The 51,633-nt window shown below is 58.1% G+C and carries 44 protein-coding genes and 1 pseudogene (1 of these 45 only partly in view); 34 read left to right on the forward strand and 11 right to left on the reverse strand.

Features of this window, described 5'->3' with window-relative positions; genetic code table 11:
* From HJB84_RS26330 to HJB84_RS26395, 14 genes are all read left to right on the forward strand, one after another.
* A protein-coding gene (locus HJB84_RS26330) for a monovalent cation:proton antiporter-2 (CPA2) family protein (RefSeq protein ID WP_221117384.1) crosses the window boundary here: on the forward strand, window positions 1–1,709 show its 3' portion. 13 nt of this gene lie to the left of the window's left edge; only the last 1,709 of its 1,722 coding nucleotides appear in the window; the start codon falls outside the window, past its left edge; it ends in the stop codon at window positions 1,707–1,709.
* A gap of 12 nt (window positions 1,710–1,721) precedes the next feature.
* Window positions 1,722–2,720, forward strand: coding sequence for a homoserine dehydrogenase (locus HJB84_RS26335; RefSeq protein WP_221117344.1), 999 nt, complete (start codon window positions 1,722–1,724; stop codon window positions 2,718–2,720).
* A gap of 52 nt (window positions 2,721–2,772) precedes the next feature.
* Window positions 2,773–3,729 carry a zinc-binding alcohol dehydrogenase family protein gene (locus HJB84_RS26340; RefSeq protein WP_221117345.1) on the forward strand — a complete coding sequence of 319 codons (957 nt, stop codon included), beginning with the start codon at window positions 2,773–2,775 and terminating at the stop codon, window positions 3,727–3,729.
* A 119-nt stretch (window positions 3,730–3,848) separates the two neighbouring features.
* Entirely contained in the window at window positions 3,849–4,766 is a 918-nt protein-coding gene (locus HJB84_RS26345) for an alpha/beta hydrolase (RefSeq protein WP_221117346.1), read from the forward strand.
* A gap of 133 nt (window positions 4,767–4,899) precedes the next feature.
* A complete protein-coding gene (locus HJB84_RS26350) occupies window positions 4,900–5,109 on the forward strand; it encodes a hypothetical protein (RefSeq protein ID WP_221117347.1) in 210 nt (69 codons plus the stop codon).
* A 76-nt stretch (window positions 5,110–5,185) separates the two neighbouring features.
* A complete protein-coding gene (locus HJB84_RS26355; RefSeq protein ID WP_221117348.1) occupies window positions 5,186–5,539 on the forward strand; it encodes a hypothetical protein in 354 nt (117 codons plus the stop codon).
* A gap of 352 nt (window positions 5,540–5,891) precedes the next feature.
* Complete coding sequence (locus HJB84_RS26360; protein ID WP_221117349.1) at window positions 5,892–6,929, forward strand: LLM class flavin-dependent oxidoreductase; 1,038 nt, start codon at window positions 5,892–5,894, stop codon at window positions 6,927–6,929.
* Between the two features lie 33 nt (window positions 6,930–6,962).
* Window positions 6,963–7,958 carry a LysR family transcriptional regulator gene (locus HJB84_RS26365; RefSeq protein WP_221117350.1) on the forward strand — a complete coding sequence of 332 codons (996 nt, stop codon included), beginning with the start codon at window positions 6,963–6,965 and terminating at the stop codon, window positions 7,956–7,958.
* A gap of 53 nt (window positions 7,959–8,011) precedes the next feature.
* Window positions 8,012–8,947 carry a pirin family protein gene (locus tag HJB84_RS26370; RefSeq protein WP_221117351.1) on the forward strand — a complete coding sequence of 312 codons (936 nt, stop codon included), beginning with the start codon at window positions 8,012–8,014 and terminating at the stop codon, window positions 8,945–8,947.
* Between the two features lie 89 nt (window positions 8,948–9,036).
* Window positions 9,037–10,287: a DUF5996 family protein gene (locus tag HJB84_RS26375; protein WP_221117352.1), complete on the forward strand. Its 1,251-nt coding sequence runs from the start codon at window positions 9,037–9,039 to the stop codon at window positions 10,285–10,287.
* A 27-nt stretch (window positions 10,288–10,314) separates the two neighbouring features.
* Window positions 10,315–10,878: a hypothetical protein gene (locus HJB84_RS26380; RefSeq protein WP_221117353.1), complete on the forward strand. Its 564-nt coding sequence runs from the start codon at window positions 10,315–10,317 to the stop codon at window positions 10,876–10,878.
* A gap of 45 nt (window positions 10,879–10,923) precedes the next feature.
* Window positions 10,924–11,265: a hypothetical protein gene (locus tag HJB84_RS26385; protein ID WP_221117354.1), complete on the forward strand. Its 342-nt coding sequence runs from the start codon at window positions 10,924–10,926 to the stop codon at window positions 11,263–11,265.
* A gap of 84 nt (window positions 11,266–11,349) precedes the next feature.
* Window positions 11,350–12,348 (forward strand): alpha/beta fold hydrolase, encoded by a 999-nt coding sequence (locus HJB84_RS26390; RefSeq protein WP_221117355.1) that lies wholly within the window; start codon window positions 11,350–11,352, stop codon window positions 12,346–12,348.
* Window position 12,349: 1 nt separating this feature from the next.
* Window positions 12,350–13,345: an ankyrin repeat domain-containing protein gene (locus HJB84_RS26395; RefSeq protein ID WP_221117356.1), complete on the forward strand. Its 996-nt coding sequence runs from the start codon at window positions 12,350–12,352 to the stop codon at window positions 13,343–13,345.
* Between the two features lie 123 nt (window positions 13,346–13,468).
* Here the strand turns inward: HJB84_RS26395 and HJB84_RS26400 are convergent, their stop codons facing one another.
* Complete coding sequence (locus HJB84_RS26400; RefSeq protein ID WP_259671181.1) at window positions 13,469–14,830, reverse strand: alginate export family protein; 1,362 nt, start codon at window positions 14,828–14,830, stop codon at window positions 13,469–13,471.
* 254 nt (window positions 14,831–15,084) lie between these two features.
* Window positions 15,085–15,744 (reverse strand): hydrolase, encoded by a 660-nt coding sequence (locus HJB84_RS26405; RefSeq protein WP_221117358.1) that lies wholly within the window; start codon window positions 15,742–15,744, stop codon window positions 15,085–15,087.
* A 142-nt stretch (window positions 15,745–15,886) separates the two neighbouring features.
* On the opposite strand from HJB84_RS26405, the gene HJB84_RS26410 reads away from it, so the two are divergent.
* The 5 genes and pseudogenes from HJB84_RS26410 (at window position 15,887) to HJB84_RS34180 (ending at window position 21,532) form a co-directional block, all read left to right on the forward strand.
* Window positions 15,887–16,798 (forward strand): LysR family transcriptional regulator, encoded by a 912-nt coding sequence (locus HJB84_RS26410; protein ID WP_221117359.1) that lies wholly within the window; start codon window positions 15,887–15,889, stop codon window positions 16,796–16,798.
* 448 nt (window positions 16,799–17,246) lie between these two features.
* Entirely contained in the window at window positions 17,247–18,845 is a 1,599-nt protein-coding gene (metG, locus tag HJB84_RS26415; protein WP_221117360.1) for a methionine--tRNA ligase, read from the forward strand.
* 155 nt (window positions 18,846–19,000) lie between these two features.
* A pseudogene (gene pqqE, locus HJB84_RS26420) lies at window positions 19,001–19,938 on the forward strand (pyrroloquinoline quinone biosynthesis protein PqqE); the annotation flags it as partial.
* 616 nt (window positions 19,939–20,554) lie between these two features.
* Window positions 20,555–21,181 carry a hydrolase gene (locus tag HJB84_RS26425; protein WP_221117361.1) on the forward strand — a complete coding sequence of 209 codons (627 nt, stop codon included), beginning with the start codon at window positions 20,555–20,557 and terminating at the stop codon, window positions 21,179–21,181.
* Between the two features lie 54 nt (window positions 21,182–21,235).
* Window positions 21,236–21,532 (forward strand): antibiotic biosynthesis monooxygenase family protein, encoded by a 297-nt coding sequence (locus HJB84_RS34180; RefSeq protein WP_405049248.1) that lies wholly within the window; start codon window positions 21,236–21,238, stop codon window positions 21,530–21,532.
* 215 nt (window positions 21,533–21,747) lie between these two features.
* Here the strand turns inward: HJB84_RS34180 and HJB84_RS26435 are convergent, their stop codons facing one another.
* Window positions 21,748–22,650 (reverse strand): LysR family transcriptional regulator, encoded by a 903-nt coding sequence (locus HJB84_RS26435; protein WP_221117363.1) that lies wholly within the window; start codon window positions 22,648–22,650, stop codon window positions 21,748–21,750.
* Between the two features lie 106 nt (window positions 22,651–22,756).
* On the opposite strand from HJB84_RS26435, the gene HJB84_RS26440 reads away from it, so the two are divergent.
* The 7 genes from HJB84_RS26440 to HJB84_RS26465 all read left to right on the forward strand — a co-directional run bounded on the left by HJB84_RS26440 (window position 22,757) and on the right by HJB84_RS26465 (window position 30,133).
* Window positions 22,757–23,491 (forward strand): alpha/beta fold hydrolase, encoded by a 735-nt coding sequence (locus HJB84_RS26440; protein WP_221117364.1) that lies wholly within the window; start codon window positions 22,757–22,759, stop codon window positions 23,489–23,491.
* A gap of 138 nt (window positions 23,492–23,629) precedes the next feature.
* Window positions 23,630–24,304 (forward strand): response regulator transcription factor, encoded by a 675-nt coding sequence (locus tag HJB84_RS26445; RefSeq protein WP_221117365.1) that lies wholly within the window; start codon window positions 23,630–23,632, stop codon window positions 24,302–24,304.
* Window positions 24,301–25,629, forward strand: coding sequence for a HAMP domain-containing sensor histidine kinase (locus tag HJB84_RS26450; protein ID WP_221117366.1), 1,329 nt, complete (start codon window positions 24,301–24,303; stop codon window positions 25,627–25,629). The genes HJB84_RS26445 and HJB84_RS26450 overlap by 4 nt, the downstream gene beginning before the upstream one ends.
* A gap of 120 nt (window positions 25,630–25,749) precedes the next feature.
* Window positions 25,750–26,052, forward strand: coding sequence for a hypothetical protein (locus HJB84_RS33735; protein ID WP_259671176.1), 303 nt, complete (start codon window positions 25,750–25,752; stop codon window positions 26,050–26,052).
* Window positions 26,053–26,121: 69 nt separating this feature from the next.
* Window positions 26,122–26,433: a CPBP family intramembrane glutamic endopeptidase gene (locus HJB84_RS33740; protein ID WP_259671177.1), complete on the forward strand. Its 312-nt coding sequence runs from the start codon at window positions 26,122–26,124 to the stop codon at window positions 26,431–26,433.
* A gap of 1,297 nt (window positions 26,434–27,730) precedes the next feature.
* Window positions 27,731–29,539, forward strand: a complete 1,809-nt coding sequence (locus HJB84_RS26460; RefSeq protein ID WP_221117367.1) for an amidohydrolase — start codon at window positions 27,731–27,733, stop codon at window positions 29,537–29,539.
* Window positions 29,540–29,653: 114 nt separating this feature from the next.
* Window positions 29,654–30,133, forward strand: a complete 480-nt coding sequence (locus HJB84_RS26465) for an SgcJ/EcaC family oxidoreductase (protein WP_221117368.1) — start codon at window positions 29,654–29,656, stop codon at window positions 30,131–30,133.
* Window positions 30,134–30,576: 443 nt separating this feature from the next.
* Here the strand turns inward: HJB84_RS26465 and HJB84_RS34025 are convergent, their stop codons facing one another.
* Entirely contained in the window at window positions 30,577–31,305 is a 729-nt protein-coding gene (locus HJB84_RS34025; protein ID WP_311044130.1) for an alpha/beta hydrolase, read from the reverse strand.
* A 788-nt stretch (window positions 31,306–32,093) separates the two neighbouring features.
* Window positions 32,094–33,596, reverse strand: coding sequence for a mechanosensitive ion channel family protein (locus tag HJB84_RS26475; RefSeq protein WP_221117369.1), 1,503 nt, complete (start codon window positions 33,594–33,596; stop codon window positions 32,094–32,096).
* Window positions 33,597–34,151: 555 nt separating this feature from the next.
* Here HJB84_RS26475 and HJB84_RS26480 point away from each other — a divergent pair.
* From HJB84_RS26480 to HJB84_RS26500, 5 genes are all read left to right on the forward strand, one after another.
* Window positions 34,152–35,486 carry an LLM class flavin-dependent oxidoreductase gene (locus HJB84_RS26480; protein ID WP_207586158.1) on the forward strand — a complete coding sequence of 445 codons (1,335 nt, stop codon included), beginning with the start codon at window positions 34,152–34,154 and terminating at the stop codon, window positions 35,484–35,486.
* An 18-nt stretch (window positions 35,487–35,504) separates the two neighbouring features.
* The gene (locus tag HJB84_RS26485) at window positions 35,505–36,497 is read left to right on the forward strand and encodes a flavin reductase (protein WP_221117370.1); all 993 of its coding nucleotides are present in this window, start codon (window positions 35,505–35,507) and stop codon (window positions 36,495–36,497) included.
* Window positions 36,497–38,101 (forward strand): GMC family oxidoreductase, encoded by a 1,605-nt coding sequence (locus HJB84_RS26490; RefSeq protein WP_221117371.1) that lies wholly within the window; start codon window positions 36,497–36,499, stop codon window positions 38,099–38,101. The genes HJB84_RS26485 and HJB84_RS26490 overlap by 1 nt, the downstream gene beginning before the upstream one ends.
* Before the next feature lie 94 nt (window positions 38,102–38,195).
* The gene (locus HJB84_RS26495; RefSeq protein WP_221117385.1) at window positions 38,196–39,191 is read left to right on the forward strand and encodes a GlxA family transcriptional regulator; all 996 of its coding nucleotides are present in this window, start codon (window positions 38,196–38,198) and stop codon (window positions 39,189–39,191) included.
* A gap of 144 nt (window positions 39,192–39,335) precedes the next feature.
* Window positions 39,336–40,889, forward strand: a complete 1,554-nt coding sequence (locus tag HJB84_RS26500; protein WP_221117372.1) for an ISL3 family transposase — start codon at window positions 39,336–39,338, stop codon at window positions 40,887–40,889.
* A gap of 63 nt (window positions 40,890–40,952) precedes the next feature.
* Here the strand turns inward: HJB84_RS26500 and HJB84_RS26505 are convergent, their stop codons facing one another.
* From HJB84_RS26505 to HJB84_RS26520, 4 genes are all read right to left on the reverse strand, one after another.
* On the reverse strand, window positions 40,953–42,383 hold the full coding sequence (locus HJB84_RS26505; RefSeq protein ID WP_221117373.1) for an aldehyde dehydrogenase family protein: 1,431 nt from the start codon (window positions 42,381–42,383) through the stop codon (window positions 40,953–40,955).
* Entirely contained in the window at window positions 42,380–43,471 is a 1,092-nt protein-coding gene (locus HJB84_RS26510; RefSeq protein WP_221117374.1) for a glycine betaine/L-proline ABC transporter ATP-binding protein, read from the reverse strand. Before HJB84_RS26510 ends, HJB84_RS26505 begins: the two co-directional genes overlap by 4 nt.
* On the reverse strand, window positions 43,468–44,517 hold the full coding sequence (locus tag HJB84_RS26515) for a proline/glycine betaine ABC transporter permease (protein ID WP_221117375.1): 1,050 nt from the start codon (window positions 44,515–44,517) through the stop codon (window positions 43,468–43,470). The genes HJB84_RS26510 and HJB84_RS26515 overlap by 4 nt, the downstream gene beginning before the upstream one ends.
* 102 nt (window positions 44,518–44,619) lie before the next feature.
* On the reverse strand, window positions 44,620–45,591 hold the full coding sequence (locus HJB84_RS26520; RefSeq protein ID WP_221117376.1) for an ABC transporter substrate-binding protein: 972 nt from the start codon (window positions 45,589–45,591) through the stop codon (window positions 44,620–44,622).
* Between the two features lie 203 nt (window positions 45,592–45,794).
* On the opposite strand from HJB84_RS26520, the gene HJB84_RS26525 reads away from it, so the two are divergent.
* A complete protein-coding gene (locus tag HJB84_RS26525) occupies window positions 45,795–46,676 on the forward strand; it encodes a LysR substrate-binding domain-containing protein (protein WP_311045006.1) in 882 nt (293 codons plus the stop codon).
* A gap of 432 nt (window positions 46,677–47,108) precedes the next feature.
* On the opposite strand, the gene HJB84_RS26530 is transcribed toward HJB84_RS26525, so the two are convergent.
* Both HJB84_RS26530 and HJB84_RS26535 read right to left on the reverse strand, forming a co-directional pair.
* Window positions 47,109–47,519 (reverse strand): cupin domain-containing protein, encoded by a 411-nt coding sequence (locus tag HJB84_RS26530; RefSeq protein WP_221117377.1) that lies wholly within the window; start codon window positions 47,517–47,519, stop codon window positions 47,109–47,111.
* Between the two features lie 259 nt (window positions 47,520–47,778).
* On the reverse strand, window positions 47,779–48,771 hold the full coding sequence (locus HJB84_RS26535; RefSeq protein ID WP_221117378.1) for an MFS transporter: 993 nt from the start codon (window positions 48,769–48,771) through the stop codon (window positions 47,779–47,781).
* Between the two features lie 301 nt (window positions 48,772–49,072).
* Between HJB84_RS26535 and HJB84_RS26540 the strand changes: the two genes are divergently transcribed.
* Entirely contained in the window at window positions 49,073–50,062 is a 990-nt protein-coding gene (locus HJB84_RS26540) for an AraC family transcriptional regulator (protein WP_221117379.1), read from the forward strand.
* A gap of 57 nt (window positions 50,063–50,119) precedes the next feature.
* Window positions 50,120–51,328: an MFS transporter gene (locus HJB84_RS26545; RefSeq protein ID WP_221117380.1), complete on the forward strand. Its 1,209-nt coding sequence runs from the start codon at window positions 50,120–50,122 to the stop codon at window positions 51,326–51,328.
* The last annotated feature ends 305 nt before the right edge of the window (window positions 51,329–51,633 follow it).

The following is a 51,633-nucleotide window of genomic DNA, read 5'->3' on the forward strand; positions in this document are numbered from 1 at the left end:
TTGTCGCAGTGCCGCTGTTTCGGCGGCTCGGTCTGGGGTCGGTGCTGGGTTATTTTGCTGCCGGTGTGCTGGTCGGTCCATCGGTACTCGGCCTGTTCACCGACGCCGTATCCATCCTGCACTTCTCCGAGCTCGGCGTCGTAATGTTCCTGTTCGTGATCGGACTTGAGCTGCGGCCGCTCAAGCTGTGGGCGATGCGTGGCCAGATTTTCGGACTGGGATTGGTGCAGGTTGCCTTGGCAATCGTAAGTCTTGCGCTGACGGGAATGCTGATGTTCGGCCTCTCCGCCCCGGTAGCCTTTATTGCCGGTGCGGGCTTCGTTCTTTCATCGACAGCCGTCATCATGTCGGTCCTGCAGGACCGCGGGGAGATCTCAAGCGCCGAGGGTCAGAAATCTGTCTCCATTCTCCTTTTCGAGGATCTGATGATCGTGCCGCTTCTGGCGGTTGTCGCCTTTATGTCGCCCTTGTCGCAGGCGCAATCTGGCTGGACTGATGTGCTTCTGGCGCTCGGCGCTTTGTTGGTCCTTCTGGGCGTTTCGAAATGGGGCCTGAACCCCTTCTTTGCCTTGCTTGCAAAAACGCGGACGCGTGAAGTGATGACGGCAGGTGCACTGCTGGTCGTGCTCGGGGCCGCGTTACTGATGGCAGCCGTTGGCCTTTCCATGGCGATGGGCGCATTCCTTGCCGGGGTCATGTTGTCGGGTTCCAGCTACAGGCATCAGATCGAATCCGATATCGAGCCATTTCGCGGCCTGCTGATGGGGCTGTTCTTCATGGCCGTCGGCATGTCGCTCGACCTTGCCGTCGTGGTCGCCGACTGGTCGCTTCTCCTCGCTATGCTGATCGCTTTCATCATTGCCAAGGGCGCCGTGGTCTATGGGGTCGCGCGTGCGTTCGGCAGCTCCGGTCATCAGGCACGCCGTCGCACCTCAATGTTCCTGCAGGGCGGCGAATTTGCTTTTGTTCTCTACGCAGCCGCGGCGAGCGGGGGCGTGATTGATGCGCGGGAAAATGCGCTGTTCACCACCGTTGTGATCTTTTCCATGGCCTTGACGCCCATACTGATGATCGCAGCCGAACGGTTGCTGAGACGCGAGGCATCGATGGAAGGCGTGGAGGCCGCTTACGATCTGCATGGACGGGTGCTGATTATCGGGTTTGGCCGCTTCGGGCAGATCGCATCGCAACTGCTGCTGTCCAAGGGCGTAAGTCTATCGGTGATTGACATGAACCCCGATCGTATCCGCGAAGCGGCACTGTTCGGCTTTAAGGTCTTTTTCGGTGACGGCACCCGCCTCGACACGCTGCGACATTCCGCAGCCGGGTCGGCCGAGGCATTGCTGATCTGCATCGACGACCCCAAAGCTGCCATGCAGATCGTGGGACTGGCGCAGCACGAGTTCCCGCAGGCAAAGATCCTGGTGCGTAGCTATGATCGCGGCCATGCGGTGGAACTGATCCAGTCTGGCGTCGACTATCAAATCCGCGAAACGGTCGAATCCGCTTACATGATGGGAGCGGAAGGGCTGCGGGCGCTGGGGTATGCCGAGCTCGATGTGCAGGAGGCCGCAGAGGACGTGCGTCAGCGCGACAATGAACGGCTGTCCGAACAGGTGCAGGGCCATGCAATGTCCGGCCGCAGCCGGTTGCATGTCCAGCCTGTTCCAGAGCCCCTCAGCAAAGCGACCATGCAAAAACAGCAATGAAAGTGAATGCACATGCGGACGCTACGAGTTGCGATCGCCGGGTTCGGGGGCGTGGGGCGTGCCACTGCAAGCCTTCTCCTGTCGCGGCGCGCACGTTATCGTCAGCTCTATGGGTTAGACATCTGCCTGGTTGCGGTCTGCGGCTCACGGGCCGGCTTGCACGACGATCGCGGCCTTGAAGAAGACCAGCTCGGCGCGCTTGAGGAGGGTCTCTCTGGCCTGGCTTTCATAAAGGCGAGCGGGGCGGATATCCTCATCGAATCCGGACCGAGCGATTTTCGCACAGGCGGCCCGGGACTTGGCTACATTCGTTCTGCCCTGTCTGCCGGGCGTGACACAATCGTCATATCCAAGGGTGCGCTCGTCCACAGCGGGAGAGAGCTTCGCGGACTTGCGAGTAGATCGGGCGCACTGCTGAAGCTCAGCGGGGCGGCCGCGGCGGCCCTGCCGACGATCGATCTTGTGGATTACAGCCTTAAGGGCTGCAGGGTGCTTGAGGTCGAAGGCATTCTGAATGCCACGACCAACTACCTGCTCGACGCCATGATGACACGTGGGATCGGCTTCGAAACCGCGTTGCGCGAGGCGCAGCTCGGCGGCTTTGCCGAAGGCGATCCGCGAAACGACACGGAAGGGTGGGATACCGCCTGCAAGCTGCTGATCCTCGCCAATTTCGGCCTCGACGCCGCCCTGACGATGGATGACGTGACCGTCGAGGGTATTCAATCGGTGACAGACGAGCGTATTGAAGCATGGCGCAGGGAGGGGCTCGTTCCGAAACTGGTCGGCAGTCTTGCGCGGGCTGACGGCGCATTTAGAGCAGCCGTCGGCATAAAGGCCTATCCTCTCTCCGATCCATTCGCAAACGTTCGCGGAAAGGACAAGGCGATCCGCGTCATATCGGACGCAATGGGAGATACGATCGCGATCAGCTCCGGCACGGAGCCTCTGGCGACATCTGCCGCTGCGCTGAAGGATCTCGAGCACATTCTAAAGGTGCGGGCCGCATAACACCTGTCGGAGGAAAGACGGGCAAGCCTCCTCCAACTACAAGGAAAAGACAATGAAAGCAGCAGTCTATGATAGTCCCGGGCCGGCCACAGTCTTGAGATATACCGATGTCCCGGATCCCTTGCCTGGGCCAAACGATGTTCTCATAGCCGTCGAGGCGATTTCGATCGAAGGCGGTGATCTAATCAACCGCCGTTCGACCAAGCAGGCATCTCCTTGGATAGTCGGCTATGCGGCCGCAGGAACCATCCTGTCGGTTGGTGAGAACGTGCATAACCGGACAGTCGGCCAAAGGGTCACCGCCTTTGATATGCAGGGTTCTCATGCGGAACTCTGGTCGGTGCCTGCCACGCGCACATGGCTGGTCCCGGATGGTTTAGACATTGGACAGGCTGCCGCGCTTCCTATTTCCTTCGGCACTGCTTACCATTGCCTGGTCACACAAGGCCGCTTGCGCCAAACGGAAACAGTGCTGATCCAGGCGGCCGCCGGGGGCGTTGGTCTTGCTGCTATCCAATTGGCACGCGACGCGGGCGCGACGGTCATCGCCGTCGCCCGCGGCAAGGAACGACAGGCCCGCCTAACCAGTCTTGGAGCGTCGCACATTATCGATCGGCTGGACCAGGACGTCGTCGAAACAGTTCTTCAGGTGACGGGTGGAAGGGGCGCGAATCTTGCCGTCGATCCTGTCGGATCTACCTTGCAAGACTCGCTAGCGGCACTCGCTCCCGAGGGACGTCTTGTCTTCGTTGGAAATGCCGGCGGCGGAGGCCTGAATGTAGATTTGTGGCAGCCAATGCAGAAAAATCAAACGCTCCACGGCGTCTTTATGGGCTCACTGTTCGAGAAGCCAGCCATACACCGGACGGTCGACGAGCTCCTGTCGGCAGCAGCGCTCAAGAAGCTCGAGGTCGTGATTGATCGGATCTTCCCACTTCGGGAAGCACCGAGCGCTCATCACTATTCCGAAACGGCCAAACCGCTGGGCCGCGTGGTCATGAGGCCCTGACTCCGCCGTTCCAAATTCCGCACTCAGGCAGCCAATGTGTTCCCTATGCGACGCTGCTCACCAACCAGTGTCGGGCGCACTGAGCGAAAGCGCGCGATAGTACTGAAAGGACAATCGAGATGAAGCGCATTTCATTCAAGAACAGACATATCGACGTGGTGGGCAATCTCCATCTCCCGCCGGACTTCACCGAGAGTGGATCCTACCCAACGCTCGTCCTTGCGACACCAGGCAGTAGTGTGAAGGAACAAGTCGGCGCAATCTATGCAGTGAGACTGGCTGAACGCGGCTTTCTCGCTCTGACTTTTGATCCGTCTTACCAGGGCGAAAGTGGCGGCGAGCCCCGGGATCTTGAAGATCCGGCCGCTCGCGTCGAGGACATTCACTGCGCGGTCGATTACCTGATGACGTTACCTTACGTGAGCGAGGAGCGTCTCGGCCTGTTGGGAATATGCGCCGGTGGTGGCTACGCGATCCATGCGGCGCTGACCCAAAGACGCTTCAAGGCGGTCGGGACGGTCGTCGCCAACGACATCGGTGAGGCGTTGCGGCGGCTTCTGCCGGACGCCAGCCAGACGCTAGTAGACGTCGGCAACCAGAGGACAACCGAAGCACGTGGTGGCCGACCGCGAAGAGACCCGTGGATTCCGGATAGCCTAAAGGACGCTAAGGCAGCTGGCATTGAAGACCCAGACCTGTTGGAAGCGGTCACGTTCTACCGGGAGTCGCATTACCGGCACCCAAACTCCACGAACCGGCTGCTGTTCGTGAGCTACGGCAGCCTTCTCAAATTTGACGCTTTTAGTCTCGTCCCCGATCTGCTGACGCAACCGCTTCAAGTCATCGTCGGCGGCCGCCGCGGAAATACCGGTCAATATGAAGCGGGACAGCGTCTGTTCGACCTTTCTCCATCACACGAAAAACACTTGATGGTGGTTGAGGGAGCCGGCCATTACGACATGTACTACAAGCCTCAATATGTGAGCCAAGCCGTCGAGAGGCTAGCTGATTTTTATAAGGCACGCTTCTTCGCTTGAGGCGCCGACAGCTTCCCAGGCCGCTTCCAGGCAGCGCATCCGATCCCTAATGCATTCGCTCAGCGTATGGCTTAGCCCCGGTTACCGGCTGATGCCTTGCGGACATTCTAAACGCTCAACCGAGGACATTGTGATGCAAGACCCGAAGATTTCAGCAAATGCGAGCAGCGACGGGGCGACCTGGATTCCTGAAAGCAAATCAGCCGTCACTCATCCCCATATGACGGACGATTTCGCGCGCGTCTACGAGATGACGGCGAACCGGAATACCGGTCAGATCGCCGCGCTGGCTCTTGATCGGGGGAGCTATTATGCTCCCGGACTGGCGACGGGCGCTCGCTGAGCAGGCACGCGTAACCCGAAGCGGTGGAAAGGCTTGTGTGGCCACGTGGCGCAGACCGCCGGGCGGCGGCCCTTTCATGGTCATGGCGCAGGCCCTGCGCTCCGTCTTTCCAGACATGCGAGCGCCTGCGCCTCCCGAGGGGTTTCTCCTGCTTTCCGATCCCGATCGGTTGGCCAAGGAGATGACTGAGGCTAACCTTTCCGCGGTTGACGTGGAAGAGATCGAGACCGTCTGGGAAGGCCCCGCCGGGCACGCTTATCTTGACGAGCTTCGTGACTTGCACAGCTATGTGGGTGTCTACGCGCAGCTTGATAATGATCAACAACGGCGTGTCGACACAGCAATACTTGAGGTGATTGACGGATTGGCTAGCGGCAATACGGTTGTCCTCCGCGCGACCGCCCTTCTTGCTGTGGGAACGAAACGATGAAGGGCGTTCGATTGTCGGCCTGCGCGCGGCGACCGTGACGCTTCCAGTTGGGGCCGCCCCGTGGGCCACCTTCACCTCCAGAGGTCGAGCCTAAAATACGGCCGACCTCTCGATGGGCCGGCCTTGAGGCAACCTCGATCATTCGAACTGATGTGGTTTTGTCCAGGCGGATGATGCCATGTCTCCGCGCCCTGAATAAATCAGATCCCTAAGTGGCGTTCCTCATTTCGCGACAGTGCTTCGCAGGATCGAGCACTATCGCATGAGCGGCTGAGATGACACTCTCAGCCGGTAGGTGCTCATTTCCCGTGGTGAAAGAAGCTCTGCGCCACACAACTTTCAGGGATTCACAATGGAAATCGGAATCGACAGTTTTGCAGCCATTCTCCCCGATCCGGCGACTGGTCGGGTTCCGTCGGCGACCGATCGGATGGCAGAACTGATCGAGGAAGTCGAAGTGGCGGACCGCGTCGGACTGGACGTGTTCGGTGTCGGTGAACATCACCGCGCAGAGTTTCTCGACTCCGCGCCGACGATCATATTGGCTGCTGCAGCGGCCCGGACCAGCCAGATTAGGCTAACCAGTGCGGTAACGATCTTGAGTGCCGCCGATCCTGTGCGAGTTTTTCAGGAATTTGCAACTCTCGACCTGATATCGAAGGGTCGTGCCGAAGTCGTGGTCGGTCGCGGGTCCTTCGTCGAGGCTTACCCTCTGTTTGGCCTCGACACGCGTGACTACGACGACCTTTTTGCAGAAAAGCTCGATCTTTTACTCGCGCTGCAAGAGTCGACGAATGTCACCTGGGAGGGGCGTTTTCGACCGCCGCTCAGCGGACAAGGCGTCTATCCGCGTCCTCATCAACAGCGACTGCCGATATGGATCGGCGTCGGCGGTACGCCGCAATCATTTGCCCGCGCAGGTGCACTTGGCCTTCCACTGATGATCGCCATCATAGGTGGAAGCTTTGAGCGCTTTCGCCCACTCGTCGATCTCTACCGAGAAGCTGGAAAACGCGCGGGGCACAGCTCCGATGTCCTCAAGATCGGGGTTCATGCGATGGGCTTTGTCGGCGAAAGCGACGCCGCAGCCAAGGACGCCTTTTTCCCTGGCTGGGCGCATCTGACAGCGAATATCGGTCGCGAGCGCGGCTGGTCGCCGCCGACGCGTCAACAGTTCGAGACCATGGCGGGACCTGAAGGTGCATTCCTGGTTGGTGATCCGACGACGGTGGCGGCCAAAATGCTGCAGGCCAGTGAGACACTGGGTGGCGTATCACGGATCACCTTCCAGATGAGCACGGCCGCTCTCGATACCGCAGCGATGAAACGATCGATAGAACTGCTGGGCATTGAAGTGGCGCCGGTGGTCAGAGCAGCACAGCGCACTTGAATGCTGAGCTTGATCCTGAACAGGGGACCCGAAATGGATACCGAAGATCTGCGGACCTTTGTCGAAGTTGCCGATTCAGGCGGTGTGTCGCCCGCGGCGCGGCGGCTAGGGGTTTCCAAGTCGATGGTCAGTCGGCGGCTTGCCCGGCTCGAGATAGAGCTCGGTGTTCAGCTTCTTGCGCGCACAACCCGCGGTGCGGGGCTCACCGAGGCGGGCATTACGTTTCGCGATTTTGCGGCGAAGACTTGCACCGAAATAGACATTGCTCGCGAAACAATTTTACCCGAAGGCGACCTGCGCGGGCGCTTAAGGGTTTCCGTTCCACTCACATCAGGCCCGATGCACTTCGCCTCAGTGCTAACGGAGATGGCGCGCCGCCACCCGCAGCTTCAGATCCATGCCGAATATAGCGACCATTGCGTCGATCTGGTTGCAGAAGGGTTCGACTGCGCGATCCGGGTCGGCGCGTTGCGTGACTCCAACGTGATTGCCAAGCGGGTCGGCGAGATCAATTTCAAGCTCGTGGCCAGCCCCGACTATATCAGGGTTCATGGCTCACCTGAAACGCCCGGCGAAATCGCGACCCACCAAGCCTTGCTGGGTACCGAGGCCTGGCGGTTCCTGGAAGGCGACAGGATCATTACTGTGCAGCCACAGGGTCGCTTCAGCTCCAACAACGGCGCTGCGATAGCTAAAGCCGCGGCGGAGGGGCTCGGCATTGCATGGCTTCCGGATTGTGTCACTCATACGCATCTTGCATCAGGCGCGCTCGTCCCAATCATGACCCGCTTTCCATTACCCGTCGGGGACGTTCATCTTGTGAGGCCATCCAGCCCGCATCCACCGCGCAAGGTGCGTATTCTTTCCGAATTCCTGATCAGCTCTTTCGAAAGGCTTCGCGATCTGTCGGGTCCGGGAACCGATCCAGCAACCCAAGTCAGTCCCCTTATCTCGCAAGAGATTACCCGGGCAGGCGGCCTGAAGGTACCCAATCCGGCGTCACGTGAGATCCGCCAGGAAATGCAGTAACCAAAGCACATCGCGCGACACAAATCGCCAACACACAGGAAAGATTACCGCACATGAGTTGGAACCCCGCAATGGAACCAGGCTGTCCGGACGAGGTTGGCATCGACGCGATCGAGACCCTCATCATTCCCCGCTCTCGCGACCTTGGCGGCTTTGAGGTTCGGCGCGCCCTGCCGGCCCCGAAGCGACAGATGGTGGGACCATTCATCTTCTTTGATCAGGCAGGACCGGCCGAGCTCCTGACAGGTCAGGGCATCGATGTCCGGCCTCACCCGCATATCGGGCTTGGCACGGTCACATACCTCTATCGCGGCGACTTTCATCACCGCGACAGCACTGGAGCCGACCAGATCATCCGCCCTGGTGCGTTGAACTGGATGGTCGCAGGCCGCGGTGTTTCCCATTCGGAGCGAACAACGGCCACTGCCCGAACCGGGCCGAACAGCCTGTTCGGGATCCAGACCTGGCTCGCACTACCGGAAAAGAACGAGGACATGGCGCCGACGTTTAACCACTACGGCGAGGAGATGCTACCGGTGATCGAGGATCACGGGGTGTCGGTTCGGCTCATTCTCGGCAACGCCTATGGCAAGACCGCTCCCGCAACGATGTTTTCCGAGACATTCTATGCCGATGTTACGCTTGAGGCCGGTGCTCGTCTGCCGATGCCGGACAATCACGAAGACAGAGGCATTTATATCGTCGAAGGCTCGATCTCGATCGCCGGCCAGGATTTCGAGGCACCGCAGATGATGGTCTTCCGTCCCGGCGACAGGATCACGGTTGCGGCCGGGCAAAAAGGCGCTCGCCTGATGATCCTCGGCGGCGAGACTCTATCTGGACCGCGCTACATCTGGTGGAACTTCGTCGCCTCTTCGAGAGAGCGGATCGAGCAAGCCAAGGCCGAATGGCAAGCGCAGAAATGGGGGGAAGGCCTGTTCGACCTGCCGATCAACGATCGCGACGAGCACATACCGCTTCCGGAGTGATGACAGTAGCCAGATCGCTTCGGCGATCGATCAATTCCGAAACAGCGGTCCGACTTAATCGCGTTTCGGCAGAAAATGGAGAAAGCAATATGAGCAATAGATGGCCACGCCTCGACTACCTCAGCTGGCGCGAGACGTGTTCCGCCCTGCACCTTTACCTGCAGGTCGTCGGCAAGTACCGGCTGGCTCATACACCGTGGCTCAACCATTCCTGGAACGCGACTTTCTACGTAACCCCTTCCGGTCTGACGTCTTCTCCAATCCCTGATGGTCCTGGCATCGAGATCGTGTTCGACTTTCACGACCATGCCGTGGTCGGCACGAGCGGTGACGGACGCAGGGCTTCGTTTGCGTTGGGGGCGTCTACGGTCGCCGAATTCCATGCGAATTTCGGTCGGCTGGTCTCCGAACTCGGCGGCAGTCCCGACTTCCATGGCCAGCCAAATGAAGTCGCGGACCCCGTGCCGTTCGATGAAGACCATCGGGAACGCCCGTACGATCGTGACGCTGTCCGGAATTTTCATCAGGTGTTGATGGCGATAGACCGGGTATTCAAAGCGTTCCGGACATCCTTCATCGGGAAATCCAGTCCTGTGCATCTTTTCTGGGGCAGCTTCGATTTGGCCGTCACACGGTTTTCGGGACGGCAGGCGCCAGTCCATCCAGGCGGCATACCGGCATTGCCAGACAACGTGGCGCAGGAAGCCTATGACCGCGAGGTGTCTTCAGCGGGCTTTTGGCCCGGCGGTGGCGGCATCGATTATCCTGCATTCTATGCCTATGCCTATCCCGCACCGAGCGGTTTCAGGGCTGCGTCAGTTCAGCCTGATGCAGCGTTCTGGCATGAGGGTCTGTCGGAGTTCATCCTGCCTTATGAAGCGGTCCAGACTGCCGCCGATGCCGACGAAGCGCTGATGGCATTTCTTGTTTCTGCGTATGAAGTTGCCGCCGATCTGGGCGGTTGGGATCGCGACCTGCTCGAGTGCACGTACGGGCAACGCGGCAAAGTTCGTGACGTAAGAGCGAAGGCTCCGGAGAAAGCTGCTCCGTTGATAAGCGAGGAGGTGCAACGGGAGGATGGAGCGTCAAAGGGGCGGTATCGGATCGTGGTCGAGGGCATTGAAGCGGAGATGACCTACAGTCGCGCTGGCAGACAGCTCATCATCATCGACCACACCGGTGTCCCCGCGGCCTTACGGGGGAGAAAAGTCGGTGAGCGGCTTGTGCGCCAGGCAGTCGAAGACGCCCGACGTGAGGGTGTTTCGATCATTCCCCTTTGCCCATTTGCGAAAGCGCAGATTGAACGACATCCTGAGTGGCAGGATGTTCTTCGCAAGTGAGCAGAATGCCCGGCATGGGAGAATGACATGCAGAAAGAAACCGACCCGATCCTGGAGGCAGACAAGCTCCTGATGGCCGCTGTCGATGAGGCAATTGACAACGCTGCCAAGGCCGCAGGACCTGAACTTCAGGCAGTGGGTTTAAGCGTCTCGCCCCGTGATTATTTCGCAGACGGCGTTCTGCGCCACCTGTTCCTGCGTCTGTGCGGAGCCGACCCGGCAACAAACACGGGTGGAGATCCCGAAACGGCATGGAAGATTTTGTATGCAGGGCGCAGCGTTGCCCGTCATTGGGAGAGGGAACGAGGCAAGCCGACGGTGCGGCAAGCGAAGAAGGACCGCCCGGAGGACATCGAAAAGGACAGAAGTGAACGTCAGCAGCTGGCACTCTCCGCGCAGAATTTTGCCGTAACTATCGCTATTCGGGCTTTGCTCGATCACGCGCGCGCTTCGGATCCGGAAATTACAGATCGCCTGGAAGCAATCATCGACGCACGCCACGCGAGGCTTGAATCTAAATCCGACACCGACCACGAGTTTACCGAAAAAGCAAAAACCTATCTGTCGATCCTCACCAGCCGGCCGGACTAGGCGCAACGCTGCGCAACCGGAACCTCACAGTTGATGGAGTTAAACATGACAGAAAGTTGCCCTGTTCTTACACCCTCTGAAAGACAGATCGTCGACGTCATCAAGAGAGCGGACGATGTACTAGCTGCTGCGGTCTCTCTTGCTCTGCAAGAGGCGGTCAAAAAGACTGCCGAAGATATGAGAGCAATCGGTCAGGAGGAATCCGCGCCGGCGATGCAATATTTTGCCAGCGTGATTCATCAAAGAATGTACTGCCTGATGTGCGGTGCGGATCCGGATACTCTCAAAGGCGGCGATCCCGACATCGCCTATCACGTCATCCGCAACAGTCAGAATATCGCCAAGCACTACTGGTCGGCGGATATAGAACCCTACCCACCCAAGTAGGAGGCGGTAGCGCGATAACCGCATTCATAACAGGTTTCGGATCTTGGCTAAGCTTCAGCCAGTAAATACTTGAAGAGATATGGCATGGCATCAGACGCGGATCTCAGTGGCATCGATCGTCAAGTAGTAGACCGAGTGATTGGCATCGGGAAAAACCAATTTCGCATACTGGAGCAAGGACACGGGCCAGCAGTTCTTTTCGCCCATGGTTTCCCCGACACGGCCGACACATGGCGGAGCCAGATGCAAGTTGTTGCGGAGGACGGCTACCGAGCCGTAGCGCTTGACATGCGTGGATTCGGGGCGAGCTATTCTCCTTCGCAGATTGAACAGTACACATCCCCATACATTGTCGGTGATCTGGTCGGTGTACTCGACGCGCTGGAAATCCCAAGTTGCACCGTCGTTGGCCACGACTGGGGCGCTGATCATGCCCAGAAGGCAATGCTGATGCGGCCGGATCGGTTTAAAGCTCTCGTCAGTGTAAGCATTCCCTACGCGCCAAGGGGTGAGACGAGCCTCAACGACAGCTTGCGTGCTCGAGGACTGGGTGATCGCTATTACGCGCTGGCGTTTGACAAACCAGAAACAGAGAAGCAGTTCCTGCCAGCGGAGAAGAGCATTGCGAGCGTTCTGTACTGGCTTTCAGCAAGCCCCCCGCCGGAGCAGCGCTGGGATCCGATTGATCCGGCAAAGCACATGCTTCGCGATGCACCCGTATCCGCTCCTGATTGGGCCGACCCCGACTATGTCCACCGTGTGATTGCTGCTTTTGCCCAATCTGGCTTCGAGACAGGTCTGAACTATTACCGCGCCGTTCCACAAACATTCGAGCTCATGGCCGCGTATAAAAACGCCGTAATTCGACAGCCCGGCCTCTATGTTTGGGGTGCAGCCGATGGGCTTTGCCAGTTCTTCCATCCAGACAACCCAACAGTCAACGACATGCGCGCGAGCCAGCCGGGCCTGGTGGATGTTGTCCGTCTGGAAGACACGGGTCACTGGGTGCAACATGAGGCAGCAGATCGCCTGAATGCCGAATTGCTCAAGTTCCTTCGCATCCATGCTCCACGGGAGATCTGAATTGACATTGATTTCCGCAATACGCGCCGGCGATCTCGCCAAAGCCGGAAGTCTCGTCCGGTCAGGGGCAGATGTGAGTGCCCGCGACGCCGAAGGATTTACGCCCCTGATGATCGCTGCCGGGTTGGGGCAGCCGCAGATGGTTGAATTGCTGCTGGATGCAGGAGCGGATGTTTTAATCCTTGAGCCGCGCATGGGCGCGACGGCGCTTCACAAAGCCGCTCAATCCGGCAATCGTGACGTAATCACGTTACTTCTGCGCAATGGCGCGTTTGTCGATCAGCAGTCACCCATATTGGGAAATACGGCATTGATGGATGCGGTTTTACACAAGCAGGAGGATGGTGTTAGGACTTTGCTCTCCTATGGCGCAAAGACCTCGGTCCGAAACCACTGGAACGAAACGGCTCTCGATCTCGCTGAGAATGACGGCCTCGCTTCGGTGGCGCGGCTGATCCGTGACAAAGTTGCCGCCGACAAAGCAAAAGTCCAGCGATCTGTTCTCGTCCTTGCCGCGAAAACAGGTGACGTGGCAGAAGTGAAACGTTTGATTGCTGCCGGCGTCGACGTCAATCAACGGATGCCGATCACCGGGACGCCTGACGACGAGTATACGCCACTGGGGATTGCCGCCCGGGAAGGCCATGCGGACGTTGTGGGCCCTTTGCAGGATGCAGGTGCAGACGTGCGGCAGGTCGTGGGCCTCATGAAAGGTACACCTTTCCATGAAGCGGCTTATTTCGGGCATGCAGATGTGATCAAGATGCTCTCCCAAACCGGAAGCGATATGGCAAAGCAGCCGGTCGTGGATGCACAGGGGCCCTATAATGGTCTGACAGCACTCCATGACGCTGCGTGGCACGGGCACCTTGACGCTGTGAGATCGTTGATCACCGCAGGCGCGCGTCTCGATCTTAAGGGGCACGCGGGCCTCACGCCGAGAATGCTCGCTCTCCTCTACGGATATGACGAAATCGCGTCGTTGCTCGTTGAATGAGACAAATTCGAGAGCACCTGAATTACCTGCTGTTAATTTCAACGAACAACCGCCACCCAACCGTCTGGCATGGATAACTGCGTTGATCGTGACGACGTCACATAAAGTAACGCATTGCATCTGCTACCAGGCGACTTTCAGTTCCGCTCGGACGTAGTTGCTGTCACGGCCTCCTGCGTTGCGAAGGGTCGAGCCGACCTGGTAATGAACCGCTTCTACCGAGCCGGTAAGATTTTGATTGAACCTGTAGTCGGCCCTCAACTGAGCGTAGGCGCCCGTCCACGGATCTCTCCCGCCTGCGGTCCCGGCAACCGGGACGCTAGGCAAGGTATAAACGGCGTCGTCCGTCGTCTGGCGCCACAGCAGACCGACCCCAGCCATTAAGGTCAGATCCTCCATCGGCTGAACGGTGATGGATGGTTTGAGGTGGATGAGGTTGGCGTATCCTGTATGCCCGCCGAGCGCAAAATAGAACCCGTTTGGAAACAGCGGATTGAAAGTGCCGAGAGTGCCATCATCCGTATCTCGGTCACCTGACGCCATGTCGAACTGCAGACCGATCCTGGGCGACCAAGTGGCCCCTTCAAAGGTGTATCCAGTCCTCGCCCCCAGTGCCCAGGCCAGAATGTCGGCTGAACCGACCTGCCCGACCTGGCCCATCGCTTCCGCGTCCCAGTCGAAACCATCATGCGTCCCGGCCAACCGGATATCGAGCACATGCCTGTCCTCCTCTCCCGAGGCGGTCAGGAAATTGGCGTTCTTGCGTTGGTAGAGCGCGTAATAGGCGGAAGCCTCTGTCGTCGCGGACAGTTGTCGTTCGACCCTGGCGCCGCTGAACCGCAGATCGCTGCTTGATTGATCATCGAAAGGGCCGTCATCGCGATATTGGACAGGCTGACTGACAAGACCATAGAACCGCCATGTCTCCGTTTCCCACCCGGCCCAGACCGCGTCGAACGACTGGCGGACATTCGGCCCGTCACGCGTCGATACAAAACGCTCCAGGTCGAACGCGAAGTCCTGCCGGCCGATCCTCGCACTGAACGTTCCCGCGTCAGTCTCCTGCGTATACCCCAGGAATGCGAGCCGGAGGTCAAATCTGTTTGAATCGTTGGGGCCGACCGCCGTCTTGTCGAAGGCGCGCACATCTTCAAACTGCGTAAACAATTGCCAGTTTTCGTTCAGGTGAACGTCGATATGAAACTGTGCGCGCTGCAACCCGTAGGCATCCCTTGGGTTTGCCGCCACGATTCCGAACGCCGGCGCATCGCTGATTTCAAAGATTTCCCGCAGGTTGAACCCTAATGAGATATAGCTGTCGGGGTTGGAGGGAAATAACGGGATGTATTTCAGGCGATCCAACGCTTGAGTCCGCAGTTCTGGATCCGCGAGAGGCGACCAGTCCTCCTTCGAACGGTCGAGTTTCATAACGGGCCGCTTTGCGACATTTGCATCGTCGTCGGCAAATGCAAACCCGGGCGCCATCTGCGAGAGGGTGATAAGCGCCAACGTTAAAACAATTCTCCTTGCACAGTGGGTGAAGCCAGTGAGGTTCGGCTGTCGCCTCCTGCATCGATCACCGGCGGCGTGCCATTGGGAACCTAGGTTTAAGTTGATCGATCCCACGACGATGTTTTTCGGTAGTTCGATGGGGCAATGTCGGAAGGAACGACGAGGATAGACGGATCGTCCGCAGTGTTCCGGTGCCCCCATCGGTTTCCTCGTCATCCCGGCCATCGTTAAATTCCTGCCGGGGCGTTCGTCACCGGCGTGTTAAGCAGCTGCTGTTCCCACATGTAGGCGATGCCGCTGCCAGCCATATGCGATATCAGCACCTCGGTCAGTTCCTCGACATGCTGGGTGCGCGCCCAGTCCCGCTGCCATTCGCTAGCCAAGGCCAGCCACGTCATCATGTTGACGCCGGCTGCGATCATGCGCTGTATGGCGACCTGGTGAGACTCGACGGAGCTTCCGCCCGATGCGTCGGTTATGACGGTCACGTCCCAGCCTTCGCCAGCGGCCTGGATTGCGGGCATCGCAACACAGACTTCCGTCCAGAGTCCTGCGATGATCAGTTGCTTACGCCCGGTCGCCTTGACCAAGTCCACCACGTTCTTGTCTTCCCACGTATTGATCCACGTCCGGTCGATCACTTCCTGCCCCGGGAAAACATCGGTGATCTGCTTGAAAAGCTTACCGCCGCGATCGGCAATGACACTGGTAAGGATCGTCGGAACACCGAAGGCCTTGGCCACCTTGGCCAGCGCAGTCGTGTTGTTGACGACAGCCTGAGGGTCGTGACTATTAACGTTGGTCAGCTGATAAGGCTGATGATCGATAAGGACGAGAACAGAATCTTCGGGACGAAGGAGAGAATCTAGGCCGTTACGAAAGGTCATGGATACATCCTGTATTGCAGGTTAATAAAGCTCGGTACGAGGACGCCTTCGGAAAGCCATCCACCGCGGAACCTGCCATTCTCTTTTGTGGCTCGGTAGTCCTCGGTTGTGTCATGCTGTGTTGCAGGAAAGGGAACGCGAGTTGGAAATAGAGGATCTGCGGATATTCGTTGAGGTTGCTGATGCAGGTGGGGTGTCGCCAGCAGCGTTGCGGCTGGGCATTTCAAAATCGATGGTCAGCCGACGGATTACCCAGCTTGAAGCAGACCTTGGGACACAGCTACTTGCAAGGACAACCCGTGGTGTAGCGCTCACCGAAGCAGGTGCTACATTCAGGGAATATGCAGCCCGGATTTCCGCGGAACTGGAGACGGCACGCGAAACAATTCTGCCAGCCGGGGAGCTCCGGGGGCGTATGCGGGTCGCCGCACCACTATCATTTGGTCCAACGCATTTTGCTCCCATCCTCTCCCAGATGGCGCGCCGACACCCGAAGCTAACCATCCATTCCTGCTATACGGATCGTTTCGTCGATCTCGTCGGAGAGGGTTTTGATTGCGCAATTCGGATGGGGCACCTGCCGGACTCAAATCTCGTCGCAAAACGCGTCGGACCAATCTTTGGCAAGCTGGTAGCGAGTCCTTCCTACATCGAGGCTCACGGTGCTCCGTCAACACCGGATGAAATTGCGGATCATGAAGTCGCTATGCGGGATGCAGAAACCTGGAAGTTTATGGATGGCGACAAGATTGTATTGGTTCGACCCCAGGGGCGTTTCGTCGCCGATAACGCGGTATCGCTTCTGGCGGCCGCTCTGGACGGGGTCGGAATAGCCTACCTGCCGGAGCCGCTTGTTGCAGATCACATCTCTTCGGGCGCACTTGTGTCGATCATGACACGCCACCCGATACCGCCAGCCGGCATTTTCGTCGTCAGGCCGCCCAGCCAATACCCTACGAGAAAAGTGAGGACGCTCACCGAAATGCTCATCGAATGTTTTGGAAACCCAGCCGGCAGCGAGGGCGCGGTGGGGTTTGACAAAGAAGTCGAATGATCGGCGCAAGGGTAGCGTTCACATTTTGAAGTCGACCGGATTGCTTCCGCTGCGGGCTTCGCCGCGGGATTCGCGTCGTCAGCGTCCTCATCGACTGGCAGTTACAATCCTGTCATCGCGAAACGGCTGAGGTCGGTCATGCCAAATACGAACGGCACCGTTCCGTGTCGGCCGAACCCGTGATCGGCAACCCGGGATGAAGGCGTGCAATGAAATCTGCAAAACAGTGTCGCGTGGCGCGCGGAACGCATAATGCCTTGTTGTACGGGTCGGCAGATGCTATCGCTTAAATCATGCATTGTAACCCGATCAACGCCACGATGATGATGCTGCGCTCATAGCGTGGCGGGTTTCGTGCGTCTTCGGTGCATCAGAGACCGCCCTTCGAGGCGGTTTTTCTTTGGTGATCCGCCTCCAGGGCCTTTCCAGCTTTCGAGAGGACACTCCAATGAAAACATCGTCCAAATACCTCACCACCTCCATACCTTATGTGAACTCCTCACCGCATGTCGGTTTTGCACTCGAACTTGTGCAGGCCGATGCCTATGCTCGCCATTTTCGGCTTCTCGGGAAGGATGTTCGGTTTCAGTGTGGGACCGACGACAACAGCCTGAAAAATGTGCGCGCGGCAGAAGCCGTGGGCCAAGGTGTTGCAGATTTTGTCGCGGCCCACGGCGACAGCTTCGAACGGCTCGGCAGACAGCTTGATATCTCCAACGACGAGTTCGTTCGCACGTCGCGCGATCCAAGACACCTCGCTTGCGTCCACTCCCTTTGGAATGCCTGCAACGCCAGAGGAGATCTTTATCGGAAGGCTTATGAAGGCTTATATTGCGTGGGCTGTGAGCAGTTTTACGAACCATCGGAACTCGATGACGGGAAATGCCCCGAGCACGGCGTGGCCCTTGAACTCATTCGGGAAGAAAACTGGTTTTTCCGCCTTTCCCGATACGGCGACCAGATCCTTGATCTGATCGAAACGCAAAAGCTTCAGGTTACGCCTGCGCACAGACGCAACGAAGTCGTCGCCCTGCTCCGGCGTGGACTGACGGACATCAGCGTGTCGCGCAGCTCAGAGCGGGCGCGCGGATGGGGCGTGCCGGTCCCCGGCAGCGACGAGGTCGTTTACGTCTGGTTTGATGCGCTCGCCAATTACTTGACCGGCCTCGGGCACGGATCTGACGACTTGGTCTATCAGCGCTACTGGGCCGGTGATGGCGAACGCATCCATTTCGTCGGAAAGGGCATCTCGAAATTCCATGCCATCTATTGGCCGGCAATATTGTCATCCGCCGGACTACCCCTGCCCTCATCCATCTTCGTACACGGCTATCTCACGGTCGACGGCAGGAAAATCGGCAAGTCGGCCGGAAACGGAATTTCCCCGGATCGCCTCATCGAGGCGTACGGCACACCGGATGCCCTCAGATACTATCTGCTTCGGCATATCCGCTCCGCAGATGACGGCGACTTTTCCGAAGAACGGCTGGAGGCAGTATGGTCGGGGGAACTTGGCGGACAACTGGGAAACCTGGCGAACCGGGTGCTGACACTTCTGGGCAATGCGTTCGATGGAATCACACCTCAAGTCCCGGACAGTGCGCTGGTGCGACAAGCATCAGGACTTTACGAAAGAGTTCATCAGGCTTTCGACAATTATGAGCTTCATGTCGGCCTCACCGAGATTTTTGTCTATCTGGGCGAGGCGAACAGAGAATTTACGCGGCAGGCTCCCTGGGCGGATGCGAGAGCACTGCTCGGACACATGGAAACAGACAAGCGAGCCGCGATCGCGCATCGCCTCGGGGCCACATTGGCGGAGCAGGTTCACGGCCTCGCCATTGTAGCGCGTTGTCTCCTGCCTTTCCTGCCGAGGGCGGGGGCCGAATTGCATGACAAGCTTGGCCTTGTAGCGCCGGCAAGGTACGACGCCCCCCTGGCGGTATCAGGCGGCAGAACGTTGCCTGGCGCAGTTCTGTTTCCGCAGCGGAGGGCTCAGCTCTCCTCCGCTTCCGCCAGCAATGAAGCGATTTCGTCGTATCCATAAAACATAGCCAGCTCACCGGCGCTTTGAACCAATCGTCGACGTTAACGAGCCCTGTTCGGCGATCCGGAGTGGTGGTGTTTTGAGGGACACCACCATCGACATCTGGTGCCTGGGAACAGGATCCGACGGTCCCTTTTACGTTGTACAATGTCCAGCAGGCGGCAGCGCTCGGCGTTTTGCACCTCCATCTCTCCGGTGGCGAGCCGGCGGCGCGGGGCGATCTGGTTGAACTGACGATTGCCGCTGCCGGGGCGGGTCTCTATACCAATCTCATCACCTCCGGCATCGGCCTTACCGAAAAGCGGATCCCAGCACTCTCTGAAGCTGGGCTCGATCATCTGCAGCGCTCAATTCAAGGCGCGACACCGGCGTCGGCTGACAAGGCGGGTGGCTACAAGGGTGGATGTCCGCAAAATCGCGGTCGCCGAACGGACGCACGCCGCCGGCATTCCGCTCACCGTCAACGCCGTCTGCCACAAACAGAACATGGACCAGATGGGCGACATGCTGGACCTCGCCGTGAAGCTCGGCGCCCGGCGCATCGAGATCGCCACGGTGCAGTTTCACGGCTGGGCCGACCGGAACCGCAAGGCGCGCTGATGCCGACCAAGGAACAGTTCCTGCGCGCTAACGCATTCGTCGAGGAGGCCCGCAAGCGCCTCGAAGGCGTAATCGTCATCGACTATGTCGGAGCCGACCATGACGCCAGCTACCCCAAGGCCTGCATGTGCGGCTGGGCCCGCACCGGGTTGAACGTCACGCCGTCCGGTAAGGTCCTGCCCTGCCACGCGGCCGAAACCCTCCCTCGCTGCAGTTCGACAATGTGCGGGACCCGGCCTCTGGCGGAGATCTGGTACGACGGCAAGGCTTTCAATGCCTATCGCGGCGACAGTTGATTCCGGAGCTGCGCCGCAGCTGCGATCGCAAGGCGATCGATTTCGGCGGCTGCCGCTGCCAGGCCATTGCGCTGGCACGAGGACGCTTCGGCTACCGATCCCGTCTGCAACCCCTCGCCGCTGCGGCAATTGCTGGTGGAGCAGGCTGACGTAGATAGTCACGCGAGCAACCGGAATTCATCTATCGTAGCCGGTAGTCCCGGCGCTGGCTGGAGGGAATATCTGGTACAACCAGGACACCAAGGTACGTTTCCCAACGAGCATAAGAGCGTCTGAACTGACAACAACCACAAATCTTGCTTCTTGTATTTTCTAGCGTTCCCGGATCGAAAGCTCGTCGGCTCCACGGAAGCGGCAACCGAAGCAACCCCTCGTTCCTGTTTCTGCGACACAGTTAATCGTTTCCCGCGACTACAACTGCCCGTCCGCCGTCGATATTACTGCTTTTCGAACAGGAGGTCTTACGTGCGCAACATTCCCGTCATGACGAGGACTATCCCCATCGCGGCTCGTTTTTACGTTTGAGATCGTTAATGCGGCACGGGTTAGCGGTCGATCACTGAGATCTAGGATTTCGGGCGCGCACTCGGTGACGGGCGGCCATCGGATATTTCCGGCGCGCCAGCGCGTTATTTACGGTCGTCGGCGGACGTGGAAGGCCTATCGAAAAAGGCATCGTCAATGCCTCTTAAAATGTCTCGGGAAGGACAGGTCCTTCTCACTGACCTGTGGGCGGGAGCGCGCTTGCCCTTCCACCTGATCCGGGCTCCGGCCCGTACTTAGCGCGGAATGTTCAATCAAGGAGATCTTTTCATGACCAGCGAGGCAATTCGCAATCCGAGGACAGACCATCTGCTCACGCCAGATAATGCAGCTTTTATAATTATCGACTATCAACCGATCCAGGTCTCTTCAATTCGCTCGATGCCGCGGGACGAACTGGTGTTCAACATCGTCAGCACGGCAAAAGCAGCGGTCAATTTCGACCTGCCGATTATCCATTCAACCGTCAACATCAAGACCGGGCGCAACAAGCCACCGATCCAGGAACTGCAGGATGTGCTTGGTCACCTGCCCACGTATGACCGGACTTCGATTAACAGCTGGGAGGACACCGAGTTCAAACAAGCCGTCAAGTCCCTCGGGCGCCGCAAGCTTATCATGACGGCGCTCTGGACAGAGGCATGCCTGACCTTCCCCGCACTTGATGCACTTCAGGAAGGCTATGAGGTCTACGTTCCGGTAGACGCAGTCGGCGGTACGTCGTTGGCTGCACATGAGGCTGCCCTACGTCGGGTCGAACAGGCCGGAGCCAAGCTGATCAGCCGTGTACAGATGTATTGTGAGCTCCAGCGCGACTGGTCGCGTGACGCAACAGTGCCAGGCTTTATGGACGTCTTTGAAAGCGCCGACGGCTTCAATCCTGAAAAAGCAGCTTAACTTGCTGCTTGATTGATCAAAAAGAGCGGCGGTCGCGAACGCAGCCGCCGCATTTTGCTGAGGGAGAGAACCATTGAGCGAAGTAAACCTCGTCGTCGGCCTCCCATCGACAGCGGGCAAAGAGGATGGACTCGGAGAGAGCTGTCCGCTCTCGTCGAGCCTTCGCGCAACGAGGACGGAAACATCAGGTACGATCTGTTTGAAGACGGGGGAAAGCCCGGACTGTTTGTTCTCATTGAAGAGTGGGCATCTGTCGATCAGACCCGACATCACGAACACAGCGCCCATATCCGGCATTTCCATGCAAACGGTGACAAAAACGTTGAAACACGAACTTCGCGCATGTTTTGACACGCGTAGCCTGAGCTAAATACGCTCGCAGGCATGCTGATGAGGGCGAGCACGGCAAGGCGAGTTTCTTGGGAACACCAGCGACCGTGAACGTTGGCTTGGACCGACGTACATGTTGCCGATTGGACTAGCGTCTCGCCTATTCCGCGACGAGCCGCAGTCAGGGCCTGAAGTTATCGATCAGCCGGTCCAGAGCTGTTGAAGTCGAAGGTTTCTTATTTTGAACGATGTATATGTTTCAAATGATCGATCATCGCTCTGAACGCGGGAGCTGTCCGTGTCCTGTCCGGATAATACAGACTAAACCCTGGCAGGTCGCTAAGCCAATCCATTAAGACCGGCACCAGTTTCCCCGAAACGATGTCGCTGTGGACTTGCGAACGAAACAGGTAAGCCAATCCGAGCCCGTCCAATGCTGCGGCGCGGATCGCTTCGCCATCGTTGAGGACCAAAGAACCATCGGTAGCATACTCGGCCTTCTGTTTGCCCTTCGTCAACGGCCATCGATAAAGCCTGCCGGAACTGACATAGCGGTAACCTATGCAGGCATGACTGGCGAGCTCTTCGGGCTCAAGCGGCACCCCACGCTTTTCGAGATATTCTGGTGAGGCCACGATAGATACAGCGGTCGAGGAGGTCAAAGGCACCGAGACCATATCCTTTTCGATGAGCGTGTTGAACCGGATCCCGCCGTCGAAGCCGTCGGAAACGATTTCGCTTAATCCTTCGTCGATCGAGATTTCCACGGAGACATTCGGAAACGTCTCCCGGAACGATCTCATCGCTGGTCTGAGTATCGTCTCGTAGGCGACAGGGACCATAGTTAATCGAACCGAACCGGAAATTGTCGTGCGCATTTCCTGAAGGCCTGCCAGACCATCACCGATATCCTGAAGGGCCGGCACCAACGTATCGAGCAGTTTCTGGCCCGCTTGTGTAGGCGAAACGTTTCGCGTAGTTCGGGCCAGGAGCGCCATGCCGATGCGGCTTTCAAGCTGGCTCACGGCATAACTCAGAGAAGACTGTGAAATCCCGAGCTCTGCGGCTGCGGCAGTGAAGCTTCGATGCCTCGCAACTGTCTCGAATACGGCAAGGTCACGAAGAACAAGACGATCCATTTATTCAACTCATCGATATCTTTATGCAAATATTATGGCCTAATCGATAACCGCAGCAAGAGCTATCTTCCAACCGTCCCCATCAAAGGCCGAGGAAGAAATGATTATGAGAAAGTTCCTGCTCACCCTTTTTGCCGGCGTGGCAATTTGCAACCCAGTCTATGCCGGCGCGCAGAACGTGGTGCTCGTTCATGGTGCGACGATGGACGCATCCGGATGGCGGCGCGTCTATGAGATCCTGACGGCAAAAGGCCTTTCTGTCAGCGCGGTTCAGCTACCACATACGAGCCTTGCTGATGACATCGCAGCGACCCGTCTGGTCATACAGCAGCAAAATGGTCCGACTGTCCTGGTGGGGCACAGCTACGGCGGGGCGGTCATCACCGAGGCAGGTAACGAGGATAAAGTTCGGGCGATGGTTTATGTCGCAGCGCTCCAACCGGACGAAGGTGAAAATCTCACCGAACTCTCCCAGCGCTTTCCCATGAAGATTGATATGAAAATGCTCGACAAGCAGAGCTTTGTTCCGTCTCCTAGTACGTATCGCGAGAGTATCGCTGCGGACCTGCCAAAAGAAGTTACCGATTTCATGTCGGCATCGTCCAAGCCGATGACACTTGAGCCCTACCAGACCCGGTTCAAGCACGCCGCCTGGCACGACAAGCCTACCTTCGGCATTGTATCGACTGAAGACAAGGTGATTCCGCCAGCTCTGTTGCGCTGGATGTACAAGCGCGCCGGAAGTGAAACAACCGATATCGCTTCAAGCCATATGGTCTACATGTCCCACCCTGACGAGACGGCAAATGTCATCCTCAAAGCAGCAGCATCAGTGGACTGAACGAAAGCTTAAGCGCCAATAACTTGTCTAACTTGAGCCTTACTTGGAGGATTAACCTACCAATTCCAGGTCCGACCTCGGACTAAATGTTCGGATCGGACCGCATGGAACCATGCGTGGTCGCACGATAGGGGAGACATGAGGGTCCTGCTCGTTGAAGATGAAGCTGAATTTGCGAAGGCCTTAAGAGGTGCGCTCAGCCGCGATCGTTTTGTGGTCGACTGGGTGGACAGCATATCGCTCGCCAGTGAAGCTTCGAGGTCGGGAGTGCATGACCTTATCTTACTGGATCGCACGCTACCTGACGGCGACGGTCTTGACCTGATTCCGCAGTTCCGTATGGATACTCCTGGTGTACCAATCATTGTGCTAAGTGCTCGCGGAGAACTGTCTGATCGGGTCGCCGGGCTGGACGATGGTGCCGACGATTATCTGGTCAAACCTGTCGATCTGGAAGAAATGCTCGCTCGAATCCGTGCCGTGCAGCGTCGTCCGAGCGAGCTGGTGCCGGACGAGATCGAAATTGGTGATCTGGTATTCGACATGGCTTTTGGTGAAGCGCGAGTAAAAGAGACGCGGCTAAATTTGCAGAGGCGGGAGGTGAGCGTCCTTACCGCACTTCTACGCAGGCGGGGACGCGTTGTCCTGCGCGAGTCTCTCGAGGAAGCTGTCTATGGCTTCGACGATAACATCGAGTCGAATACACTTGATTCACACGTCTCACGTCTTCGTCGAAAATTGAAAGATGCCGGCGCTGGCATCGAAGTCCATACGGTCAGAGGCGTAGGCTATCTTCTCAGGGCGGCAGATTGAGGCGCTCGCAACCCTCTCTGAAGGCTCGCCTGATTTTTCGGCAGCTTGTCCTTCAGTTTCTGGCGATCGCGATCGCGGCCATCGGCCTGGTCGTCTTCTTCGTGAATTCAACCCTCGATGGGATGTACGCTGACGAAGGTGTCGCAAAGGTCGCTGCAAATTCGATTGCTCGCGACAATCATGGAGCTCCCATAGTTGGGGTCACGCCCGAAATGGCGGAACTTCAAAAGGAGTCGCCGGACCTCTGGTTCGGGGCACGTCTGTCCGACGGCAGTGTGATTACTTACGGCGAGGTGCCACCGGAGCTCGCTTCTCTTGTTCCCCACCTTGATAAACTTTCCTCCGCGGACATACGCGGGCACGTGGCACCATTTAGGCTATCCGCGGTCGTGCGATCGGTGACCGGGCCGGCAGGCGAAATGAAAATCATTGCGCACGGCCGTGTCCAGCCATTCACAGTGCTGATCACGATGGCGTCGAATGTTGTAGCCATATCCATATTTCTCGCCCTGGCGCTTGTCTCCGTTATCGCGACACCGATCATTGTCAAGCGTGCCTTAGCCGCCGTCACAACGGTTGCAGAGGAGGCAGAGCAAATAGATGCAGACCGTCGCGGTTTCCGACTATCTGAGGACAAGATCCCGCGTGAGATAGGTCCTCTGGTTCGCGCTTTTAATGGAGCGCTCGGCCGTCTCGATGATGCTTTCGACCGCCAGCGACGTTTCATAGCATCAGCCGCCCATGAGCTGCGAACACCCATCGCAATATTGCGCATGAAGATTGATGCCGCAAACGAAAAGGGCACACGCTCGCTTCTACCAGACGTGTTGCGGCTAGCGAACCTCTCTGAACAATTGCTGGATATTCACCGTCTGGACAGTGGAACACCAGCCGATCGGATCGATGTTTCTCTGATGGCACGCAACGTCGCCGCCGATCTTGCGCCCATGCTTGTCGCCTCAGGGAAATCAATTGAGGTGACCATCGACAAGCCCGGGATGATGATTGGCAACGCGATCTCGATTGAGCGAGCACTTACGAACCTTATACAGAATGCGGTTGAACACGGTGGTGAACAAATCCTGGTGCGGGTCGACGGCGCCTCCTTTGAGGTTGAGGACAACGGCCGTGGCATATCGAAAGAAGAGCAGCTACGAATATTCGAGCCATTCTATCGTTTAAGACCGCGTTCCGCTGGTGCTGGCCTGGGTCTTAACCTCGTCAAGCAAGTCGTCGATCATCACGGGGGGCACATCAACATTGCGACGGCGACCAGCGGGGGTACGATCGTCAGGGTAGGGTTTCCGGCAATTCAAGATATGTAACGCAGCCAATGTTGGCGCAACGTTCCTCTGCACATCTATACGAGGCGGATCGTCTTGGCGGGCTGCCAGGCCCATCGTTCATCTCGATTGACGCCGTATATCATACAGGGGCTGGTAGTCATGACAGATAGTCAATTGGAAAGGCCAGGTTGGGTCGAGATACTGATCGGGCTCGCCACGTATGTGGTCCTTCTTGTTATTTTCGGCTTGCTCATGGGACTTCTCCCCGACAAAAACCCTGTCCTTTTGGGCATCGTCGGCTCGACCGCCGGCGGCTTTGTCTGCCTCGGTGCCTTCGCACTCGCATTCTGGTTTCGGATACGGACGTCAAGCGCATTCGGGTTCAGGCCTACGTCATCCCGGTGGCTTTTGATCGCTGCCGGGACCGGGATCCTGGGCTATGTTTTCAACCTGATCATCTAATTTACTTACCTATCGTGGTTCGGGAGCAATGATCCGCAGACCATCCTACACGCGGCCGCGCGGGGAGGAATGCTGCCACTTGTCCTGTCCTTTCTGGGTGGCGCTATCTTCACCCCCTTCGGCGAGGAAGTCTTGTTTCGCGGCGTGGTCGCGAACGGTCTTAACCGTTACGGACCCTTTGCCGGTGTTGTTCTGAGTTCAATTATTTTTGGACTTGCGCACGGCCTCAGCGTGATACTGCCGATCGCCATCATGGTGGGCGTATTATCTGCGTCCTTGTTTCGAGCAACAGGTTCCGTTTGGCCAAGCGTCGTCCTTCATTGCGTCTACAATGGCGCAAACAGCGGTGCGTCAGCGATAGGCTTTGCACCGATGCAATGATCTGGTGACGTAAACGCTTCGTCACCCCAGCGTGAGCGCCCTCACCTCCTGAGAAGCTATGAACTTCAAAGGTTGGGGGCAAACGTCGCAAGCGATTTCACATTGGGCATGGGTCTGGTGGAGAGAGTAACTAGCCGGCCAACGTAGCTGCTTGCCGTGCTTTTGCAGATCTGGACAATGTTGCCGCAATCTTCGTCTGGTCATCTGCAGCTCCTGTTGGTTGAGGAGGTCATCTAGACCGCCGGCGCCCACCGCTTGCGCCGCCAATGAACGGCCAACACCCAATCCCATGAATGGAGATCAATCGAATGCTGCAACGTCCATCCGTCGAACGAACTCGGAAGCCGACGATCATCATATCGGTCGCCTTATTCGGCATCGCTTTAACAGGTTGTGTTTCGAGCGAGGAGCGACAACATGTGAGGTTCCAACGGGATGCTGGCACGTGTCAAAGCTTTGGAGCGCCCTACGGCTCGTCTGCCTACAGCAACTGCATGCTCGAACAACAGCGTCGGCGCGACACCCAGCAACTGGATTCGCTTGAGCGAACCCGATTGACCATGGAGATCGCCAAAGACGCTCAGGACATGGCTGACCAGGCACGCAGGGATCGCTGCAGGCGCGACCCTGATCGGCGCGAGTGCCGCCGGTAAAACCAGTGTCGGTAATACCGGCGGACGCGTTTCGCCGGTATTGCCTGTATCCGCTTAGCCGTCGGAGGCGACCGCAGGTCAGCGGCTTGAACACAGGCAAACCAGCAGTGGCAGGTTGAAGAAATAACCAAGGCTTTGCCTTAAGCTTAAGCAATCTCTACGGCGGTCAGAAAGCCGCAGGACTTGATCGGAATCGGATACGCTATCAGGTCCGCTCCTGTAGCGACGCGTCTCTCTTCTGGCCGTTCGAGTTACCTTATTAATGTTGCGTGGCTCTGCCGCAAGTCTCAGCAACCGCGAAACTGTGTCGCAAAAACGAGAACGCCATTCCCGATCCCAGCCCGCGCTTGGACGACATCTGCGTCCATCACCACCTTCGAGAGAAACTTCCGCTATAACATCCAGATGGCGTTCCTCTTCTTGCAACATTGCGTCGCAAGGCTGGTGACTAGTGGGTTGCTAAAGAGAGTGACAGGTTCGCCGCGGTGGACTTTTTGGATGAGCGTCATCGCAACGCGCCTCAAAACTGGCCCATGCCAGAGATTCCCCGTGGCTTCTCTGAACGGAGCACTCCGTCCGCACACAAATCCAGAAGGCGCTGCTTTGGCTCGCCATAATCGCTGAAATAGCCGTTTGGGGGTAAAATGATCAGACGAATACTCATCGCGTTAGCGACAATCTCCACTTTCTCTGCGGTCCAAGCGCAAACGGCGCAGGACGAGCGCGGCGCTGATTTGATCGTTTTCAACGCAAAGATCTTTACCGGCAACCGTGGGCAACCCGAAGCTTCGGCTTTAGCTGTTAAGAGCGGTCGCATCTATTCCGTGGGCTCTGACACGGACATTCTTGATCTGAAGAGTTCTGCGACGAAGGTAATTGATGCCCACAGCCGGCGGCTTATCCCTGGCCTTTCCGATGCCCATATCCACGTCCTTAACGACCTCGCCTATAACTACAATGTTCGATGGGACGGCGTGCCAACGCTGCGTCAGGCGTTGACGATGCTCAGTGAGCAGGCCAAGCGCACCCCGGAGGGCCAATGGGTCAAGGTTATTGGAGGCTGGTCCCCCTACCAGTTTGAGGAAAACCGCTTTCCGACGCTGGACGAACTTCAGAAGGCTGTGCCCGATCGTCCCCTGATCGTTCAATATGCCTACAATGAGGCGTTTTTGAACAAGCTGGCGATGGAAACCCTTGGTCTGGGGACCGACCGGTTTCCAAAAGTACCGGACACCGAAATCGAGAAAGACGCTGCTGGCAACCCAACCGGTATTATCCATGGTTACACCTGGTTGTTTCTCGCCCTTGAGACAGTTGTGCCGCAGCCAACGTTCGATGAACAGGTGAGTTCGGTAATCAATAGTATTCGAGGTCTCAACCGGTTTGGCGTAACCTCGATCATCGATAACGGCGGCAGGTGGGCGTATCCCGAAGGTCAGAGGAGGGTTGCCTTACTTGCGCGCGACAATCGCCTGAATGTGCGAATGCCGTTTGTGGACTTGCAACTCGGCAACGGCAGTGGTCCGGTAAACATGGTGAACCTCGAACTCGACGCGATCACGACGACAGCACCGATCAGCCCTGGGCAAAACCTGCATCCCACCCTGGCCCATGGCACCGAATATGAAGGCGCTGGGGAAGTTTTGGACGGGGAAGTGCACGATCATGAGAACTTCGATCGTCCGGCGGTCATCATCGACCCGGAAAAGATGAAGCGCTTCGTTGAGCAGGACGTGAAAAAGCTGGTTGAGCGGCGCATCCCGTTCCGCATGCACATCAGCTACAATGAAAACATCTCTCCCTTTCTCGACGCTCTGGAAAAAGTGAACGAACAGATCCCGTTCGATGGTCTGAAATGGAGCCTCGAGCACGCAGAAACCATTACTCCCGAGAACATCCAGCGAGTGAAAAAGCTAGGCGGCGGCATCGCCTTGGACGCCAAGATGGCGCTGCACGCGGATGGTTTCATCAAGACATATGGTCGCGAAAAGGCGTTGCAGACGCCGCGTTTGCGCATGCTCGTGGACAGTGGCATTCCCCTTGCCATGACCACCGACGCTTTCCGGGCAGCTACCTACAATCCATGGGTCGCTCTTAGCTGGATGGTGTCTGGAAAGTCTGTGTCCGGATCCGAAGTTCTTGCAAAGGACAACCGCCTCTCTCGCACCGAAGCCCTGAGACTGTGGACCAGGGGTCCGGCGTGGTTCATGAATGCGGAATCCGAAATGGGCATGATCGCTCCGGGCAATCTCGCTGATTTCGCCGTTCTCGACAGGGATTACTTTTCCGTGCCGGAGGATCAGATCAAATCCGTTTCCTCCGTTCTGACCGTCATGGACGGCAGGGTCGTGTTTGGGGCGCAGGACTATATCGCCCTGTCGCCGCAACTGCCCGTGATCCTTCCGGATTGGTCGCCCGTCAAATACTTCGGCGGCTACTACGGGGACAAGTAAAGCCAGCGGACAGGCTACTCTTTTCGTCAGTGGCGGCCCTCGCGCCGCGCAAGACAAGTCGCGGCCGGCGATAGCTTTTGGATCCCTTCTGAAGCAAGAACCGGACGCGACCCATTGTTCAACAACACCCACTTGAACCCAACAAGGCTGGCAGTTATGAAAAAGCTAATGAATTTCGCAGGCAAAACCGCAGACGCCGCTTCGGCTCAGTCTGGCATCGAAGAGGCATTGCTGAACTACGAGACTGCGCTGAACGCGTCGGACACCCACAACGTAATGGCTGTATTTGCACCCGACGGCGTTTTCATGGCCCCGAACAACCCGTCGGCAGTCGGCACCGATGCAATCAGGGCTGCCTACAATGGCATCTTCCAGGCGATCACCTTCGATACCGAGTTGACCGTCGAGGAGGTCGTTCAAGTCGCTCCGCATTGGGCGTTCGTCCGGACGAACTCGAAGGGTCACGTGACGGTGAACGCGATAAAACAGCGCGTCCCAGACGCCAACCACGAACTGTTCATCTTCCAAAAGGGTACAGACGACGCATGGAAGATCGCGCGCTACTCCTTCGCGACAACGAACCCGCTCCCGTAGTAGCTGACGTGCCGGAACGTCTGAAATCTGCAGTGGCTCAGGTGAGTTGGAACAGAGGCCACTGCTCCAGTTACGAGGCGGAAATTGCCATTCGGCGGACCGGGGTCGGCTGTTTTTGGACGTTAGAATAGAGAGCCCGAGATTAGTGAGCAGAGATGAACTCGCGACAGCTCGATTTCATAAGAACCGATAAGAATCGGCTTCCCGGCTGTGCTCGCGGAGAACTCTCAGATCGGGTTGCCGGACTAGACGATGGCGCCCTTGACTATTTGGTCAGGTCTATCGACCTTGAGAAATGCGCACGCGCATTTGTCCGTTCGGCGCCGCCCACATGAGCTTGTACCTGAGTAAATCAACATCGGGTAACTTGTACTCGACACGAATCCTTATGGTCACGGTTCGTTGACCCGCTTGTAAAACGACATCAACGATGGTCGAGATGCTTATTGCCGGATTATAGCACCGGCCACTCTGAATGGGCTGGTCACGGCACTTCCGGCAGCATCGAATACAAATACGCCCACGTTTCCAATGCTCTTTCTATTTTGAACCTCTTCCCGCACCAATCGACCTCCGATACGAGCAAAAGTGGCAAATCGGTCGTGACCAAGGCCATCGACGGACTTCAGCGATGATATGTCGACGACCCGCAATTTGTTTGCTTTTGCAGCGGCTTCGACGATTGGGTCATCAATATCCACTTTCCCTACACGTTCGCGCTCCCCTGCGAGGATGCTCGATACGATTAGCGCCCGATCTGATTTTGATACAAGCAGCGTAATTGGTGTAGGCAGCGTTCCGATGTCCAGCATTTGCGATTGGAATACGTCAACGTCAATGTCGGGAGAAGCGAGGATAATCTGCAGCTTATCGAGCGTTTTCGTTTCGCCCCGTAATCTCAACTGTCTGACCGCTTCCATTGAAAGAAAACCGCCCATGCTGTGACCAAGGAGAATGATACGCTTCACCTTCGGTGATTTCCCGACTGCCCCTACTACAGCAGTCAACGCTGTGCGCGAGTATATAGCTGCGTCTCGGTCAGCTACATAACCCAACACGCTCGCCGCCGAAGGCCATGCAAATAAGATTGGAGGACCTCCAGATGGCACGTCTGCGGCCATCTGGGCTGTCCGATAAAGAGCCTCTTGGTAGCTGTTGTTGTAACCGTGCACGAAGATTGCAACCGTTCCATCAAAGTCGGGAGCGTCTGTGATTGCGCCGACGAAGCGATTTGGTGTAAGGGACTCTCGCTGAACTACGAAGTATCGGCCTTTCTGATCGCGTCCCTTGATGGGGTAGTCGATTTCCGTCCCATTTCGATTTATCGGAACTGAGAGGCTGTAACGCTCAATTGAGAGAGCGCTCGTCCACTTGCCATCGTAACTCTTCCCATCGGGCGACCTCGCTCGATTCGTTGCAGCGATAAGGCGAACGGTCTGCGCTGAAGCTTGCGACGGCCCGATAGGGGTGAGGACGCCCCAGAAGGCCGAGAACCACAGGCGGTCAGTGCCATTGCGAATCCAGCGGTCGCAAGTACCGCCCTTGTAACAGTGAAAACCGATGACCGCACGGGTGCTACTTCTCAAATGGGGGGATCTCTAGCAAAGGATCGAAGCTACACCGCGAAGTCTTGCAAACGAGGACCGTGCATCGCTCTACCGCATCCTTCAGCAAATGCGCCTTCTTGGCTAGACCAGTTTTTCGCCTAACGGTGTTGCCGAATGCGGAACGCAGGTGACAAATGTGGTCTCGCATGTAGATCGGACCGTTGCGTCGCCAATAAAGTCCTAGCCCTGGCTCGGCCATGACGGCCGGGCGACGAGGTTATATCCGGGATCGTCGCGACGAACACTGCTGCCCATACGCCCGGCATCTGTCGTTGAGCTTGTCGGCAAAGAGGCTCTGATCATCACCGGATTCGCGGAACGCAAGGGCACCGCTTTCCGGTTGTGTAAGGCCGTTAGCGCCGGAAATTTCGCCGATGGTCCTCGTTTTCGGGGCTCTCCGAAATCTTGCGCAGGAAGCTGCGCAGCTTCGACAGAAACATTCCCGGCTCATCGAAGTGATCGCTTTGCAAGGCAACCACGTCCGTGTGCTGCATCTCCTGCCCCCTGCGGGCCAACACTTCGAGGCTGGTAATGAGTTCCGGCCGTGCCTCCATGGCATCGCTGACGCCTTTCCTGTTCAGGCAATAGGCGGAAACCGACGTCAACGCCGTCGCAGTAGCGGCATAGGGCGTGCCTGTAATCATGCCGACCGCCCCCAAACTGCTCCCCGGTCCCAATCTGATGATAACGCTGCTCGATGGCGGGGAATCGCTAGAAATTTCGACCGTTCCCGAGGCGAGGATGAACAGCATCTGCGGGTCATCCCCCTGCTTCATCAACTTATCACCGGCTGCAAACCAAACCTCGATTAAATGCTCCGCCAAAAGATTTCGATCGGCCTCTGTGAGCACGCCGAACCAGTCCGATTCCTGCAGCAATGTTGCAGCAGTCGGTACTTCAGGGCGCTTCCGGATAGGCACGCCCGGCACGGCGAGGGCAATCCCCGCATGGCGCAAATGATTTTGGACATGCCCGAGCAGCTCAGTTCGGGCAGCAACCAGCACCTCGACGCTTGGGATCGAGAAGCTGATATCATATGCGACGCCATCGCCCTGTAGTTCGGTGCGGGCCACGCTTGGTGCCGGGGTATCGGACATCAGCATGCAGGTCTTGACCGCTGCCGTCAGCACCGCCATGCAACGATCCGGCCGTTCGTTGGCTGCAAGCCGGACGGTGATCGAGACGCCACGAACGGTCGTTGGCATGCTGTGATTGACGAGTCGCGCCTTCGCCATGACGCTGTTCGGCACAATGGCCACGTCGCGGTTCATCGTGGCGATGTGTGTGGAACGCCAGTTGACTTGGATCACCCGGCCCTCGATCCCCCCTTCGACCCAAACCAGGTCACCTGGACTATAGGGCCGCTCTATGCCGACGGCGATCCCCGAAAAGACATCCGATAGGCTGCTCTGAAGTGCCAGGCCCAGCACGATGGCAATGACGCCAGATGTGGCAAGCAGTCCGCCGATCGGCACCGCGAAAACGAAATTGATTACCGCAAACAGCGTCAGCAGATGAATGAGCCCGGCCAGCAGATCGGAGACGATCCGGGACTCACGTGGCTTGGTCTCGAAGACCACCAGGAGACGGGCAATGCCGATCGCACATTGGGCAGCCATCAGCCACCAGCCGATTTCAATGAGCTTTTCCCAGACTTGCTCGCCCGGCTGTTGCGCGTCGAACGACGGCGCAAACGGCGACCCGATCGTTAGGAAAACCAAATATGTTAGGATGGCAAACACGGCCAGACGCCACGTGGCTCGCGCCCAGAGTGGCCACCGCCGGGTGATCCATGGAACGATCACTGCCGCAAGCAATAAAAGTGTCGCACTGATGTGGGCTGCCTCTTCGGTCATGGGATTCCTAGTGCGATACAGAAGTCGCGCGAGGTGCATCGACCACGGCGGGCTCTCCCCGCACGAGATCATTACCAAAGCTCCAGCAACATCTCCATCTTGATCTGTCTTAAGGTTTCAGTGCGCGTTTGCCCGGCTGTAATAAACCACACGCAGAGCGGTGAACGTGACAAGCACTACATCCATTCGTCCCGATAGGACAGGGAGCCGAAACTGGTCATTCAACGTCTGCCCGCCTTGAACAGATATGAACCAACGGCATCGTTAGCCAACATGTACGCAATACCGCGTGCGTACTCCAACACCTTATTTCCGCAAAGTTCCCTAGATTTTTCTGCGGCGACACGTATCAGATGGTGGAAGTTCCTTGGATGAGGAGCGTTTCCATCAATGCCTGAAGCATGGAGTTCACGTAAGCCAGACTTTACAAAGACGGCAGTTTTTTCGGCGTTTACAACGCGCTGCCAAAGGCGGACTTTGCCCCAACGATATGTACCTCATTGGAAACGATCGACCACCGGATCGATTGTTTTCGGTTTGCCAGCGGGGCTCTCCATGACCAAAAAGCAGATGAAACTCGGCCTTTCGATACGCTACATGGGATATCATGTTGGCGCGTGGCGCCATCCGGATGCGGTCCGTGGCGGCAACTCGATGCTTCAGTCGTTTCTTGGCGTCACGCAGACAGCAGAACGTGCCAAGTTTGACATGATATTTCTGGCAGACGGCATTGGCGTCCGATTGGACGACAAGCCGAAGGGCTCGATATGCCGTTCGCATCATAACGTCGAGCTGGAACCTTTAACGCTGCTGTCAGCGTTGGCTGCGCTTACGCAAAACATCGGTCTGGTCGCCACTGCCTCCACCACCTACAACGAGCCTTTCCATATCGCCCGCAAATATGGCTCGCTCGACCAGATCAGCGGAGGCCGAGCTGCCTGGAATGTTGTGACGTCCTGGTCGGATCAGGAAGCCTGGAACTTCTCGATGAGCAAGCAGCTCGACTACGACACCCGCTATGAGCGGGCGCAGGAGTTCGTCGAGGTGGTCACAGGTCTCTGGGATAGCTGGGATGAGGATGCCTTCATCATCGACAAGGAATCCGGCGTCTTCTACGACGAGAAGAAGATGCATGTCCTCGATCACGTGGGAAAGCATTTCTCCGTCCGTGGACCGCTTAGCGTTCGTCATTCGCCGCAGGGGCGCCCAATTCTGGTTCAGGCGGGCGTGTCCGAACCGGGACAACAGATTGCGGCAAGGCACTGCGACATGGTCTTCATGGCCAAGAACGATCTCAAGTCGGCGCAGGATTACTACGGGTCGGTCAAAGACAGGTTGGAAGGCTACGGCCGGAAACGCACCGATCTGCTCATGATGCTCGGCCTGACGCCAATTGTCGGCCGCACGCGCGAAGAGGCGCAGGAGAAATATGAGCAGCTCGAATCCCTGATTGATCCGGTCGTCGGACTTCAACTCCTCTATCGGTCTTTTGGCGATCTCTCACACCTGCCTCTCGACGGGCCAGTTCCGAAGCCAGATCTCGACAAGGTCGGCCTGAAGAGCAGTGCGCAGATGTATTACGATCTTGCCCAAAAGCAGAACCTGACGATCCGCCAGCTCTACAAGAAGCTGGGCATGGCGCAGGAACACAAAACCGTTGTTGGGACGGCGGAGGATGTTGCCGACGAAATGGAATCCTGGTTCGAGGCGGGCGCTGCCGACGGCTACAATATCACACCTACGCACCTTCCAGCCGGCATCGATGATTTCGTCGAGCTTGTCCTCCCCGAGTTGCGCAAGCGCGGCCGCTTTCGCGAGGAATACGAGGGTCGTACGCTTCGCGAAAATCTCGGCCTGCCGGTTCCTGCCAGCCGTTACGAACGCGCCTAACAAAGTGGGAGTACGGAAATGACCAGCAGCCCTGCCCTCACGACCAAAACGCCTTTCGCCCAGCCGCTCGAGGAAGGCGATCCTGCTATCGACGGTCGGCTATTTCGCAAATGCCTTGGCCAATACGGAACAGGGGTCGCGATCATCACCATGGAGACGAATGGCCAACGGGCAGCCGTCACCGTCAATTCTTTTGCCTCCGTGTCGCTCGACCCGCCACTGATCCTCTGGTCGATCGCGCATACGTCACGCAGCTGTGCGCTGTTCAAGAGTGGCGGCCGGTTCGCGGTGAATATTCTGTCGGCCTCCCAGATCGATATCTCCAAGCATTTCTCGAGCAAGATCGAGGACAAGTTCGCGGATGTCGCATGGGCGACGGGCGAGTTCGGCTCGCCGCTCCTCGACGGTTGCCTGGCGCATTTCGAGTGCGAGACTTATTCCCAAGTCGAAAGCGGCGATCACACGATCCTCATCGGTCTCGTGCGGCGTGCCAGCCGGTTCGACGGCGAGCCGCTTCTCTTTGCCAAGGGGCAATATAGCGTCGCAGATTCCCATCCGGATGCCTCGCCGGCTCCCGAGACCGCGGGCTCCAATCCGGAAACATCCTCTGCCGAAACCATCATTTCCCAAATATTCGACGCTCATCATCTGATCTCGGCGACATTCGACGAGCATCGCCGTGCCGAGGGCGTCGATATAGCCCTCGCCCGTGTTCTTGCCTGCCTTTACGACAATGCCGGCATGAAAAAGGATGCGTTGGCGCGAGCCACTTATCTCGGACAGCGAGACACTGAGGACGCAATCTCGGCGCTCGCCGAACGCGCGATGCTGGTGACCTCTGCTGATGGCGGCCTGACGCTGACACAAACAGGGCGGCAGCTGCGCGAGGCAATCCGCAATAGGTGGCAGGAGTTTCAGAACAAGGAGGTCGAGGAAATTCCGGAGTCCGACCTGCGCGCCACGTTCCGAACCCTTGCAAAGCTGATTGCCCGTAATCGGACAAAGAACTGATGGACTGGGACTATATTATCATCGGGGCGGGGTCTGCCGGATGCGTGCTGGCCAACAGGCTCAGCACCGATCCGGCAGTCAAGGTGCTGCTGCTCGAAGCTGGTGGCAGCGACAAGCGGTTCAACATCATGATGCCGTCGCTGGCCTTCAAGGCAATGGCCGACAAAAGCCTGAACTGGAAGTTCATGGCCGAACCCGACCCGACCCGAAACAATCGCCAGGATATGGTGCCGCGCGGCAAGGTGTTAGGTGGTTCCAGTTCGATCAACGCGATGTTCTATGTCCGGGGCAATCGGGGCGACTACGATCATTGGGCGCAACTCGGCAATCGCGGCTGGTCTTATGACGAGTTGCTGCCGTACTTCAAGAAAGTTGAGGGAAACCGTGACGGCGTCACCGACATCTACGGCAAGAACGGGCCGATCGTCGTCAGCGCCGTCCGCAGGCCACCGAAGCTCGCCTATGTCTTTATCGAGGCGATGAAGGAACTGGGATATCCCAATAATCCGTCCTACAATGCTGAGCCGACCGAAGGAGCGGCTGTAAGCCACGTCACCCAGCATATGGGGACGCGGTTCAGCGCGTCGAGGGGTTATCTTGACCCGATCAAGAAACGTCCCAACCTGAAGATCGTCACGGGTGCCATCGTCCGTCGCGTGGTATTCGACGGTAAACGGGCGTCAGGCGTGGAATTCGACGTCGGCGGCCGGACAAGGATCGAACGCTGCTCAGGCGAGGTTATCCTTTCAGCCAGCGCTATCAATTCGCCCAAGCTTTTGATGCTGTCTGGCATCGGACCTCGCAATCAGCTCCAGGCACATGGCATCGATGTGCTCCACGACAGCCCCGGCGTCGGGCGCAACCTTCAGGAACATGCCAGCACGCAGGTGAAGGCCTATGTGAACGTCAGGACACCGAACCAGGAGTTCAACCTCCTCGGAATACTGAAGTACGGCGCGCAGTTCATCTTCGATCGCTCGGGCTATGCCACCTATACCTACACCGGCATGGGTCTGGTCAGGACCCGCCCGGAGCTCGAATATCCTGATGTCCAGTTCCATTTCGGCGCCTTTTCCGCGAATTACACCGACGAAGGCATCGAGATGCAGAAAGAGGCTGCGATCAATCTGCAGCCCAATGTCAACAATTCACGCAGTCGCGGTTATCTCGAACTGCGCTCAGCCGACCCCTACGATCAGCCGAAAATCCAGCTCAATCTTCTGAGCGATCCGTACGACATCCAGACATTGATGGCGGGAGGCAGGATCGCCCGCGCGGCGCTAAACTCGAAGGCGTTCGCACCATACGTTACTGGGGAGATGAAGCCTGGCAAGGACGTCCAGACAGACGACGAGTGGATCGACTATATGCGCGGCAATGCTGCCGGTAGCTATCATCCCTGCGGCACGTGCAAGATGGGCATCGATCCGGCAGCCGTGGTAGCCCCCGAACTCAAGGTCATCGGCGTGGAAGGGTTGCGGGTCGTGGATTCGTCGATCATCCCCCAGATACCGAGTTGCAATCTCAATGCCATCAGTATGGCGATTGGCGAAAAGGGCGCCGAGATGATCCTACAGGACCGCCTCGCGCGGACGGCCGCCTGATCAGCTGCCTGTATTCTTTCCAGCACGGGGAACTCATTTGACCGAAGAAGCAAAACCGAGAACATTTGTCTTCTACATTGTCCCGGACTTCACGATGCTTGCATTCACGGCCGCGATCGAGGCGCTTCGTCTTGCGAACGCCGTGCTCGGACGAGAAGCCTACAGCTGGAGGATCGTTACCGCCAACGGAAAGCCGGTGCTAGCGAGCTGTGGAATTCCTGTTGCCCCTGACCGCTCGGTTTCGGAAGAGCGTCTCGTGCCGCACTCGCAACGTGCGGACATGATTGTCGTTTGCTCCGGATGGTATGTCGAAAACGCCTTCGACAAGACTGTTGCGGGCTGGCTCCGTCAAAGTCGTAATTCCGGTATCGAAATTGCTGGGCTATGCACAGGCGCCTTCATTCTCGGCGACGCCGGCCTTTTATCGAACCGACGTTGCACCATTCATTGGGAACATAGCCCAATGTTGAGAGAAATGTTTCCGACAGCGATCGTTGGTGGCAATCTCATGGAGAGCGATGGCGACGTTCACACGTGCGCTGGTGGAACTGCGTCTTTCGACATGATGCTTCATTTTGTGGGCGAGAGGTTCGGCCGGAAGGTTGCGTTGGCAATTGGCGAGCAAGCAATTATTGGCAGACAGAGAGACCCGTCGGAGCGTCAGCGATCCCATCGGAGGACGTTAGGTTCGCTCAACCCACTTGTCATCGCCGCCGTGGAATTCATGGAAGACAACATAATTGAGCAGGTTAAAATCTCGGCCGTTGCCGAGCATATCAATCTTTCACGACGGCAAATGGAACGAGTGTTCGCAAGGGAAATTGCGACATCCCCCGCCCGTCTCTATCTTGAACTGCGGCTTGATCACGCCAGGCTTATGGTACTTCAGTCCAGCATGCCCATTGTGGATATTGCGATAGGCTGCGGATTCGTATCGGCGTCACACTTCAGCAAGTGCTTTCGGCTGTTCCATGGAGCATCGCCACAGTCATTGAGAGAACAGCGTCAAAGAAGTGTCTTTGTGCCTGCCCTCAAATCGCAAAGCGAGGAGCGCAATTCGGTGGCCGGACCATCGTTTATCCTTCACTGAAAGCTCTCACGGCAGGTCAGGGAATTGGTCGCTCGTTGGTGACCATTCTCAGCCTGTGTTTCGGCGTGCAAATTTGGCTCTGACTCAGTTTTGATGCAGTTGTGACGATGCTGCCTTGCTGGTTTCCACAAAGGAATCAGCCTGATGATCACCAAGTTTCGCCCCTCTGATTTGGTACCGGCGGGTTTCATCGCCGAACGCATCACCCACATTGACGATGAGACCTGCATCTTGCTTTCCCGAGCCGGCGCTACTGCGTCATGCCCGGCATGCGGACGAATGTCGCGAACGGTTAGAAGCCGCTATTGCCGCCAGGTCGCGGACCTCCCCCTTTCGGGAAGGCGTGTCCGACTTCTCGTCCGCACACGGAGGTTCACCTGTGACGCGGTCCTCTGCGGCAGGCAAATATTCTCCGAGCGGTTCGGCGATGTGCTGCCTCCCTACGCCAGACGAACCGGGCGTCTCGAGCATCTCGTCCATCATTTAGCGCTTGCACTTGGAGGACGCCCGGCGGCGCGTTTTGCCCAGCGGCTGATGCTCCCCGTCAGTAACGACACCTTGCTACGAGTTATCCGCAGGCAAGGGTTGCCGCCATCGATCCCACCCTCGGTGATCGGCATTGATGACTGGGCCTGGCGGCGCAATCATCGCTATGGCACGATCGTGTGTGACCTGGAGCGTCGGCGCCCGATCCGTCTGCTACCGGACCGTGAGCCAGCGACGGCAGAGGCCTGGTTGCGGGAAAATCCCCAAATCCAGATTATTGCGCGTGACCGCGGCGGCGCTTACGGGCTGGCGGCAGCAAAGGCGTTGCCCGATGCAGTGCAGGTCGCTGATCGATGGCATCTGATGGAAAATGCCAGCCGTGCATTCTTGGACTCCGTCCGCAAATCGATGCGACAAATCCGCAAGACGCTCGGTGCAACGCGCATTAATCCCAAGCTGCTGACCGCGGCCGAACGCCTTCAATACGAAGGCTATCTCCGGCGCGAACAGACCAACACGGTCATCATGGCGTTAGCAAAGGACGGTGCCACGATAAAGGAAATCGTGCGCCGTACCGGTCATAGCCGCGGTTTGGTCCGCCAAGTGCTCAGGGGACAACGCAATGACGTCTTTCGGTCAAGAGAAAGTTCGTTGGAGACCTATCTCGAATGGCTCGACACGCAATGGGCTGCTGGCAAGCGGAACGCTACTGAGCTATGGCGGCGGTTGAGAACACAGGGCTTTCGTGGTTCGCGCCGGGTCGTGAGTGAATGGGCAACGCGACGGAAGCGGGCCGACAAGGCAGATACGGAAACGTTGAACCGCATCCCCTCTGCCCGAACGATTGCCCGCCTTTTGACAACCAGCAGAGACAATCTGACGAAATCCGAGACCGTCACCATCGCTGCAATAGAAGGCGGTGTTCCCTTGCTGGTTAAAGCTCGCGACATCATCGCCGACTTCCACCGCATGATCCGGCGCAAGGCGGAAAACGAGCTCGCGCCGTGGATAGACCAAGCCCGCGACAGTCTGGTTTCCTCGTTTGGCAACGGGGTGGCAAAAGACATTCAGGCGGTCCGAGCAGCGATCGTCTCACCGTGGTCCAACGGACAAACCGAGGGGCAGATCACCAAGCTTAAACTGGTGAAGCGCCAGATGTACGGACGCGGAAAGCTCGATCTCCTTCAAGCCCGCTTGATAGGCGCGACATGAGAGAATTGCACCAAATCTGCGCCAGAGCCAATTTTGGACGCCGATTGACACTCAGCCTGCCCGTCAATCCTCGTGCAGCCCACCGACAGCCTTGACCTCGACGAAGGCCTCGAAGCCGAACTCCCCGCATTCGCGGCCATTGCCGGACTGTTTGAAGCCGCCAAACGGAGCCGATGCATCCCACGAGGGATGGTTGATCATGACTTGTCCCGCGCGAAGCCTGGACGCGACGCGCTTGGCGACCGCGAGATCCTTCGATTGCAGATAGGCGGCGAGGCCATAGGGCGTATCGTTGGTGATTGCGATGGCTTGCTCCGTACCGTCGTAGGGGATGAGGCTGACGACGGGTCCGAACATCTCCTCGCGCGCCACGCTCATCTCCGGCGTCACGTCGGCGAAGACGGTCGGCTTGACAAAAAAGCCACGGTTCATGTTGGCCGGCATATTGGATCCGCCCGTCACCAGCGTCGCGCCCTCGGCAATTCCCGCATCGATCAGCGACTTGACGCGCTCGAACTGCCTCTGGTTGACGACAGGGCCGAGTGTCGTCGCATCATCGTTCACGTCGCCGATGACAACGGACTCTGCCGCGCGCCTGGCAATCTCGACGGCTTCATCATGAAGATGGCGGGGCACGAGCATGCGCGTGGGAGCGGTGCAGGACTGGCCGGCATTGCGATAGGCGCCGAGAACGCCCTTGGTAACCGAGGCCTCGAGATCGACATCCGGCATCACGATGTTGGCCGAGTTGCCGCCGAGTTCCTGATGAACGCGTTTGACGGTGTCGGCGGCATTCTTCGCAACCTGAACGCCAGCGCGTGTCGATCCCGTAAATGAGACCATGTCGATATCGGGATGCCTCGACATTGCTTCGCCGACCGTCGGCCCGTCGCCATTGACCAGATTGAAGACGCCCGCAGGGACGCCGGCGTCGCGGAGGACTTCGGCAAACAACATCGGGCTGATCGGCGCATATTCGCTCGGTTTCAGCACGATCGTGCATCCGGTCGCGAGCGCCGGCATCACCTTGGTGATGATCTGCAGCACCGGGAAGTTCCATGGCGTGATTAGGGCGCAGACACCCACCGGCTCGAAGGACAGCAATGTCCGGCCCGCGAGGCGTTCGAACTCGTAAGTCTCAAGAATGCGGATCGTGTCGGCGATATGCGCTCGCGATCCGGCGATCTGGGCATCACGTGCAAAGGTGATTGGCGCACCCATTTCCAGCGTTGTCAGGCGCGCGAACTCCTCGGCCCGCGCGTCGAACAACTCAAGGACCCGGCGCAGCATTGCCAGCCGTTCCTCGCGGGAGGAAAAGGCATAAATGCCGAAGGCTTTGCGAGCAGCTCTGACCGCCAGATCGACGTCTTCAGCCGTACCCATGGCGATGGTGCCGGCCGGCTCCTCAGTCGCCGGATTGACGACGACGCGCCGGGGCCTGTCGCCGGCCGGAACGAAGCGGCCATCGATGTAGAAATGGTCGAGGTAATTCAAGATGCCTGCTCCTGTTTGACTGTCCGGGCGGCAGCACTTTCGACGCTGACCGGCTTTGCCGCATGCCGCGGCACCAACGCCCTGAAGACGTCCTGCATACTGATCACCCCGACCGGCGTTCCGTCCTTCAAGACCGTTAGACTGCAGGCAAGATCGCCCTCCGAGCAGGCCATAACCGTATCGAGGTTGTCGTCAATATCCACCTCACCAAGGGTCGCCGCGCCGTTCGCCACGTCCGAGACCATGACGGAGCCGGCTCGCAGGACGCGAGCGCGGTTGATGTCATCGACGAACTTCTCGATGTAGGCATCGGCGGGATTGAGGATGATGCTCTGCGGCTCACCCTGCTGGACGACGACGCCATCCTTGAGGATGACAAGGTGATCAGCGAGCCGGAGCGCCTCATCGAGATCGTGGGTAATGAAGATGATGGTCTTCGAAAGCTCGTGCTGCAGATCGAGCAGCAGGCTCTGCATGTCGGTGCGCATCAGCGGATCGAGCGCCGAGAAGGCCTCGTCCATCAGCATGACATCAGAATTGGAGGCAAGTGCGCGCGCAATGCCGACGCGTTGCTGCATACCACCGGAAAGCTGGTGCGGGTAATGGTTCTCGTAACCCTTGAGCCCGAGCCGCGCCAGCCAGCGGATGGCATTTTCCCGCGCCTCGGTCTTGTTGTCGCCCCTGACGTCCTGCGCCATCTCGACATTCTGGACCACACGCATGTGCGGCATCAGGGCGAAGCTCTGAAACACCATCGACATGCGGAAGCGTCGCAGCTCGCGAAGTGCCTTTCCCGTCAAGCCAGCCACATCGATGCCGTCCAGCAGGATTTCACCGGCAGTGGGGCTGATCAGACCGTTCAGATGCCGGATCAGGGTCGACTTCCCCGATCCCGAAAGGCCCATGATGACGGTGATGTCGCCGCGGCGCATATCGACGTTGATGTCTCTCAGCCCGAGGACATGACCGTGCTTTTCGAGAAGCTCAGCCTTGCCCATGCCACCATGAACCTTCGGCACCATGGCCTGAGGGTGGGGGCCGAATATCTTGTAGAGGTTTCGGATCGAAATCTTCGGCTGGTCAGTCAACGGCGCTCTCCCCGTGGCTGGAGAGTTCCATTGATACGCGACATCGAGACCTTGCTCACCCGGTCGAACATGATCGCAAGCAACACGATGCCGAGACCCGCAACAAGCCCGGTCCCGAGCTCGAGGTTGTTGATGCCGCGCAGGACGAGGACGCCAAGGCCGGGGGCCGAGACCAGCGATGCGATCACCACCATCGAAAGCGCCATCATGATTGTCTGGTTGACCCCGGCCATGATGCTCGGCAATGCCAGCGGCATTTCGACCCGGAACAGCTTCTGCCACCCATCCATGCCGAAAGCGTCAGCGGCTTCGCCGACGCTGCCGTCAACCATGCGGATACCGAGATTGGTCAGGCGAATGACCGGGACGACCGCGTAAAGAATGATGGCGATGCCGTAGAGCTTCGATTCCGTCACCGAAAACAGGAAGATCAGCGGAATCAGGTAGACGAAGGACGGCAGCGTCTGGAGCATATCGAGCACGGGAAGCGAAAGCCTCTCCATCCGTTCGCTCTTCGCCATGAGTATGCCGATCGGGATGCCAACCAGAATGCAGATGAAGGTGCAGGAAAAGACGATCGCCATGGTCTGCAACGCATAGTGGAGGTGATCGACGACGCCGAGAACTAGAAGCCCCGCAGCGACCAATGCCAGGATCGACCACGACCGGGACGTGAGGTAGACCAGGAGCAGGAGCGCTACGACCAGCGCCCACCAGGGCGAAATCTCGACCAGCCGCAGCGATGAATCGAGCAGCCAGGACAGCGGCTGGGTCAGTGGATCGAGCACCGTCTTCAGGGCCACGCGGATGTAGAGGAAGCCGCTTTCGATGCCCGACGTGAAATCGCGCGTCCGTGGAATGGCCCGGCAGGCATCGTGGAAGGCGTCGAGCGAAGGAAAGGGAGCGTCCATAAATGAGGGCGGCGGCCCACCTGCCTCTTTGCTCTTCTTGAGCAGGTCGGCCATGCTGACCGGGCCGGTCGAGGCCGAAGCGTCGCACCAGTCACGAAGGCCAAGGTAATTGAACAGTCCGTCGTAAAAAGCCATGAGCACCCAGGATCTGAAACTTGATGGACAGCTTGACGCTGCCCCTGAGACAAGGATCGAACGTGATGGGGTCCGCGGGCATATGGCTGCGGACCCGAGACGTTACTTGACGATGGCGCTGATCTTGGTCTTGGCTTCTTCAGAAAGCCAGCTCGGCCAGACGTCCTTGTAGGTTGTCAGGAAGTGGACGGCGGTCTCGTCGGCAGTCGCCTTGTTGTCTTCCTGCCAGGCAAGCAGTTCGTTCATCTGCGAGTTCTTGAAGCTGACCTTGCTCATGAGCGCAACAAGCTCGGGGTTCTTGTCGTAGAAGGACTTGCCCATGGTGGTGAGCACGGTTGCGCTCGGCCAGCCGGTCTTGCCGGGTGTCGCGCAATCGGCCGTGGCGTTGCACTTTGCCTTGTCCTTGTCGATTGGCCCCATGTCGACCTTGAACATCTTGTACTTGCCGAGCACGCTTGTCGGTGCCCAGTAGTAGCCGAACCAGGGTTCCTTCGCGGTGTTAGCCGAAGCAATCGAAGCGGCGAGCGTCTCGCCGGATCCGTGGTTGAAGATCTCGATCCCGTGTTTTTCGAGCTCAAACGCCTTGATCAAATTGTCATCCGACGTACGGCAGCCCCAGCCGACCGGGCAATTGTTGAACTTGCCACCGACGAGCTTCGGATTTGCCAGAATTCCGTCGAGGGTCTTCAGCTCGGGATGGGCATCGGCAAGATACTGGGGAATCCACCAGCCGTCTTCGCCGCCGTCGGACAGCACGTCGCCGACCTTGACGATCTTGCCTTCCTTTTCGAGCTTGTAATAGACATCGGCCACGCCTGGCCAGACCTCGGTCAGAATGTCCGGTTGACCAGTCTCGGCAAGCGAGGTGAGTGCCGGAACGGTGGAAGTCGGCACCTTCTTGACGGTGCAGCCGTAGCCTTGCTCCATCAGGAAGCTGGAAACAGCGGTGACCACCGCGGCCGATGACCAGTTCATCTCGGTGATCGTGACATTGCCGCACGCGGCATTCGCGTTGGTGACGCTGGCAAGCAGGCTCGCGCCAAGCAAGCCGGTTGCTGCAAGAATAGATTTCATGTCGTTCCCCTTTCGAACAAATTACGCCTGAACGTTCGGCGGTGAGCATCAAGCTTCCGGCGTCGTATGTTGAATTATTGTTATCAAGCAGGGGTCAGCTTACGTTCCATACAGGCGATGGCAAGTTGCTTAATTCCTACGATATGCGTAAGCTCAGCTTTATGCAAAAGCTTCGGTCAAGACTGCCACCCCCGAACCACCTCGTGACCTTCGAAGCCGCTGGACGTCAGCTTAGCTTTACCAAGGCGGCGATGGAACTCAATGTCTCACGCGTGGCTGTCAGCCAGCAGATCCAAGCGCTGGAGAGATTCCTTGGTGTCCCGCTGTTTCAGCGCTTGCAGCGCTCAGTCAGGCTGACGAAGGCCGGAGAGCGGTATCATGTAGCTATTTCCGATGCCTTGGAGAGAGCGCTTCGGGCGACAGCGGAGATCACCAGGCAAGCCGACACCAATGTCGTCAATGTCGGGACCACGCCGGGTTTCATGACCTATTGGCTGATGCCAAGGCTTGGCGAGTTCAGGGCAATCCATCCGGACATCGAGCTGCGGTTTATCGTTTCCGACGGAAACCTGGGCTTCGACGACAATATCGATGTTGCTATCCGATACGGTGATGCGCAACCTGACAATGCCGAGGCGACTTTTCTCAGCCGTCAGTCCATCAGTCCCACCTGCTCAGACAAGCTGTTGCCATCCGGGACCAGACTGTCCCCCATAGATCTACTTCAGCAGCCTCTCATTCATCTCGAAGGTCCTTACGACGAGCAAACCCGATGGGCGAAGTATTTCCACACCCTCGGGATCGACATGGGCAAGGCTCGGACCGGCATCACGGTCAACTCCTACACCAATCTGGTTCAGGCAGCTCTCGATGGCCAAGGCTTCGCTCTGATCGGTCCCCCACTGATCGAGAACTTCCTCAATAAGGGCTCGTTGATACAGCCCGTCGATGCGCCTCCGATTGCTCGCCACGCTTTCTATCTTGCGCTTCCTAAAGGAACAGTTCCGGCCTCGACGCAGATCTTTTCAGATTGGGTGGTTGGTGCATTTCCTGGCCGCGAAGTCGAGATTGGTTTGAACCGGTAGCCCGCCTCGCCTTGAACGGAATCGAACCGCCGCATTCTCCATCAAGGATGAGCTATCACGCTGACTTTTTCGTGAAAATTCCGCCCTTTGATTTCGAAGTATCAATGTGCAGGTCCGGAATTTATCCCGAAGCGGATATTATGCCGAGCCAGTTTCCTAAACCTCGGAATTTCCACTAGGTCAGGATGGTAAGCTCGGCATAATCCCTTGATGTGTGCCGGCCGGAATGCGCAATAGGAGACTTCTGCCGGACGCAGAGCGGTGAGCGATTTGGCCCGCTTCCTGTCGGGCAGGATTGCGAACTGGGAATGTCAAAAGAGGCCATCAAAGCCGTGAATGTCGAGTCTCGACGCCCATCCGACGCAAAGCGATTTCATATCGACCGGTTGAAGGTGATAGCTCGAAACGTCCACTGAACCGGACATACATCGGTCAGTCCTCTTGGATTGGGGCGAGGTACTGCGCGTCTGTCACGGGCTCCATCCAATCGACGACCTTGCCATCGAGCACCTCGGCGATTGCCACGTGTGTCATCGCGGCGGTAGCCGTCGCCCCGTGCCAGTGACGGCGCTGGCATGGACACCAGACGACGTGCCCGGCTCTGATTTCTGCCTTGGGACCGCCCTCGCATTGAGTCCAGCCGATGCCAGAAGTAACAATGAGCGTCTGCCCGAGCGGGTGCGTGTGCCAGTTGGTTCGTGCGCCGGGCTCAAAGGTGACTATTCCACCGCCCGCACGTCCCGGCTCCTCGGCATTGAATCGGCTGTCGATCCGGACATGCCCGGTGAAATTTTCAGTAGGCCCCGCAGCTGAAGGCTGCGAACCGTTACGGGTGATCTTCATGAAGTGCTCCCTCGGTTGCTTTTTTGATTGGAAATTTTGTCGCCGCCTGGACGGGCTGTTGGACCGGCTCGCAGCGCGCTACGCCCGAAACACCAAACAGCGAGCGCAAGAAGAATGACACCGACCTGCACGCCGACGAGCCCGCTCCAGCCCCACCCCTGCCACAACGCGCCGGCGACAACGGAACCCACGGCACCGCCGATGAAGTTGCAGGCCACAAACACTGTGTTCAAGCGGCTGCGTGATGCTGGGTCAATAGCTAGAAAGCTAGAAGGCGGTTTTGATTCAGGACATTGATGCCTTGAATTGCCACATCGAGCAGAATGATAGCCACGACGATCATGGCGACGGATTGACCGCCCAGACCGGCGATAGACAGGCTTACCAGAGCCAAGCACAGGGCAGCCCCGGTCGCCGGCACCGAAAGTCCTCGATCATGCAGGACACCAGCCCTTCTTGCGACCAGCGCCCCAGCGACGCCGGCGATCCCAAATAAACCGATCTGCACCGGGCTGTAACTGAACGGCGCAGCGCTCAACAGAAACGTCAGGCCTGTCCAGAACATCGTGAAGACCATGAACGCGCATGCGCCGATCGCCAGCGTCGCCCGAACCGCAGGTTTAGTGGCAACCAGCGTCAGGATAGACCTCAGGAGGTCGCCGTACTGCACGCGACCGCGTGTCCGCTCGCTCGGCAACCGACGTGCCAGGACCGCAGCAAAAATCAGTGTCACGATTGCCGCGAGGCAATAGATGGCGCGCCAGCCGAGAACGCCACCCACAAGACCGCTGAGGGTTCTGGATAGCAGGATGCCGATCAGCATGCCTGAGACGACCGTGCCAATTACCCGGCCCCGCACTTCGTCTCCCGCCAGATCGCCGGCCAGGGGCACGAGCAACTGGCCGGATACTGTCGTTAGTCCCACGAAGGCCAGGGCTGCACAGAGGACCGCGAACGTCGGCGCAAGAGCGCAAGCCCCGAGACCCAGTGCCGACAGAAACATCACCCCGGGGATTAAACGTCGTCGATCAAGAACGTCGCCGAGCGGCACGATGAAAACGACACCTGTTGCGTAACCGAGTTGGGTCATTGTGACCAGTCCGCCGGCCGCCGCTGGTTGAACACCAAAGCTGCCGGCGATATCGGTCAACAAAGGTTGCGACCAATAAAGGTTGCCAACCGCAGCGCCGCCCGTGACGGCAAACAACAATGTGAAAAGCGGAGACATTCCGCTCGAACGCTGGGCAACCATCGTTAACCTTTCATGGGCGTCGAGCCCTTACGGACCGGGCTGCCCTTGCCTTGCGACCGGCTGCGTGAGCGCAGGCGGCTGCCCGTTGGCCCTGATATCGAGACGACCTCGTTCTGATCGACCGCAGCGAAAACCAATCTTTCTGTTGCGGCCGAGGTAGGTGTCAGCGCGAGGCGTTTGGTCGGACAGGCATGAGAGAGGCCGTGCTGGCGACACATTGACATCACACACGATACGCAAAGCCGCCGCTTGGCGGGGCCACCTGCTTGAATGCCATTCGCTTGACACCTAAATCAGCGGGATGCTTGACCATTCGTCTCAATCGTCGTCGCCGTCACATATCCCAATGGATGCTCTAAGCGAAGTCCTGCAAGATTTTCGCTTGAGTGGCGTCAACTATGGACGCTGCGAACTTAGACATCCCTGGAGCATCGCGTTTCCGCAACAACCGCTGCTTCGCTTTCACTTTGTCAGCCAGGGTCCATGCTGGATCCATACCGAAGCCGAAGGCTGGCAGGAATTGAATGATGGCGATCTCGTGCTGCTGCCGCAAGGCATCGCGCATCGATTGGCCAGCGCGCCAGACGTTGAGGGCGACTCGCTTGAAAGCTGTCAGATAACAAAGTTGGGGAGCAACGTCTGCGAAGTGGTGCGGGAAGGAACGGGGGCGGCCAGCACCCTCTTCTGCGGCTCTATGGCCTTGGCCGCCTATGCGCTCAACCCCTTGATTGCTCTGATGCCACCAATCATCAAGGGCTGCGATGTGGCCGGCAATGATCCGATTGTTGGCCCGCTGCTGGCCGCTATGTCGACGGAGGCGACGCAGCCACAAATGGGGAGCGCGACCGTGCTGTCGCGCATGGCGGACTTGCTTGCAGCGCGGCTTATTCGCTGCTGGGTCAATTGCAGCGGAGCCTCGACCACCGGTTGGCTCGCCGCCATCCGCGACCCCCACATCGGTCGTGTCTTGGCGGCCATGCACCGAGACCCGGGCCAAAACTGGACCCTCGAAAGCCTCGCCGGTGTGGCAGGCCAGTCGCGCTCGATCTTCGCCGAGCGCTTCAGCGCTATTTTAGGGGAAGGCGCGGCGCATTACCTCGCCCGTCTGCGGATGCAGCTTGCCCGCGAGTTGTTGGGACAAAGCGGCATGTCGGTTGCCGAAGTTGCTTCCCGGTTAGGCTATGAGTCTGAGGCATCCTTCGCACGCGCTTTCAAGCGCGTCACCCGCGTCTCGCCAGGCATTGTGCGTCGCACAAATTCCGGACGAGCAGACATGAATTTCGGATTTTAAGACACATATCGTCCCAAGAATATCGTCTATGAAATCTCCAACATAGGAGATGTTTCGATGACGGACACAACATCACAGATCGACGGTGCAACAATTGAGCTCGAGACCGCCGAGCAATCCGCATGGCCCGCGGCGACCTGGTTTGCCGTTCTTTCGATGGCGGCCACCAGCTTTGCGCTCGTATCGGCTGAGTTCCTGCCGGCGGGCCTTCTGACGCCAATGGCCCGCGATCTCGGCATTACTGAGGGAACAGCCGGACAGGTCGTCACCGCTACCGCTTCCGTCGGGGCCGTGACCGCCCTGTTGAGCAATGTTCTCATCGGCAAACTGAACCGAAAGGCGGTGCTGGTTGGTCTCAGTGCGTTGGCGATCGGCTCCAATATCCTTGCAGCGTTGGCATCCGATTTTTGGGTGTTGTTGCTGGGCCGGGCCGGGCTCGGCATCGCGCTTAGCGGTTTCTGGGCGCTTTCAGTCGCCGTTGTGGCGAGGCTGGTCGGCGCCAATGCGACAGGTCGGGGCATGGCTATCGTCACCCTCGGCGTCTCGCTCGCCACTATAGCTGCACCATCGATGGGCGCTTTGATCAGCGACTGGTTGGGCTGGCGCAGCGCCATGGCGATGACCGCCGGGCTTGCCGCGATAGCCATGCTGCTGCAGGTGCTCAGCCTGCCAACACTGCCTGCAAGCACAAGCAACAGTCTCGCCGACGTTTTTCGGCTGACACGGCGGCGCGGCATCCAACTTGGAATGCTTGCCATCCTTTTGCTGATGACGGGGCATTTCGCCGGCTCGGTTTATGTGCGTCCCTTCCTCGAGCAAGTGACCCTACTTGACACCAGATCGATCGCCCTGGCGCTGCTTGGGTTTGGCATCGCCTCTGTGATCGGCAACATTGCCGGTGGCCGAATGGCCGACGCCAGTATCGGCCTAGCACTGGCTGTCACCGCCGCGCTCATGGGGTTTGCGGCGCTCGTTCTGGTGCTTGGAGGCGCTCATACCGGCATCGCGTTTGCGCTCGTTGCACTTTGGGGCTTCGCCTTCGGCATGGCGCCGGTGGTTCTGCCGACCAATCTTTCGCGCGGGGCGCCGGACGCGCTGGAGGCGGCGGGCAGCCTGATGGTCGTCTCTTTTCAGGTGGCCATCAGTATCGGCGCGGTTTTCGGCGGCTATATCGTCGACCACTACGGCGCTGTCGGGCCCTTGACCCTTACCGCCGTCCTCGCTGCGTCGACGGTCGCGTTGGCGCTGCTGCAGCCTCGGAGCTGATCGTCACTTCCGGTTTGAGTATCCCGGTGCAATCGGACTGAAGTTGCTGTGGGATCTCATCCACAAGGCGCTAGCGCATGGAGGGCAGAGTAGCGCTCCCATGCGCTTTAGCAGGCTGCTGAAATTCGCTCTGCGTTGGCGCAGTTGCTTGCTGTGGGTCTGATTTTTTTACAGACTTGCTGTCGTGCGGTGGGATTTTGGCCGATTGAGGCGGGTTTTCTGGCCATATCGGCTTATTGATCTCCCTCAAGACACACTTCGCCCGTCGATCCGATCAATTTGGGAAGGCGGATGATGTTGTACGC

This window comes from Rhizobium sp. NZLR1b, from assembly GCF_019685155.1.
Taxonomy (GTDB): domain Bacteria; phylum Pseudomonadota; class Alphaproteobacteria; order Rhizobiales; family Rhizobiaceae; genus Rhizobium.

Bases quoted from the DNA above. Each gene is read 5' to 3' on its own strand.
- HJB84_RS26335 (WP_221117344.1), top strand. From the start codon at position 1,722: ATGCGGACGCTACGAGTTGCGATCGCCGGGTTCGGGGGCGTGGGGCGT.
- HJB84_RS26340 (WP_221117345.1), top strand. From the start codon at position 2,773: ATGAAAGCAGCAGTCTATGATAGTCCCGGGCCGGCCACAGTCTTGAGA.
- HJB84_RS26345 (WP_221117346.1), top strand. From the start codon at position 3,849: ATGAAGCGCATTTCATTCAAGAACAGACATATCGACGTGGTGGGCAAT.
- HJB84_RS26350 (WP_221117347.1), top strand. From the start codon at position 4,900: ATGCAAGACCCGAAGATTTCAGCAAATGCGAGCAGCGACGGGGCGACC.
- HJB84_RS26355 (WP_221117348.1), top strand. From the start codon at position 5,186: ATGGTCATGGCGCAGGCCCTGCGCTCCGTCTTTCCAGACATGCGAGCG.
- HJB84_RS26360 (WP_221117349.1), top strand. From the start codon at position 5,892: ATGGAAATCGGAATCGACAGTTTTGCAGCCATTCTCCCCGATCCGGCG.
- HJB84_RS26365 (WP_221117350.1), top strand. From the start codon at position 6,963: ATGGATACCGAAGATCTGCGGACCTTTGTCGAAGTTGCCGATTCAGGC.
- HJB84_RS26370 (WP_221117351.1), top strand. From the start codon at position 8,012: ATGAGTTGGAACCCCGCAATGGAACCAGGCTGTCCGGACGAGGTTGGC.
- HJB84_RS26375 (WP_221117352.1), top strand. From the start codon at position 9,037: ATGAGCAATAGATGGCCACGCCTCGACTACCTCAGCTGGCGCGAGACG.
- HJB84_RS26380 (WP_221117353.1), top strand. From the start codon at position 10,315: ATGCAGAAAGAAACCGACCCGATCCTGGAGGCAGACAAGCTCCTGATG.
- HJB84_RS26385 (WP_221117354.1), top strand. From the start codon at position 10,924: ATGACAGAAAGTTGCCCTGTTCTTACACCCTCTGAAAGACAGATCGTC.
- HJB84_RS26390 (WP_221117355.1), top strand. From the start codon at position 11,350: ATGGCATCAGACGCGGATCTCAGTGGCATCGATCGTCAAGTAGTAGAC.
- HJB84_RS26400 (WP_259671181.1), bottom strand. From the start codon at position 14,830: ATGGCGCCCGGGTTTGCATTTGCCGACGACGATGCAAATGTCGCAAAG.
- HJB84_RS26405 (WP_221117358.1), bottom strand. From the start codon at position 15,744: ATGACCTTTCGTAACGGCCTAGATTCTCTCCTTCGTCCCGAAGATTCT.
- metG (WP_221117360.1), top strand. From the start codon at position 17,247: ATGAAAACATCGTCCAAATACCTCACCACCTCCATACCTTATGTGAAC.
- HJB84_RS26425 (WP_221117361.1), top strand. From the start codon at position 20,555: ATGACCAGCGAGGCAATTCGCAATCCGAGGACAGACCATCTGCTCACG.
- HJB84_RS26435 (WP_221117363.1), bottom strand. From the start codon at position 22,650: ATGGATCGTCTTGTTCTTCGTGACCTTGCCGTATTCGAGACAGTTGCG.
- HJB84_RS26440 (WP_221117364.1), top strand. From the start codon at position 22,757: ATGAGAAAGTTCCTGCTCACCCTTTTTGCCGGCGTGGCAATTTGCAAC.
- HJB84_RS26445 (WP_221117365.1), top strand. From the start codon at position 23,630: ATGAGGGTCCTGCTCGTTGAAGATGAAGCTGAATTTGCGAAGGCCTTA.
- HJB84_RS33735 (WP_259671176.1), top strand. From the start codon at position 25,750: ATGACAGATAGTCAATTGGAAAGGCCAGGTTGGGTCGAGATACTGATC.
- HJB84_RS33740 (WP_259671177.1), top strand. From the start codon at position 26,122: ATGCTGCCACTTGTCCTGTCCTTTCTGGGTGGCGCTATCTTCACCCCC.
- HJB84_RS26460 (WP_221117367.1), top strand. From the start codon at position 27,731: ATGATCAGACGAATACTCATCGCGTTAGCGACAATCTCCACTTTCTCT.
- HJB84_RS26475 (WP_221117369.1), bottom strand. From the start codon at position 33,596: ATGACCGAAGAGGCAGCCCACATCAGTGCGACACTTTTATTGCTTGCG.
- HJB84_RS26480 (WP_207586158.1), top strand. From the start codon at position 34,152: ATGACCAAAAAGCAGATGAAACTCGGCCTTTCGATACGCTACATGGGA.
- HJB84_RS26485 (WP_221117370.1), top strand. From the start codon at position 35,505: ATGACCAGCAGCCCTGCCCTCACGACCAAAACGCCTTTCGCCCAGCCG.
- HJB84_RS26490 (WP_221117371.1), top strand. From the start codon at position 36,497: ATGGACTGGGACTATATTATCATCGGGGCGGGGTCTGCCGGATGCGTG.
- HJB84_RS26495 (WP_221117385.1), top strand. From the start codon at position 38,196: ATGCTTGCATTCACGGCCGCGATCGAGGCGCTTCGTCTTGCGAACGCC.
- HJB84_RS26500 (WP_221117372.1), top strand. From the start codon at position 39,336: ATGATCACCAAGTTTCGCCCCTCTGATTTGGTACCGGCGGGTTTCATC.
- HJB84_RS26515 (WP_221117375.1), bottom strand. From the start codon at position 44,517: ATGGCTTTTTACGACGGACTGTTCAATTACCTTGGCCTTCGTGACTGG.
- HJB84_RS26520 (WP_221117376.1), bottom strand. From the start codon at position 45,591: ATGAAATCTATTCTTGCAGCAACCGGCTTGCTTGGCGCGAGCCTGCTT.
- HJB84_RS26530 (WP_221117377.1), bottom strand. From the start codon at position 47,519: ATGAAGATCACCCGTAACGGTTCGCAGCCTTCAGCTGCGGGGCCTACT.
- HJB84_RS26535 (WP_221117378.1), bottom strand. From the start codon at position 48,771: ATGGTTGCCCAGCGTTCGAGCGGAATGTCTCCGCTTTTCACATTGTTG.
- HJB84_RS26540 (WP_221117379.1), top strand. From the start codon at position 49,073: ATGCTTGACCATTCGTCTCAATCGTCGTCGCCGTCACATATCCCAATG.
- HJB84_RS26545 (WP_221117380.1), top strand. From the start codon at position 50,120: ATGACGGACACAACATCACAGATCGACGGTGCAACAATTGAGCTCGAG.